Origin of the sequence: Chryseobacterium takakiae (genome assembly GCF_900129385.1) — a bacterium.
Lineage (GTDB): Bacteria > Bacteroidota > Bacteroidia > Flavobacteriales > Weeksellaceae > Chryseobacterium > Chryseobacterium takakiae.
This window is the reverse complement of sequence record NZ_FQVO01000001.1, coordinates 576,714-634,384: the sequence shown is the minus strand read 5'-3', so window position 1 is coordinate 634,384 and position 57,671 is coordinate 576,714. Positions and strand designations below refer to the sequence as shown.

The following is a 57,671-nucleotide window of genomic DNA, read 5'->3' as shown; positions in this document are numbered from 1 at the left end:
TTGTCTATTATCCCGCAAACGCTTATCCCAATCAACCCAATGTTTTGGCAGATGATACGCATTTTAATCCTTACGGAGCTTACGAATTGGCTAAATGCGTCGTAAAATCTATTGTTGACCAAAACTTACCTTTGGAGAAATATATTTCAAAAAATTATAAAAATTTTAACCCGAATAAACCCGATGATGTCAACAAATTTCACTGGCCGGAATCCGTTTTTATGGAATCTTTAAAACCTGATGGAAATTGATATTTAACTATAGCTCGCTCCGTAGGAGCGAAATCTGTGTAGAACAGATAACGATAGAAATAAGAACTCCGTAGGAGTTCAATTTTAAAACTAACAAATTGATTTTAAAATAGGTGAAGAGAAATAGCTCGCTCCGTAGGAGCGAAATCTGTGTAGAAAAGATATGCGATAGAAATAAAGAACTCCGTAGGAGTTCAATTTTAAAATAAATAAATTGATTTTAAAATAGGTGTAGAGAGGAATAGCTCGCTCCGTAGGAGCGAAATCTGTGTAGAACAGATAACGATAGAAATAAGAACTCCGTAGGAGTTCAATTTTAAAATAAATAAATTGATTTTAAAATAGGTGTAGAGAGGAATAGCTCGCTCCGTAGGAGCGAAATCTGTGTAGAAAAGATATGCGATAGAAATAAAGAACTCCGTAGGAGTTTAATTTTAAAACAAATAAATTGATTTTAAAATAAGAATCATTAAGAAGAAGCTTAAATCTTAATTTCTTAATGTTGAAATAAAAAAAATCTTGATTTTTAATATTAATGTGTTCTTCTAAAAAAACAGAATCACACACTTAAAAATAACCAATGTGTCCAAAAATCTTTTGTGACTTTTGACTTCGGTGAATCTGCGATTGTGGTTAAATTTAAAAGTAAAGTAATGAAAATTAAAAATATAGTCAAACTCGGCGTCATCTGTTTTGCCTTCGGAAATCTCTCCGCACAAAATCCTTGGCCGAAAACGACCAACACCGCTCAACCGTGGACGCGTTGGTGGTGGATGGGAAGCGCTGTTGATGAAAAAGGGTTGGATAAACAATTGACAACCCTATCAAACGCAGGTTTTGGTGGAGTGGAAATTGTGCCGATTTATGGCGCAAAAGGGTTTGAAAAACAATACATCAACTACCTTTCTCCGGAATGGATGAAAATGCTGCAATTCACCACAGAGAAAGCCAAAAGTTTAAAAATGGGCGTTGATATGGCAGTCGGAACAGGCTGGCCAATTGGCGGACCGCAAGTTGAGGAAAATGACGCGGCTACAAAAATGATTGTTCAGACTTACGATATCCTGCCTGATGAAAAATTTTCAGAAAAAATTATTCTGAAAGACGAAAAACAGAAGAATTTAAAGACCACAAACTTGGATATCGTTACCGCTTACAACGAGAAAAATGAATATGTTGTTTTAACAGATAAAGTAGCTCAAGACGGAACTTTAAACTGGAAACCAACCTCTGGAAAATGGACAATTTATGCAGTTTTTGTGGGTAAAAGCTTACAAAAAGTAAAACGTGCGGCTCCGGGTGGCGATGGGTATACGTTAGATCATTTTTCGCCCGATGCCACGAAAGCTTATCTGAAAACTTTCGATAAAGCTTTTGGAAACTCAAACTACGGAATCCGTTCGTTTTTTAATGATAGTTATGAGGTTTACGGCGCAGATTGGACATCCGATTTTAAAGAAGAATTCAAAAAAAGAAGAGGATACGATTTAAGCCCCTTTATCAAATATCTGGTGGGCGATAACGAAAGTGAAATGGTCGGAAGAATAAAATCAGATTACCGTGAAACAATGAGCGAACTGATTCTTCAAAATTTTACAGAAAACTTTACGAGATGGGCGCATTCCAAAGATTCCAAAAACACCAGTCAGGCACACGGCTCGCCGGGAAATTTGCTGGATTTATACGCTGCTGTCGATATTCCCGAATCTGAAACTTTTGGAAGCACAAAATTCGATATTGAAGGCTTAAAACGGAATAAAGAAGACATCAATACAAAAGAGATTCCGGATATTAATATGTTGAAATTTGCATCTTCAGCAGCGAACATTACCGGAAAACCTTTGATTTCCAATGAGTCTTTTACGTGGCTGACGGAACATTTCAAAACATCCTGGTCGCAGGTAAAACCGGAAGCGGAACAGATTTTCCTGTCGGGAATCAATCATATTTTTTATCACGGAACAACTTACACCCCCGCTGATGTTCAGTTTCCGGGATGGCTGTTTTATGCTTCGACGAATTTCGTTCCTGATAACAGTTTGTGGCCGAATATTAAAGGTTTAAATTCTTATATTGAACGGACTCAACGTATCTTACAAAGCGGGAAATCAGACAACGAAATACTGATGTACTGGCCGGTTTACGATCAATGGGCGAGTCCGAAAGGGAAGGATATGGCTTTTAAAATTCATAATATTAAAAAATGGCTGCATCCGACTGCTTTTTATGAAAACCTTGAAAAATTGGGCCAATCCGGCTATTCTCTCGATATGATTTCGGATCAAATGATTTCCGAAGCGAAGTTTGAAAATCAGAATATTCAGGTGGCAAAAGAGGGCGGTTCTTACAAAGTTTTAATTGTTCCGAAATTGAATTATTTACCTGAATCTACTTTAAAGGATATCCTAAAATTAGCTCAAAATGGAGCTTCGGTGATTTTTCAAAGCGAGCCCAAAGATGTTCCGGGATTTTTTGAATTTGAAAAAAGAAGAAAAGAATTACAGGCTGCATGGAAAACAATTCCTTTTCAGCAGAACGGAAATTTACAGACAGCAATCTACGGGAAAGGAAAAATTTTGATGAGTTCTGATGTAGAAAAAGCATTAGAATATTTAAAAATCGAAAGAGAAAAATTAACAGACATAGGGTTGAAATTCGTCAGAAGAAAGCTTGACAGCGGAAAATATTATTACATCGTTAATCATACTTCGAAAAAAATCAGTCAAAATATTCCGTTAAATTTTTGCGGAAAACAAGTGGCGCTGATGAACCCTGAAAACGGTGATTTTGGAGTCGCCGAAACGCAGAATACATCGGTTAGAGTTCAATTGAAGTCAGGAGAATCAATCATTATAAAAGCTTCTGAAATTCCGGATCATTCAATTCCAAAATGGAAATATATTGAAGGAACAGATGCTCCGATTGTTTTAAATCAACCTTGGCAGCTGACTTTCAAAGAAGGCGGTCCTGAACTTCCGAAATCGAAAACTCTAAACAAGCTTCAACCCTGGACGAATTTTACAGAAGATACTTCTACACAAAGTTTTTCGGGGACTGGAGTTTACACAACGTCATTCAAATTAAATAAAAAAGCTGATGATTTTATACTGAAATTTGACAAATTATATGAAAGTGCGAAAGTCCTCATCAATGGTCAGAATGCAGGAATGGTCTGGAGTCTTCCGTTTGAAATCAATGTCGGAAAATATCTTAAAAAAGGAAAAAATACAATTCAGATTGAAGTTTCAAACCTGATGGCCAACCGAATCCGCTATATGGATCAGCACAAAATCCAGTGGCGAAATTACCACGAAATCAATTTTGTAAACATCGATTACAAATCTTTCGACGCTTCAAACTGGAAAGTACAGCCTTCAGGTTTAGATGGCGAAATTCAATTAATTCCTGTATATTTCTCAAAATAATTTTAATGACAGTCTGCAATTAACAATCTTTGTGTACTTATTTTAAGTGAAATCGAAGATTCGACGAAGTCAAACGCCTTTGCCTCAATTTTATAATTGATCATCGGAATCGGCGAAACTTGTTTTGCGAACTTAAAAACAATTAGTAGTTTAAAATAAAGCTTTGCAGACTTTGCGTTTAAATTATGGAGAAACAGGTTAAATAGTATAATTAAATTATGAAAAAAGTCATAGTAAAAACATTAGCATTAGGAACAGTCCTTACATTCGGATTTTCCAATGCCCAAAACAAACCAAAGGTGGTTTTAGACAATTTTTTCAATAACGAAAAAAGAGAAAATAAAGAAACCAAAGTGTTAGAATCCTGGCATTACACCTGGAACGATACGACAAACGGCGGATTCTCTTTGCTGGGCGAAATCTTCCAAAAACAAGCGGCCGAAATCAGCACATTAACAACGGCTCCGTCAAAAAAAGATTTAAAAAATGCCAATATCTACATCATTGTTGATCCGGATATTGATAAAGAAGCTTACGGCGGAAAGGCCAACCTGATGGATTCAAAAACCATCAAAAACCTCGAAAAGTGGGTGAAAAACGGCGGTGTTCTCGTTTTGTTAAGCAATGATAACGGCAATTCTGAGTTTGAGCATTTCAATAAATTGGCGGAACAATTCGGGATTCATTTTAATGATGACAGCATCAACAGACTGAAAGGCAGAGAATTTGAGAAAGGCGCAGTCTATGTAAAACCGGGAAATGAAGTATTTTCGGAACTTAAATTATACATGAAAGAAGTCAGCACTATTTCAGTGAATGCGCCTGCAAAACCATTTCTGTATGCCGAAAATAAGGTGATTGGTGCCATTGCAAAAGTTGGAAAAGGAACTGTTTTCGCGCTGGGTGATCCGTGGTGCTACAACGAATACATTGACGGAAAAAAACTCACCGGGGATTTTTCCAATTATCAAGGAACCGAACAATGGGTAAAGTGGTTATTGAAGCAGGTCTCCCAAAATTAATAAAGTCTGTGCAATCGATTGAATTTTGTTTGTTTGGGCAGCTTAATCCGCCTGTAGTTTATCCTGAGCTTGTCGAAGGGCTCCCAAACCTTTAGGTTCGACGAAGTCAATTTTTTTGTTTCGCTTTGCTCCACAAAAAGGATTTCCGCTCAAGTCGGGCTGCGAGCGATTCAAATGAACAAACCTTATAGGTTTCAAAAACCTATAAGGTTTAGCAAAACACAAAATTCAACGCAAATCAATAGGAATGAGCTTTAACCCGTTTAGAAAATGAGACTTCAAATTGGGCTTCAGCCAAAACTTATAAAATCAGAATTATGAATATAAAATTAAAATTAATTTTAGCTGCGACTCTTTTTTCAGGACTTTTGTATTCCCAAAGACAAATGGAATACCTGCAAAGAGGAATCGTGGCAATTCCCGCATATTCAGGCGTTTTTGTAAGTTGGCGATTGCTGGGAACGGATGCTCAGAATACCCATTTCGATGTGTATCGGACAGAAAATAATCAAATCAAAAAGCTGAATGATAAACCATTGTACAAGGAAACCAGTTTTTTAGATAAAACCGCCGACAAAGGAAGAAATTATACGTATTTCATTAAATCAAACACACAACATCAGGAAATTGACCAGGATTTTGCAAAATACACAGCCAATCAGAAGCCTTATTTTTCAATTCCGTTAAAAACTCCGGAAGGTTACACTCCAAATGATGCTTCAGTCGCCGATCTCGATGGCGATGGAGAATATGAAATCATCTTGCATCAAACGGGAAAGTCGAAAGACAACAGTCAGAAAGGAGAAACCGATCCGCCGGTTATCCAGGCGTATAAATTAAATGGTCAGTTTTTATGGGAAATTAATTTAGGCAAAAATATCAGGGAAGGAGCGCACTACACACAGTTTTTGGTTTATGATTTAGACCAGGACGGAAAAGCGGAAATCGTAATGAAAACCGCCGATGGAAGCAAAGACGGAAAAGGAAAATTTATCGGTGACCCGACCAAAAATTACGTCAACGAAAATGGAATGATCCTTTCCGGACCGGAATTTCTGACGGTTTTTGACGGCCAGAGCGGAGCTGAAATTCATACGGTGAATTACCAGGTTCCAAGGTTTGCAGGAAATTTGAATCCCACCAACGAACAAATGACCGAAACCTGGGGCGATGCCAAAGGAAACCGCATCGATAGATTTTTGGGAGCGGTTGCTTACCTCGACGGAAAAATGCCAAGCGTGATTATGTCGAGAGGGTATTATACCAGAACAGCCATTGCAGCATGGGATTATAAAGATAAAAAGCTCAGTCTCCGCTGGCTTTTTGACACGGAAAGCTCAGAAGATAACAAACAATATCGCGGACAGGGAAATCACAATTTAACGATTGCAGATGTCGATAACGACGGAAAAGATGAAATTGTTTTCGGCGCAATGACAGTTGATGATAACGGAAAAGTATTAAACAGTACAGGTTACGGTCATGGTGATGCGCTGCACGTAGGAGATTTGGATCCAATCAACCCCGGATTGGAAATTTTTGATATTCAGGAACGGTTTGATGATGCGGGGGCACATTTCCGGGACGGGAAAACCGGAAAAGTTCTTTGGAAATTGCCATCAACCATTTACAGTCAGGCAAGTAAATTTCAAGGACCGGGAAGAGGATTGTCTTTAAATATCGATCCTCGTTACGGCGGTTCGGAATGCTGGGCGGCCGGCGCAGGATTAAAAGGTGTTTACACTGCAAAGGGAAAGAAAATCAGCGATAAAAATCCGGCAGTGAATATGGGAATCTATTGGGACGGTGATTTTTTAAGCGAAATTCTCGATGGAACTGTTGTTTCAAAATGGGACTGGAAAAACGAGAAATCAAATCTGATTTTTGATGCTAAAGATTTTCAATGCGAATCCAATAACGGAACAAAGAAAAATCCTTCCCTGGTTGCCGATTTATTCGGAGACTGGAGGGAGGAAGTGATCTACAGAACGGCAGATAATCAGGAGTTAAGGATTTTCAGTACGACGATTCCGACAAACCATCGCCTGTATACTTTGATGCATAATCCGCAGTATCGTTTGAGTATTGTCTGGCAAAATGTCGGATACAATCAGCCTCCGCACACGGATTATTATCTCGACGAATCGCTTAAAGAAGTTCCAAAACCAAAAATTTTTACTGTAAAACTTAAGATTGATAATTAAATTTAAATATAAAAATGAAAAGACTATTAACAACAGGCTTCTTTGCAATGATCATTGCCGGAATGACTTCCTGTTCAGTTCAAAAGCAAAATACAGCGACAAGTGTGAATCTTCCGGATAAAAAAGAAGTTCTGGAAGTAGCAGAACGGGCCAATCATTATTTTATGAATAAATGGCCGGATGCAGGTAAAGAAATTGTAGGCAAAAAGGTCTGGCCGAGCAATCTCTGGACTAGAGCGGTTTATTATGAAGGTCTTATGGCGCTCTATAAAATTCATCCCAAAAAAGAATATTACGATTACGCCCTGGACTGGTCCCAAAAGCACAATTGGGACATGATGCGGGGAACCTTTACCCGAAATGCCGACAACCAGGCGTGCGGACAGACGTATCTTGATCTTTATGAGATTGATGGAAAAAAGCATCCGGAAAGAATCAAATATGTAAAAATGTCGATGGACAGTATGATCGCTTCCGGAAAATCGGATGACTGGTGGTGGATTGATGCGTTACAAATGGGAATGCCGATTTTTACCAAACTCGGAAGAATCACCGGCGACAAAAAATATTTTGATAAAAACTACGAAATGTACGCTTTCACAAAATATAAGCATGGCGGAAATGGCCTCTACAACCCGAAAGACAAACTTTGGTGGAGGGATAAAAGCTTTGTACCGCCTTACAAAGAACCAAACGGTGAAGATTGCTACTGGAGCCGCGGAAATGGTTGGGTAATAGCCGCTCTTGCGCGTACGCTACAGGATACGCCGAAATCTGATCCTCATTATCAGGAATATCTGCAGGATTATAAAGATTTGCTGTCGGCGTTGGTTCCTATTCAGAGAGAAGACGGTTTCTGGAATGTAAGTCTTCACGATCCCACGAATTTCGGCGGAAAAGAAATGACCGGAACGGCACTGTTCGTATATGGAATGGCCTATGGAATCAATAATAATTTAATTGATAAAAAAACATATTTACCCGTCTTGACAAAAGCATGGACCGCTATTGTAAAAGATTCTGTGCAGCCGAACGGATTTTTAGGATGGGTTCAGGGTACAGGAAAAGAACCGAAAGACGGTCAGCCGCTTTCTGTAAACAAAGAACCGGATTTTGAAGATTATGGATTGGGTTGCCTGTTGCTGGCGGCAAGTGAAGTGTATCAGTTAAAATAATATAGTTATGAATTAAAGTTAGTTTGTTGATTTTTGTAATCATACTTATTTATATTTCAGAAATTTTAAATTTGCTTTTCTCTTTACAAAATCACATTTGTTACATGACACTACAAGATGCGCGATCGGTTACATCTTGTTAATTTTCAGGCTCAATCGAAAGATAAAATTATGAACGCATTATTAGGAGTTATTTTTCATTTTTTAGGAGGTTTTTCTTCGGGAAGTTTTTATTTGCCCTATAAAAAAGTAAAAGGCTGGCAATGGGAAACATTTTGGTTAATAGGAGGTTTTTTTTCATGGATCATTGTTCCGCCGCTAGCAGCATTCTTAACCATTCCTGATTTCTGGAAAATTATTCAGAATGAAAGTTCTTCAATTTTAGGATTAACTTTTCTATTCGGAGCGCTCTGGGGCATCGGCGGCTTTATGTATGGTCTCGGTGTCCGGTATTTAGGAGTTGCCCTCGGAAGCAGTATCATGTTGGGGCTTACAATGGTTATCGGTTCGCTGGTTCCTTCCGTTTTTTACGAATTTTCGCCTCAGGCAGGAAAGGACAATATCGGACTGATGATTTCCAGCACATGGGGAAAAATGGTGCTTCTCGGACTTTTTGTATGCGTCATCGGAATTATCATCAGCGGAAAGGCCGGTGTCATGAAAGATAAAGAGCTGCAGAAAGAGTCTACAGATCCTCACGGGAAATCTGTAAAAACCGAATATAAATTCGGACTTGGACTTACGGTGGCGATTATTTCGGGAGTGCTGAGTGCCTGTTTTAATTTCGGACTGGAAGCCGGAAAACCTATGGCGATGGTAGCTAACGAGGCATGGAAAGCTGCAAATCCCGGTCAGGGAGAATTTCTGTTCCAGAACAATGTAACCTATATTGTTGTTCTTTGGGGAGGGATGGCTTCCAATCTTTTGGGCTGCCTTTATCTGGCTTTTAAAAATAAATCGTATACAGATTACACTAAAAAAAATGTACCTCTTGCAAAAAATATTTTTTACTGCGCATTGGCAGGAACCATGTGGTTCTTACAGTTTTTCTTTTACGGAATGGGTGAAAGTAAAATGGGTAACGGCGCAAGTTCATGGATTTTACACATGGCGTTTATCATTTTAATTGCCAATCTCTGGGGAGTAGTCATTAAAGAATGGAAAGGGGTTTCCAAGAAAACGATTTCCACTATTGTGGTCGGGATGATCGTGATGTTTATTTCTATCCTGATTGTCGGTTACGGAAATTCTTTGCGTTAAATACAGTATTCACCAGGTATTATTTCATACAGTTTATATAGTTTAATTTCTCTTAGGTGTTGATTTTTCAGCACCTTTTTTTATGCTAAGCGTATAATTTTGGGAAATATTGATTGGCTTTTGTAGAATTGTTCTTGTTGCGAATTCTGGTTTTATTTCATTTTATTGTGATTAAATTTTTATGCTTTAGTGGTATTGATTAATAAATTGATATTTATTTAAGAAAAAAAATGAATATTCTGATGCAGGATATTGCAGGATGCCTGAATATTTCTAAGGATGTATTTTGGTGATGTAAAAATTAATATATGTCTATTAAAATCAAACAGAAGAATTTTAAGCCACTTATTGCACCGCTGTTTTTGCTTGCATCTGGCTTTATGTTCGGGCAAAAGGCAGTAAATGACACTGTGAAAGACAAGACTAGAGATATTGAGGAGGTAGTCGTTATCGGTTATGGTAAAGTTAAGAAATCAGATCTTACAGGATCGGTATCTTCAGTTTCTGCGAAAGATCTGGCGGCAACACCGGCCATGAATGCTTTACAGGCTTTACAGGGAAGGGCGGCAGGATTAAATATCGTTACGGCGGGTGGTGCTCCCGGAGCAGGAGCAAACGTTACCGTTCGTGGAGGTGCTTCCATTACCCAGGGAACGGAGCCTCTTTATATTGTAGACGGTTTCCAGCTGGATAATGCGCTTAATATTATTAATCCCAACGATATTGAAAGTATTGATGTATTGAAAGGTGCTTCCGCCATTGCCATTTACGGGGCAAGAGGATCCAATGGTATTATCGTTATTAAAACAAAAACCGGGAAAAAGGGAAGGGTTACCATCAACTACAATTCATTCATGTCGTTTGATATGCTTTCAAAGAAACTGGACATGGTCTCCAATTCTGAACAATTTGTAAAATACCAGTATGAAATGGCACAGCTTCAGGGGAAAGTCACCCAGTGGAGCAATGTTTTTGATAACAGTTTGGGAACAGATTCACCGGGATTTTACACAGGAGCATTTGCCAGGATAAATAACCGTTATGCATCAGCACCATCATTAGACTGGCAGGAAAGAATGCTTGGAGGGACGGGAGTTACCCAGAACCATAATGTGAGTGTTTCGGCAGGTACTGATAAAACGCAGACATTCATCAGTTATAATTACAATAAGCAGGATGGTTTGCTGCAAAATTTCAGTGAAACCAGAAACTCTTTACGTGCTAATGTCAATTCAGAACTGTACAAAGGAATACGGTTAGATTTCAGTTCCATGTTTAATTCAAATTCCACTAATGGTGGCGGCGCTTATTCGGGAATGAAAAAAATATTGCTCCAGCCTATCACGGGAGGAACATTATTCACCCAGGATCAGTTATTCAACACGCAGACTTTTCCAGACTTTTCAGCACTGGACTCAGGTTTTGACACGGAAAATCCATATATCGAAACGGCGGCATCTACACAGAACAGACGGGTAAGAACATTTCTCGCCAATGTAGGCCTGGAATTCGATTTTCTGAAGGATTTTACATTCAGAACTGCAGGATCTTATAACTGGACCAATACAAAAGCCACTGCGTTTTCAGATAAAAATTCCCGTGCCTATCTTACGGATCCTGTCAATACCGGTATTAATGGAAGTATCGGGAATTCTGAAGCATACCGATACCAGATCACTAATACTTTGACTTATAACAAAACGTTAGGTGAAAAACATAAAATCACCGGGTTAATCGGTAATGAGATCATCTACCAGGAAACTGAGAGCAACAGCATGAGGCTGGTACGGTTTCCTTCTATTTTAAATTATGGCCTTGATGATATATCCAATGCCACTGTTGCAGATAAAAGTACGGACAGATCATCCTTTAGTCTGCTCTCTTATTTTGCAAGGGTAAATTATAATTACGATAATCGTTACCTCCTTACCGGTACTGTACGCCGTGACGGATCCTCGAAATTCGGACCGGATAATAAGTGGGGGATATTCCCTTCTGTGGCTGCTGCATGGAGAGTCTCAGAAGAAGGTTTCTGGAAAAATTCCAAAATCGAAAAGTATGTTAATGATCTTAAATTCAGGTTTGAATACGGGATTGTCGGTAACAACAGCATCCCGGACAATGTTTTCAGAACCAATGTTGTAGGGACCGATTATCCTCTTAATAATACGGTAGGAAATCTTGCCCTTGTAACAAGCAGTGTTCTTGGAAACCGTATGGTACAGTGGGAAGAGATGAGATCAACCAATATCGGGGTGGATTTAGCATTGTTTAATAACAGGATTAAATTAACCTCAGAATGGTACAACAATAATGTGACCGGCATGTTGCTGGAAACGGTATTGCCTGCTTCTACGGGATACGCAAGACAGTTTAAGAATATCGGTTCCATGAAAAATACCGGTATGGAATTCACATTAAACTCAATCAATGTAAAATCAGGTGATTTCAGATGGTCCACAGATGCTAACGTAGGTTTCAATAAATCAAAAGTTTTATCACTGGACGAAGGAAGAGATTTTAGAAATTTCAGTGTTGGAAGCAACAGAGCAGGTATGGTTACCTACTATGCTACAGTTGGGGAAGAATTGGGAGATATGTACGGATACGTTTACCAGGGAATTTATACCACCGACGATTTTATCCAGGAATCCAACGGATCATTAACATTAAAACCAGGAGTGGTAAAACCGGCTTCCGGAACTCCGAAACCCGGAGATATCAAGTTTGCAGCAGATAATGAAGCAGGAGATCAGTTTACAAGAAAACTCGTAAAAATAGGGAACGGGACACCGGATTTTATCGGTGGGATCAGCAATAATTTTTCATATAAAGGTTTTGATCTTGCGGTATTTATGAAATTCAGTGTTGGCGGTGATATTTATAATGCTACCAAGCACAGTTTAAGTCCTTATGCTCTGTTCCAGAATACGCCTTCGGAATTTGGAGATAATTACTATCGCATTATTGATCCTAATACCGGTCAGGCCACTACAAACCTTGCACGATTAAAAGAACTTAATCCTGATGAAGAATCCCGCCTTTGGAGCTTAAATACTACCAATTCAGGATACATTACCTATCCGTCATCGTATTATGTAGAAGATGGTTCTTACTTAAGGATTGCTATGGTAACACTGGGATACTCATTTCCGAGAGAATTTTTAAGTACTGTAAAACTTACCAATGCGCGTATCTATTTTACGGTTAATAATGTAGCTACCATTACAGGTTATTCCGGATACGACCCGGAAGTTTCTGCGGCAAGCGGTGTTACGGTAACACCTGGATACGACAGTTCGTCATTCCCGCGGTCAAGAAGTTATGTTCTTGGTATTAATTTAACTTTCTAAATGCAAACGTTTACATCATGAAAAACAGATATAATAAAAATCTTATAAAAACGCTGATCATTGTTCCTGCAATTTTAGTAGGAAGTATCAGCATCAATTCCTGCAGCAATGATTTTTTGGATCAGCCTGCCTATAATTCATCCAATACAGAATCGGTATTTGACAATATAGAAACTGCGGATGCTTTTGTTCAGGGACTTTACAGAGGCCTTGTCCCTACTGAAATGTTTTATCAGCTGGGGGCAGGAGATACGGTAACCCATTCCGCGGAAGACGGTTCAACCAATAATTCCAAATACAATATCTGCAACTATCAGTATGATGCCTATACGCCAAATACCGTTACCGGAATTTACGCTGCGATGTATGCTATTATTGAAAGAGCTAATATTGCCATCAGCAGATTGCCCACAATGCCTGCAAGCACTAAGCGTGATGCTCTACTGGCAGAAGCAAAAGCAATTCGTGCATTTTGCTATCACAACTTAATCCGTGTTTACGGAGATGTACCGGCGATCTGGATTCCGCTTGAAGATGCAGATCCTAATGACCAGAATACATTTTATCCTAAACGTTCTCCAAGGGACGGAATTTATGATCGTATCATTGCTGATATTCAGGAATCGGTAAACAATTTGCCGGGTTCAAACGGCACCCCGGAAAGGCTAAACAAACAGTCTGCCAATGCACTTTTAGCAAGAATTGCTCTGTATGCAGCGGGATATTCTCTCCGTTGGGACCTGAACACAGGATCGGCAGGTACAATGTCACGACGTCCTGATAACAGTAGGGTTCAGCAGCTTTATCAGATTGCAGATGCTGCGGCAGCTTCTGTAATTAACGCCGGTACCAACAGCTTGGTGCAGGCTCAGGGAGGAAAGAGCGGTTTTGAAGCGTTATGGTTCAATTTTGACAGGAGAAATTTTGCAACGGTAAACCAGGAGATGCTTTGGCATATCGCCGAATATGGTCCCAACACCAATTCAGCATTTGGAGTATATGCACATCCGGGTTCCAGAGGAGGAACTTATGGCTCCAGAAAAGCTTTACAATTTATATTGCCCACCTATTATTTATCTTTTAATCAGGCAGATAAACGCAGGGATGTTGCCTGTACTTCTTACAGCATTTATTTCTTAAGAACTGGCAATGCATCAGATACCTGGGTAGATGTGGGAACAACTTATTCCTGTATTATGCCGGGTAAGTTCAGAATAAGCTGGTGTGTGGAACCACAAGCCGCGGATGCGCGTAACCTCAATATTCCGATCATAAGATATGCGGATGTATTGCTGATGTATGCAGAAACTCAAAACTATCTGAACGGAGGTCCAACAGCTGCTGCTACAGCCGCTTTACAACAGGTAAGAAACCGGGCCGGGATAGGTTCGTTGCCAATTCCAAGCGGTCAGCAGGCGTTTCAGGATGCTCTTGTTCAGGAGCGTAAGTGGGAGTTTTCCGATGAATTTATGCTTCGTACAGACTTAATAAGAATGAACCGTATCGCCAGCGAAATTAATGCTACAAAACAGGCCATGAAAAACCTTTCGGATCGTACAGGCCAGTTTGCATCAACACCGGTATACAGGCTTTATAAATTTCATAAAAATGCACAGGTGTACGGAGATCCCTTCCTGGCAGTTACCTACATAGATTTAACAAATCCTACGGAAATTGCAGCGGTTCAGGCAGTTCCTACGAACTCAGCAGGATATGCAGCTTATCAGACCACTTTAAAGAGTATAGCATTGGCAAACGGACAAACTTCAACGGCTGAAGACAAATGGTATCCTGTAAATATGTTCCAGGCATATACTAGTACATTTAATGGAAATGCAAGAAAGGCGGTAGGATTTGTTGAAGGATTTAATGCGTTGCAGATCGGAAATATTATTTATACCAAACCAACAGGTTCTGCCGAAAACGGAGGAACGTACCCGAACTGGATCGAAGGAGGTGGAGACGGACTTTTCTACGGATTTATACCGAATAAAACAGAATTACTGCCATTTGCAGCAGCATCGGCCGGCCATCCTTTGGTTGATAATCCTAATCTTAGCCAGCTGCCCGGATATTAATCAAAGTAAATCATTGAGATAAACATTAAGAAATTTTACCATTAAGGTATAAGCTCATTTGGCCTAAAAAAAATTAATAAAAAGTGTATTTTAATTGAGAAATTAATAAAAGCTATTAAAATTTATTAAATGAAATTTAAACGGACTCTTAATGTTTATTTTTTAACCTAAATCACAAAATATTAATCATGATTCATCCGGATCAGATTGAAATATGCCATGATAAGCTGAATTAAAAGCAACGTGTTAATTTATCTTTACACAAGGCATTTAGCAGTATAGTACGGGATGCTGTACAAAACAGAACAATCTAATTTTGGGTGAGAATTTAGAAATATAAGTAAAGACAATGGAAAAACTAAAAACATTCAAATACGTAAACTATTTGTGGGATGATGAAAAAGCAGCATCTTTTGGAGATGACCAGGTTGCCTTATTCTTGTACCGTTCCAATATTCTGGGAGCAGACTTAAGAATCACCAACTACGGTGGCGGAAATACAAGCTGCAAAACCATAGAAAAAGATCCTTTAACCAATGAAGAAGTTGAGGTAATGTGGGTGAAAGGTTCCGGAGGCGATATTGGTACTTTAACAAGAAAAGGAATCGCAGGTTTATATACCGAAAGACTGAGAAACCTCAAAAATGTGTATGAAGGTCTGGAAGATGAAGACAGAATGGTAGGGTTATTTGATCATTGTATTTACGATCTTGATAGCAAAGCGCCTTCTATCGACACACCTCTTCACGGACTTCTTCCATTCAGACATATTGATCATCTTCACCCGGACGCCCTGATTGCAGTTGCGGCCGCAAAAGACAGTGAAGCAATTACAAAAGAAATCTGGGGTGATACAATGGGATGGGTACCATGGCAAAGACCGGGCTTCGATCTGGGCTTGCAGCTGGAAAAATGTTTAAACGAGAATCCGGGAATCAGAGGAATTGTTTTAGGAAGCCATGGATTATTCACTTGGGGAGATACTTCCTATGAATGTTATATCAACAGCCTGGAAGTTATCGAAACGGCTTCAGAATATATCGCTAAAAAAATTGAAGAAAACGGACAGGTTTTTGGCGGACAAAAAATAGAATCTCTGCCTGCTGAAGAAAGAAAAAGTAAAGCGGCTCAAATTATGCCATTATTAAGAGGTCTGGCTTCCTCGGAAAACAGAATGGTTGGCCATTTTACAGACAGCAATACGGTACTGGAATTTATCAACAGCAATGACCTTGAAAGACTGGCTCCGCTGGGAACTTCATGCCCGGATCACTTCCTGAGAACTAAAATTCAGCCATTGGTGCTTACTTTAGATAAAAATGAAGATTTAAATGATTCAAAAGCAATTTTAGAAAAATTAAATCCGCTTTTTGAACAATACCGACAGGAATATAAAGAATATTACGAAACCTGTAAGCATCCGAACAGCCCCGCAATGCGTGATCCGAATCCGGTCATCATCATTTATCCGGGAGTGGGAATGTTCAGCTTCTCAAAAGACAAGCAGACGACACGTGTGGCAAGCGAGTTTTATGTCAACGCCATCAATGTAATGCGTGGTGCAGAAGCCATCTCTGAATATACTTCACTACCAAGACAGGAAGCTTTCGATATCGAATACTGGCTGCTGGAAGAGGCTAAACTTCAGAGAATGCCGAAGGAAAAGCCTTTGTCAAGAAAAGTTGCCATCGTTACCGGAGCCGGAGGCGGAATCGGGCAGGCCATTGCCGATAAAATGGTTGCGGAAGGAGCAGTGGTTGTATACACGGATTTGAATAAGGATGCCGTAGAAGCGGCAACATCGAAATATAGCAAAGACCAGGCGGTTGCCGTTCAGTGTGATGTAACGAATGATGAAGCAATTGCTAATGCTTTCAAAGAAACCGTTTTGGCATTCGGTGGGGTAGATATTATTGTCCATTCCGCAGGATTGGCTATTTCCAAATCGTTGGAAGAAACTACTCTAAATGATTGGGATTTGCTGGAAAATGTTTTGGTGAAAGGCCAGTTCTTACTATCAAAAATCGGGACGGAAATCATGAAAAAACAGAATCTGGGCGGAGATATCGTCAATATCGCTAGTAAAAACGGATTGGTTGCAGGGCCGAATAATGTGGCTTACGGAACAGCGAAAGCTGCTCAGCAGCACATGACCAGATTGTTGGCCGCAGAACTTGCAGCCGATAAAATCAGAGTGAATGTAGTGAATCCGGACGGCGTCATTGTAGGAAGCAAAATCTGGGAAGGAGAATGGGCAGAAGGCCGTGCTAAAGCCAACGGAATCACGGTGGAAGAACTTCCGGCATTTTATGCCAAAAGAAATTTGTTAAACGAAATCATTCTTCCTGAAGACATAGCCAATGGCGTTTTTGCATGCCTTGCCATTTTAAATAAAAGCACAGGAAACATCATCAACGTAGATGGTGGAATGGCCAATGCGTTCCCAAGATAAAGCTCATAGAATAAGCAATTGATTAAACTACATTTGTGTCAGTTTAATCAATTGTTTTCTCTCAAAGCCACGAAGTGGCGACATAAAACAGCATAGGGCGAAACCCTATGCAAAAGAAACATCATCAACGTAGATGGTGGAATGGCCAATGCGTTCCCAAGATAAAGCTCATAGAATAAGCAATTGATTAAACTACATTTGTGTCAGTTTAATCAATTGTTTTCTCTCAAAGCCACGAAGTGGCGACATAAAACAGCATAGTGCGAAACCCTATGCAAAAGAAACATCATCAATGTAGACGGCGGAATGGCGAATGCGTTCCCAAGATAATTTTTCATCAATACTGAAGGAGTATATTTTAAATCGTAAGTTTGATATTATTATGTTAAATGAATTTAAAAATAAATTTCCTCAACCAAAGCCCCGAAGTGGCGACATAAAACAGCATAGGGCGAAACCCTATGCAAAAGAAACATCATCAATGTAGACCGCGGAATAGCAAATGTTTTCCCAAGGTAAAATTTTCATATCAATATTATTTTAAATCGTAAGTTTGATATGATGTTAAATATTTAATGAATTTAAAATAATTTTCTTGAACCGGAGCCACGAAGTGGCGACATAAAACAGCATAGGGGCGAAACCCTATGCAAAAGAAACATCATCAATGTAGACGGCGGAATGGCGAATGCGTTCCCAAGATAATTTTTACATCAATACTGAATGAGTATATTTTAAATCGTAAGTTTGATATTATTATGTTAAATGAATTTAAAAATAAATTTCCTCAACCAAAGCCACGAAGTGGCGACCTACAATAACACAGGGTGCAACCCTGTGCATAACAAAAAAAAACCTGAGAAATATAAATCAGACCATGATTATAAACAAAGACAGTATAAAGCAATATAATAAAAGTGAAACCGAAAACTTCAATTCGGATTTCGCTTATTTATCAGATAAACTCACAAAATCAGGAGCAAATGTTTCTGAAATTGTCAAAAAAATTGCCGACTTTCAGGTGGCTGTTCCAAGTTGGGCTTTAGGCGCAGGAGGTACACGTTTCGGAAGATTTTCCTACGGCGGCGAACCGGCAACATTGGAACATAAATTAGAAGATATCGGGCTTATCCATGCATTAACGAACTCCGCAGGAGCTGTTTCATTGCATATTCCGTGGGACATTCCGGATGATGTACAGGCAATTAAAGAAAAAGCGGCTGCTCACGGATTGGTTTTCGATGCGATGAATTCCAATACGTTTCAGGATCAGCCGGGAGCACAGCAATCATACAAATTCGGCTCTTTGAATGCGTCGAACGAAGATGTAAGAGCATATGCCGTTGAACACAATAAAGAAGTAATCCGTATTGGTAAAGAATTAGGCTCTAAAAGTTTAACGGTCTGGCTGGCAGACGGCGCAAGCTTTCCGGGACAATTAAATTTCCAGACCGCTTTGTCAAAAACAGAACAAAGTTTAAAAGAAATTTATGCAGGAATGCCGGAAGATTGGAAATTATTCATCGAATATAAGCCTTACGAACCGAATTTTTATTCTACAACCATTCAGGATTGGGGGACGTCTTTCATGCTGGCAAACGCTTGCGGAGAAAGAGCTTATACCTTGGTCGACTTAGGGCATCATTTACCCAATTCAAACATTGAGCAAATCATTGCAACCTTAATGTACAAAGGAAAATTGGGAGGTTTCCATTTTAACGACAGCAAATATGGTGATGATGATTTAACGGTAGGTTCCATCAAGCCTTATGCATTGTTCCTGATTTTCAACGAATTGGTTTATGGAATCGAAAACAATCCGCAGAATCCTTATCCGGCGTGGATGATTGATGCAAGCCATAACATCAAAGATCCGCTGGAAGATCTTATTCAGTCACTGGAAGCGATTTTAATGGCTTATGCACAGGCACTTCTGGTAGATCAGAAAGCATTGAAAGATGCGCAGCTGAATAACGATGTTGTCCGTGCCCAGGAAATTTTGCAGAATGCGTACAGAACAGATGTTCGTCCGTTATTAAAAGCCGCAAGATTTCAGTCAGGTGCGGCGATCGATCCTATTTCGGCTTACAGAAATCTTAAAGTGAGAGAACATTTAATCTCCGAAAGAGGGCTGAATGTAAAAGCAACAGGATTGTAACCTGTTTAATTTGATAATTTGAACTTTCAAGTGCAATCGAAAGTTTTTAATTATATGTATCCTTATATTTTTATCATTAAGGTTGAAAGTGTTTAGATTATTAAGGTTAAGCATATGCTTGAAGAATTAGTGGATTTTCTTGATGATCTTGATACATCTGAACACTCCTTAATGGTGTATAAGAAATTATTAATATAATTGAATATTTAGCAAAATACATTATTGAACTTTACAGGAGTATATATGCTAAATTCTTTGTTTCTTCGCTGAGTGAAATCGAAGATTCGACATAGTCAAACGCCTTTGCAAACTTAAAAAACAGATAGTATTAAAAAAAATCTTTGCGAGCTTTGAGTTAAAAAAAGATATAAATTAAATAATAATATTGAATTTACAAAAGAAATTAAGCTCTTTGTAATCTTTGCTGAGTAGAACGCCTTTGCCTCAATTTTATGATTTATTCATTGGAATCGGCGAAACTTCGTTTTGCGAACTTAAAAAACGTATAGTATTTAAAAAAATCTTTGCGGACTTTGCGTTTAAATAAAAGAAAGTGTTTAAAAGAGTCTTTTGCAATAAAAAAATAATCATCCAAGAAAATGTCTAAAAAAAAGAAGGTAACCATTGTATTTGATATTGGAAAAACCAATAAAAAATTCTTTCTGTTTGATAAAAACTACCAAGAAGTCGTTCGTGAGTATACCGAATTACCCCTTACAACAGACGAAGACGCCTACCCGACGGAAGATCTTGCGGCACTCCAAAACTGGATTAAAGATAATTTCAATGCCATTCTCGACGATGAAAATTTTGAAGTAAAAGCCATCAATTTCTCTACATACGGAGCAAGTTTTGTGCATTTGGACCAGAGGGGAAATGTTCTCACGCCATTGTACAATTACACCAAACCGATGGATAAAGAGATCTTGGATTTATTCTATAAAAAACACGGAACCAAATTAAAAATCGCCCGTGAAACCGCTTCCCCGCAGGCGGGAATGCTGAATTCAGGATTACAATTGTTTTGGCTGAAATATAAACATCCTGAAGTTTTCAAAAAGATCAGGTACAGTCTCCATTTACCGCAATATCTATCGTATTTGTTTACCGGAATCTGTGTCTCCGAATTCACATCAATCGGCTGCCACACCAATTTATGGAACTATGATAAAGCAGATTACCACGACTGGGTCTACGAAGAGGAAATAGATGCCCTGTTACCACCAATTGTACCGACTTCAGCAAGCATCAATACTTCTTACAGAAATAAAAAAATTAAAATCGGGGTGGGAATTCATGACAGCTCTTCAGCGCTTTTACCGTATATTTTAAGTAAAAAAGAACCGTTTTTACTCCTTTCAACGGGAACCTGGAGTATTTCACTTAATCCTTTCAATGATGAAAGCTTAACCGATGAAGACATCGAAAATAATTGTCTGAATTACATGAGAATTGATGGGAAACGTGTGAAGGCATCCCGTTTTTTTATGGGAAATGAATATAAAATCCAGGTGGAAAAATTATGCGCACATTACGGAAAAGAATATGGTTTCCACAGGGAAGTGCAGTTTGACCAGGAACTGTATCTGCGTTTAATGAAGCATAAAGCCGTTTATTTCCGTTTTGAAGGGATTATTTTAAAAAGAAAAATGATCACCGAGACCGATTTAAATGCTTTCGCAACTTTTGAAGAAGCGTATCATCAGCTGATGATCGAACTGATGGATTTGCAGATTCATACTATACAAAATGCAATTGGAAATTCGGAAATTCAAAATATTTACATCGATGGAGGATTTACCGATAATGATGTGTTTATGAAACTGATGTCTCATCATTTTCAGCATTATCATGTGATGTCCAGCCATTCGCCGTTGGGTTCTGCATTGGGAGCTTCCATGGTCATTTCTAATAAAAAAATAGACGAAACTTTCTTACAGGAGCATTATCAGATGAAAGTGCTTCAGCCTTTAATTTTTAATTTGTAAATATGTAAAGTAAAAGATGAAAAGTAAAAAGTAAAAAGTGAAAAGTAAAAAGTGAAAAGTAAAATGTAAAAGAATCAACTTCTAACTTCTAACTTCTGACTTCTAACTTCTGACTTCTCACTTCTCACTTCTCACTTCTTACTTCTAACTTCTAACTTCTCACTTCTCACTTCTAACTTTATAACATAAAAACCTGTAATCATGGCTTTCCCATTTGATACAAAATATGCGTCACTCGATCTTTTAATTGAAAGAGCTAAAAAAAGAATGCCCCGTTTTGCTTTTGAATATCTTGACGGCGGCTGTAATGAGAATATAAACCGCGATAGAAATACAGAAGAACTGAGAGAAGTGCTGCTCCGGCCGAGGTATTTAAATAACAATTTTGCGGAAGCCAACATGGAAGCCGAATTATTCGGGGTAAAATACTCTGCACCTTTCGGGATTTCGCCAGTCGGCCTGCAGGGATTAATGTGGCCGAATGCCCCGGAAATCCTTGCAAAAGCAGCTTTTAAACATAATATTCCTTTCATTTTAAGCACCGTTACCACCAGCAGTATTGAAAGAATTGCAGAATTAACGGAAGGTAGAGCCTGGTATCAGCTGTACCATCCCAGAGAAGAATGGTTGCGTGACGATATTCTCAAGCGTTGTGAAGGTTCCGGATATGATGTGCTGGTGGTTCTGGCAGATGTTCCAACATTCGGATACAGAGCTAAAGAAATAAGAAACGGTTTGGCAATGCCGCCACAACTAAATTTCCGGAATGTTTCCCAGGCTCTGGTAAAACCTCAATGGTGTCTTGAAATGCTGAAGCACGGCGTTCCGGGCTTTAAAACCATGGAAAAATACATGGACAAAAACATGAACGTAAAGCAATTGGGACAGTTCATGAATTCCACTTTTTCAGGAAGATTAAATTCGGACAGAATCAAGGCGATCCGCGATCAGTGGAAAGGAAAACTGGTCATTAAAGGAGTAGCTTCCGATGAAGACGCCGAAGAAGCAGTACGTTTAGGCTTCGATGGGATGATTATTTCCAATCATGGAGGAAGACAGCTTGATGCAGGAGAATCTACGATTGCGGTGGTAAAAGAAATCAGCGAAAAATATAAAGACCAGATCAAAATCATGATGGACAGTGGTATAAGAACCGGGCCTGATGTTGCCCGTGCATTAAGCTGCGGTGCCGAATTTACTTTTATGGGGAGAACTTTTATGTATGCTGTTGGAGCTTTAGGAGATAAAGGCGGCGACCATATTATTGAGATGCTCAAGATGCAGTTCAGGCAGGTAATGGAGCAGCTTTGTTGTGAAAAACCGGAGCAGCTGCAGGATTTTAGAGTATAGGTTTTTGAGCGGGAAGCGGAATGATAGAAGTTAATAAGCTTTTGCAAAAAATTACAGAATAAATTGATTAATAGGAACGGGCTTTAGCCTGTTTTCTTATTAAATATCTCAATTGGCTTTAGCCAAACTTAAATAATTTTAAACAAAAATTACTTATTCAAACTGTTGATTTAATAAGTAAAGACAAATAAATTTGCTTCGTAAAGCTCAAACGATCGCTTCATAACAGTCAATTTATTGATTTCATTCTTTGCTCTCTAAAGTATTCAGAATAAATAATGAATCTCTGTGTCAATAAATAACAAAAATTTTAGAACAAAAAATTCGCAAAGAACTCCCTGCGAATTTTAAATTATATTAATAAAGAACTATTTCTTTTTCTCAGCTTTCACCGCCTGTCTTGCGAGTAACTTCCAGTCATTTTTCACTTTGGCCCAAACCAGTAAAATATCCAAAGTGACATCACCCGGAGCTTTTCCTGCGTCGGCGGTTGTTGCATAAAAATGATGGCGCACAATTGCTGTATTTCCGACAATCTGTACGGTTTGGTTGGTAACATCAATTGTTAGAAAATCAGATTTCTTCGTAACCAGCTTTTCTACAAACTCTTGGGCATCATCAATGTGTCCTCCGGAATGTCCGTACGAGAGTTCCTGTAAAATTAAAGACTCAAGGGAAGATTTTTCCCCGCTAATCATAGCCAGTCGCAACTTCTCGGCTGCCGCTTTTACAGCATCTGGATCATTCATTTTTTGTGCGGACAGGGTAATAGCCATTATTAAACTCAAAGCAAAAATTAATTTTTTAATCATAATGAAATAATCTAAATAATATAATAAACAATGTAATCGATTGCGCAAATAAAAAGGAATTTGGAATTTCTTTTAAAGAGAATCCCGCTGAATAAATTTAAAAACATTATTCACTGATTCTTTCTTGTTCTTTAGGATCATATACGCGGCAGATTCGCCCATCGCTTTAAAATCGGTGGTGATTACAGTAATTCCCAGTAATTCTTTTAATGGAGTTTCATTGTAGGAGATAATGCCAATATCTTCGCCCAGCTTCAGGTTTTTCTGCCGGATCTGTTTTACAAGATTCACCAGGTCACGTTCGCGGATGGTTATAAAAATATCCTTATCCTGCAGTTCCATATCAGAGTAAATTTCATCTAGAATTTCATAATCAAGCTTAAAATCCCGGCAGAATTTTTCAAAACCCCTTACGATCCTGAAAGGATAGGGATGGATGGACTTATCCGGATACACCAGTATGATCTTTTCGTATTTCCTGATTTTATCAAGACCCTCTTTCAAAGCATTGTAAATATCATGCTCGAAATCCTGAAAAATAGAGCCGTATTCTCCTGAAATATTGGGTTTTGTATTGTCCAGCATCAGCAGTTTATTCTTTGGAATCTTTTCAATCATTTCAATGACTTCTCTGGTGGAGCTTGTGTGTTTGGACTGCTCGTCCCGGAAGTGAGGCATGACGACATAATAATCAAAACCGCCCATATTTTTTTTCAAGGCATTGATGAAAAGCGTCTCATCACAGTGGTAAATATACATTTCCACATTGCCTTTGGTACCGATTGCATTCACAAAATAATTATAAATCATCATCTTGTAGGTACTCGGTTTGTTGATAAGGAAAAAAATATTAATCGTGTCATTCTTATTGATACGGGAAATATAATATCCTTTGCCCTTCACCGATTCAATAATTTGCCTTTTTCTTAATTCTTTATACGCTTTTTCCACTGTATCACGGGAAAGAAAACAGGATTCGCTCAGTTCATTAATGGAGGGGATTTTTTCACCGATGCTGATTTCTCCGCCATCAATTCCGTTTAGAATAGAGTCTACAATCTGTTTGTATTTGGGAACACGGGAGTTTTCGTTGATATGTATTTCAAAAGTTTCTGCCATAGTTTTGGGGTATGGAATGATTTAATTTTAACAAAATGAATTTCAGAAGAATGATTTGTTAAAGTAGACAAGTTACAAAAAATTATAATAACTGATAATCATCATGTTTAATGAAATGTATTAACATAAATTATTTATTATCAATAATTTGTAATCATAATTTTATATGAGTTTAAATTATTTAAATTGCCGGTTTCATAACGTAAAACGATGATAACTCTAATTTTATTGTAAACTTTAAATCTCAATCGTTTATAAAAAAAAGCCTGTCCTTTTCAGAACAGACTTGGAAACTATATGAATGTGAAACTCTTTAAGGCATCTTTTTAAAACCTTCCGCTTTAATTTTCCAGGTTCCATCTTTCGGAAATCCGGGAAATTGTCCTGTTGAACTGTCCCAACCTTCCAGCATCATCGCAACAGTTGTTAAAATTCCGCCGTTTCCCGGCAGATAAATTCTCAAACGTCCATCCTGAAAATTATGCCCGTTTTTAAGGTAGGTATTGGTCTGAACATCCATAAACAGAGCATCCAAAGCTTTATTCGGAAGTCCGAGCCTTGCAGCCGTCATTGCCGTCATCGGAAAATCCCAGCCCCAGGTGTGACCCCAGTTCCATCTTTCCCAAACGATGTCGAGTGTATTTTTCATAATTTTTTTATCCAGTTTCGGAGATTCAGGAACCATTCCTAATGCGCCTAAAACTGCAGGATGATCGGTCATCCATTTCGGAAAAGTGAAAGAGTCTTTTGCCGATTCCGTGGATAAATAAACTCCGTCCTGAATTGGAAGCGGTGCTAATTTATTAATTACATCATCCCATTTTTTATCCCTTGGTTCGCCCAGTCTTTCTTTCCATTGTTGCGCAACCCTCAACGCCCAATCCCAATAAGCGACTTCATATGTCGGGTTATAAGTATCTTTTGCAGGGAAAACTTCCTGCGCCGGAATGACGCCTTTCCCAAGATTGTAACGGTTTTTTTCTCTGTCATACGTTGCAAAGTCAGCCATAAATTCTGCCGTTGCATACACTAAGTCTTTATATTTTTCCAAAACTTTTTTATCCTTTTTATCACGATATAAAAGCTCGGTCATGTAAATCAAATGCGGCTGTTCCCAGATCAGAAATGCAGCTACAGAAGACGGACTTTCATTGCCTTCATTATCCGACATTTTAATCCAGCGAACGCCTTTATAGCCCTGTCTTTCCGCTAATTTTTTTGCTTTTTCAAACGATCTGAAATAATAATCCAATTGCTTTTCCAGAATTTCCGGCCTTCCCCACAAAGCGTAATGAACGCCGTGCCACCAATGCATTTCGGTATGCGGTTTTCCGTACCAGCTGTTGAAAGTTAAACCCGTTTCCTGTGGCGGATTGCTTCCTCCGCACTGAACTTTCGTTAAATATTCAGACAAAACAATTCTGCGTTCCAATTCGTTGGCTCTTTTATCGGTGCTTCCTTCAAAATCAACCGCTGCACCGCTTTCCCAGAAGTTTTTCCAGCCTGAACTGCTTTCTTTTTCAGCATCTGCAAATAAGCTTTTATTTGTTTTTTGATTTTTCTCTGAAAACTCAACACTCAGTTCAACCGTTTTGCTTTTTGAAGAAGGTTCGAAAACAAAATAATGTTTTCCGGCCTCACTTAATTTTCCTTCGGTAAAATACAATTGCGTAAAATAATCTGCAGTTTGCAATTTGTGCTCAATAAAGCCCTGATTTGAATTTGAAGAAGTTAATTTTGTTGAATGTTGATTTTCATTACCATAAAAAGTCCCTTCATCCAGAAACTGTCCGCTTGGATAAGGATATTTTGCAAAAATTTTCAATCTTTTTTGCTTAATTAAATCAGATTCAATTTTAACTCCTATTTTATCAGAATTCTGAAAAGACGCCGTCCATACTTTTACCGGAGTTCCTTCCAGAGAAAACTCACTCGTAATTATTCCGGTCCACAAATCAATTTTCTGATAGATGTTTTGAAGATCTGAAACCTGCGCTTTTTTACCGTCTTTTTTGATCAGCTCAAGACCTATATTTCCTAGTTGCAGACGATGTTGATTCACCCGGAAATATTCTACCGCCTTTTTATTGCGTTCAGGTTCTTTGATTTGAACACTGTATAACGCTTTTCTTCCGTCATTATTGAAGTCGTAAGGTTTTAAAGTTTCCTCAAAAGTATAATTTTCGGTATTCGGAAAACTGTTCCAGCCCCATTCCGACTGTGTTCCCAAAGAAACACCGTTTTTATAATATTCCGGGAATGACTGCATTCCGGTGATATCAACGGTGTAAGCAAACTTTCCGTTTCCAACCGTTAAAGTTGATAAAGTATCTGCTTTTACATTGACGATATTATGTCTCTGAATAACTTTTTTGCGGTCGATTTTTTGGGCATTTAAGGACGAAAATCCAATGCAGAAAAGACTTAGATATATTGCAATTTTTTTCATTTTAAAATTTATTTTATTTCTTAACCGCAAAAGAGACAAAAGATTTCCTGGCTTTTTAGTTAGTCAAAAGGTTACAAAATGTAAACTTTATATTTCCACATTTTGTAAACTTTGAATTTCTTATTCTCAAACATTTCTTTTGAACCTTTTGCGGTTTAACCATTTTATTTTATCATCCACGAATTCACGAATTAATTGTTAATAAACATTCGTGCATTCGTCATTATATTTATTTCAAAACAGTTGCGCTCATCATTCCAATCACCACATCATTGCTCACGGCTGTTAATTTTATCGATTTTAATTCTTTATTTTCATCAATCGGCAAGTCCAGAATCGTAGCAGAACCGCCATCCACCTGACGGTCTGTAAATCCTTTAATGCTCGAATATTTACGCAAAGTTCCGCCTTTGTACAATTCTCCGGTTTTCAGTTGGACACGGTACGGAATTTTATCATCCGGAATTTCAAATGCAAAATTATCATCAAACAAATCCTGCTCAATTGGCCACCAATTGGTCGGGTTTTTCAATTCCAGTTCTGAAGTCGAGCCATCAGTATATTGAACCGTAATTGTCCCGTTCACAATCTGCGACTGCATCGGATTGGTAGAACCTGCCATTAGAAAATAGATTTTCTTTCCTTTTCCGGTCAAAGGAATTTCAACCGAATCAGGATAATTGTCCCATTGACTTGCAAACACAATATTTTTATCTGTTTTATCAATTAAAAAGGGAATTCCGAGGAAATGAACTTTGCCGTTTTTTCTTTTATTCATCAAACCAATGTCATCAATTTGAGCGGTAATCAAAGGATAGCACCAGTTTCCGATTCCCTGCCAAGGAAGCTGCAGCGTGGGTACTTTTAATCTTGGCGAAAGATATTTCTGATTGAAAATTTCGGTTACTTTTTCATTATATTTTGAGGCTAATGAAATGGTATTAAACTGACCCTGGTTTTCAATTTCCCAGTCTGCAATTTCAATAATTTGTTTAATTCCGTTGTATTCGAGTTTGATAGAATTTGTTCCTTTACTTAAATAATTTACAGGAATTTCAATGGTTGTATGTTGATTTTTTTGAATATTAAAAGTTTGATTAAAACCATTAATAGTCAGTTTTCCATTAATTGGACTGGATGATTTAGATTGGATCTGCAGTTTTTTATTGATCCATTTTGTTTCCAGGGGAAACCGGATATCCACATTCACAGGCTGCCACCAGGTTGTACCGTTTTGTTCGGTTTGCACGAAAAAAGTTCCTTTTCTTTCTTGCTGAATTAGATCAAACTTATTTCCATTTCGAATTTTAATCAATTCCTGTGGGTCAAGAACATCTTTAATCTTCTTTTTTGAATCAAAATTCAACTGAAGACTTTCAGAAATATAATTGATATAATTTGTCTGTTCATTTTTTAATTCTTCTCCCGAATAATTAATTTCAATCTTAAAATCTTTTCCTTTCGGCGTTTCAAACTGAATAATCGGCTGCAAAATAGAATTGGGTTTAATTTTCCAATCCACATTTTTGCCATTTACTTTTACCGATTTGATGTTGGACTCATTCACCGGAATCTGCATTTCCAGCGCCACCGGATTCTGATATTTTGAATTAAATAAATATTCAGTCTTTTCCGCACTTCTTTTAAAATAATACTCCCAATCCGGAAGCTTTAATTCAGCAAAATTCCAGTCTTTCGGAAATGCGGGTTTTATTTCAATTTTATCATTTAATAATTTAGGATAAACTCCGAAAAGCCCTTCCGTTAAAGTTCTGGAAGCTACGCCAACAGGATCGGCAAAATCCCGGTACAATTCCCCACGAAATGCATCATAATGCGAAAGCTGTTCAAAATTCCCAGGACTGATGCCGTAATACATTGATTCAACCAGATTTCCTTTCCAAAGTTGGTAGGCCTCATCATTTCTTCCGGCTTGCCAATACGCCAAAGCGGTCTGTAAATTTTCCGCCAATGCAACATTGTTGATGGACCAGTCGTAAGGCTGCCAATTGGTGGTGGATAAAGTATAATAATCTTTATGATCTGTACCTTTTACCGTAACCGGAATTTTCGGCGTATAGTTATTAATATATTGTATGTTCTGGTAATCTTCAAATTCATTCAGAATAAACGCATCCGAAACGTGGTAAATTGACCATATTCCCGGTTTATCGTGAACAATTTGATTGCCTAAAGCATCTTTATATTCAGCAAAATAACCTTTGTTTTTAATCCAAAGTTCGTTTTTCATTGCCTTTATAATCGCTTCAGCTTCCTGTTCGTAAGGTTTCGGATTTTCACCAATTATCTTCGCCAGTTTCGCCATTTCACGGTTAGCCCTGTAATTATATGCCGAAGTATGTGTCACTTTTCCGCCAGAGTATTGTAACGCGTCGCTTGCCCAAATCGCAGCATATGCATCATACAAATCACCACGTTTGAAATTTCGCTTTTCCCAATCCATATGACGAACCATCGCCGGCCACATTTTTTTGAGAAATTCTACGTCTCCTGTGTAATTGAAATGTGAAAAAAGCTGATCAAAAAACACCAGATTCATATCGTAATGATGCGGTTTAGTGTTGTCATTCGGGTTTCTGGAAATGTAACCGCTCGAAAAAACGGAAGTTCCCATTTTTTCTTCAGAACGAGCTAAATGTCTCAAAGTATCCATCACAACCGGAGCAGCTTTTGGCTCCAGGACTTGTGATCTGGAATAGCTTTCAAAATGTTCTTTTGCTCTGTCGTGCCAACTTAATACATCGGCTGTGTAAGCGCCACGCCAAGCATTCAGCCGCATTCTCCAGGCAACGGCACCGTGAAGAAAGGTCGGACTTTCCCAAATTCCGTTTGCGGCGACGGCTAAATTGGCTCCAAAGTTATTCAAATCTGCATCCGGAGTTTTGAGCTGAATTCGATTCGTTAATGTTAATCGGGCTTTTTCAGATTCATTAAAGATGTTTTTTAACGCTTCATCCGAAAAGTTTTTAATTGATTTTCCTTTGGAAATCTGAATATAAACCGGCTTTTTCTGTGAAGAATACGAAGCGTAAATAATAGGATATTGATCTGTTTTATTTTGAGTAAAGTCAGAAAGTTTCTCTAAAGTCGCCGCATCGGTTTTTTGTAATACATTTACATTTGAAAAGCTTCCGCTGACAGTCTGCGTTTCTTTTTTCTTATTTAAATAATTGAGTTGAAACTGATTTTTATTAAGTTGAAACTGATTGTTCAGACAATATTCTGGCAACAGATAAAATCCGGATTCAGGATCTGCACCAATATCTCCGTTTCTGCTGAAAGTTGTTCCGCTTGCTCCGCCATAAACTGCATAAATTTTTGTGGAAGAATCTATATTCAGGGTTTCCATTTTTAGGACAAGGCCTTCTTCTTTAGCCTGAGCTAAAACGGTTAATTTTAAAGTTCCGCTGCCAAGAACAGGGTCTTTAATCTCATACAACATTGAGCCTGGCCGATAACGGGTTTCAATCTTCTCAGCATGAATTAATTTCTTAATGGAATTTCCTTTCTGAATGACAAACTGCAGGTTTCCGCCCATCCCGGGAAGGTAGAGTGCAAATTCCGGCAAATCTCCCGCTTCAACTCTGGAAGCAAGATTATCGCCATACAATGCCCGGTTGAATCTGTACTTTCCGTTGACCAGCAAAAAATCGCCTTTATCTTGTTTGTAATGCAGTTCACGCTCGTTGTTCTGCCAATGTTTCGATTGGGCAAAAGAATGGGAGAGTGCCGACAAAACAATCAGTCCGGCTAAAATGGTTTTTTTGTGCATTTTAATTCTCTAAAATAATTATACGGATTGTCTTTTTTGGTAATAATAGAACTAGATATATAAAATTAATAAACAATAATATTTAAAGACACTTCGACAGGCTCAGTGTGACATCTCTAATACAAACTGTTTTTATAACGTGTCAGTCTGAGCTTGTCGAAGACTTTCAATAACCAGATTAAATGAATTTAAATGTGTTTATTTTACGGTTTCAACTCAGTTAATGGTTGTCCGTTAACGGTTACATTTTTAAGTGTTACATTTTTCATAAAATCTACCTTGTATGGTATTTTTACGCCAGTCATTTTTACATTAATCATGGTAAAATCCGTCACTGGGGAAGATTCGTAGGCATCCGAAAATACGGCATACTTTCCGCCTTTATCTACGGTTAAATTTTCCACCCGGATATTTCTGATCGTCGGAATATGATTTCCCGGCTTTTCATAATGCATATTAAAACGTATTGCCGCTTCATCATATGCTCCCACTTTTGTATTATAAAAAAATACGTTTTCGATGATTCCGCCACGGCTTGAGCTTGTTTTGATTCTTAATGCACGATCAAGATTTTTACTGTCCATCACGTTTCCAATGGCATAAATATTTCTGGCACCACCTGCAATTTCGCTTCCGATAACGACTCCGCCGTGACCGTCTTTCATTTCGCAGTTTTCAATGAGGTGGTTTTCGGCAGGTCTTCCGATGTCTCTTCCGTCCTCGTCTCTTCCGGATTTTATGGCGATACAGTCGTCACCGGTATCGAAATAAGAATCTTTAATCCATACATTTTTACAGGCTTCAGGGTCGAAACCATCGTTGTTTGGTCCGTGGCTGATGACTTTTACCCTTTCAATCAAAACATTTTCACACAACACAGGATTTAAGTTCCACATCGGGGAATTTTTAACCAAAACATCTGCCATGTAAAAGTTTTTAGATCGGTAAGGCTGAACAAAATTTGGTCTTAAATAATAACCGTCACCAAAAATTCTTTCTCTTGCTGGTTTTCTTTCAGCCATATATTCGTGAAGCTTTGCGCGGGCAGGATTCTGCCTTCCGGGACGGGTTTCATTGTAGCCATATTTTGTAGCACCGCACCAGAACCACCAGTTGTCATTGTCGGCATTTCCGTCTAAAGTCCCTTTTCCGGTAACCGCAATATTTTCTTCTTCGTAAGCATAAATTAAAGACGAATAATTCATACATTCCATTCCTTCCCAACGTGTGAAAACGATAGGGTAGTCGTTGCTGTCCTGGCTGAACAGAATGGTAGAACCATCGCTTAAATGAAGATTAACATTGCTTTTTAAATAAATAGCTCCCGTTAAAAATATACCTTTTGGAACGACAACTCTTCCTCCGCCTTCAGCATTACATTTTTCGATGGCTTTTTTGAAAGCTTCCGTATTTTTTGTTTTACCGTCTCCGATTGCCCCGAAATCCGTAATCAGATAATCTGCATTTCTGAATTCAGGTTTTTTGATTTGCTTTTTTAAAGCTTTGATTTCTTTCAGAGGCTGTTTTGCGGAAGTCCATGGTTTATATTGGGCAGAAATAGCAACGGAAAGAACTAAAAAAAGAAGAATTGGAAGATATTTTTTCATAAGAATCTGGAAATATAGTGCGGTTTATCTATTGCAATCTAAAATAAATATAAGAATTGGTTATCCTGCACTGTCGGTTAGAAAATTATGGAGTTGGGAATAATGTTTTCAGCCAGTCGGAGCAAAGCGTTTTCCAGTTATCGGTTAATTTTGATTTGTTTGTAATTCCGATTTTATGTTCGCCTTCCGGGAAAATAAATAATGCACCTTTCACCTTGTTTTTCGTCATAGCCTGATAATACAGAATGCTGTTCATCACCGGAACGGTTTTATCATTCTGTGCGTGCATCAGTAATGTTGGCGGGGTTTTATCGGTCACACGGTTCTGCATGGAATATTCGCTGATTTTGTCCTGAGAAGCATTTTCACCCAACAAACTCTTGCGGCTTCCAACATGCGCAAATTCCCCCAAATCGATAACCGGGGAAATTAAAATTGCAAAATTAGGAATGGTGGAAATAGAGGTCGAATCGCCTTTCAATTCCGTGTAATCTGTTGTGATATTGCTTACCGATGCAGCCAGATGTCCTCCGGCTGAAGTTCCGATTACGCCAATCCGGTCAGGTGAAATCCCATATTGGACAGCATTTTTTCTAAGGTATTTTATCGCCGCCTGAATATCCTGTAATGGAGCGATTTCTCGCTGTTTCACATCCGGAGAAACAGGTAATCTGTAATTAAGGACAAAAGCGGAGATTCCTAAGGTATTGAACCATTTTGCAATCTGGAAACCACCAAGATCATACGTCAGCTTATAATAACCGCCGCCGGGAATAACAATGACGGCCATAGGCTTTCTTTCTTCTTTTGGCGGCAAAAAGGCAAATAGTTCGGGTTCTTTTATCTGTACAATTCGCCCGTCTTTCTCTTCGGTTTTCAATGATAAGCCTTTTGAGTTAGGCATCTGGCCTTTCGGCCACAAAATGATTTTTTCCTGTGCGAAGTTTAAATTTACTATCAGAAAAGATAAAAACAATATCAGTTTCTTCATTACCTGTTCCATTTATTAATGATCTTATTTTTCAAACTCTATACTGGCGAGTATAAAGGGTCCGGTTCCTTTGGCATCGTTGGAGCGGATCTTTTCATTCACATAATATTCATAAGAGCCGTCTCTGTATGGCTTTCCTCCTAAACCGGCAACCGCACAGCATTTGTTGAGATTAACAACGCCGTTTTCATCAACCGTGATTAAATTCTTAATAATTCCATTGTAGCCTTTTTTGGCATACACTTTATAAGATTGAGGAAGATATCCTTTGTTCACGGATTTGATCATCATGTAAACAAACATTGCAGACGCGGAAGCTTCGGTGTAATTCCTTTTTTCTCCGGCTTTATCCAAAACCTGGTACCAAAGTCCGTTTTCCTTATCCTGAACTTTGACAATAGCATCTGCAAAGGATTTAATGTAAGAAATTAATCTCGCTCTGCCGGGATGATTTTGGGGCAAATAATCCAGTACGTCCACCATTGCCATTCCGTACCAGCCCATCGCTCTTCCCCAAAAATTAGGAGACAATCCGGTTTGTTTATCAGCCCAGGCTTGTTGTCTGCTTTCGTCCCAGCCATGATAGAGCAGCCCTGTTTTTTTATCCAGAAGATTTTTCTGTACCGAGTCAAACTGGAAAACAATCTCATCGTACGCTTTTGCAGCATCATTTCCTTTAGAAAAATCTTTTGTATAATGTGCGTAGAATGGCATTCCCATATAAAGCCCATCCAGCCAGACCTGATACGGATATATTTTTTTATGCCAGAAAGAACCTTCTTGAGTTCTTGGCTGACCGGCAATTTGTAAACGTAAGGTTTGAAGTGCCTTAAGGTATTTTTCTTTTTTCTCTTTTTCATAAAGATAAAGCAATACGTTTCCGCTGTTCAAAAGATCGATGTTGTATTTTTCCAGTTCATACGTGAGAATTGTACCATCTTCTTTGATGAGTTTTTCTCCGAAACCACTGATATAGTCGTAATATTCCTTTTTGCCTGTCTTTGTGTAAAGTTGTTCGGCACCATCCAGTACAATAGCTGAAGGGTAAGTCCATTTCGGACTTTTGCTGAAATCAAGCATCCAGGATTCCGGGAAACGGTACATTTCGGAAAGCAGCATTCTTTCTGACCAGTTCAGGTTATCAGGAACAATTTTGCCGGATTGTGATGTTGACGTTTCGGCTTTGTGGATTGAAGATTGAGCTGATACCGCCATTATTCCTGTATGTAGAATTGTTAATGCCAGAATTTTTATTTTATTATTAATGAACTTCATTTTCAAAATATTAATAATTGCAATCTAAGACAAACACGGGTAAATATTGTCCTGCACTGTCGGGATAGATTTGTATTTACTCATATAAAAGCTTCCTTTTTGGTAATTCATCTTTCCTTTTATAAATTAATGATAATAATTATTTATAATTTTCGTATTCGTATTATTTTATTGAAAATTATTCTTAATCTGATCAAAAGTTGTTAAATTAGTGATAGTATAAAAACTAAAACCAACCACAATAATGAAAATCTTTTTAGTTGATGATGATCCTTTTTTCGCGGAAATGCTTAAATACTACCTACAGCTAAATCCCGATTATGATGTTCATATCTGCAGTACTGCAAAAGAATGTCTTTCAGCGCTTTATCAGACTCCTGATATTATTTGTATTGACTTCGGGCTGCCTGATCTCCAGGGAGATGAGCTGTTTAACCAGATTAAGAATTTATATCCGGATCTTCCTATTATCGTCATCAGCGGACAGGAAAATATTGAGGTAGCCGTTAATTTTTTAAAGCTTGGTGCGAAAGATTATATTGTAAAAAACGAACATACAAAGGAGCTGCTCTGGAATTCAATCATCAGGCTTAAAGAAAATATTTCCCTAAAACAGGAGGTTAAAGAGCTGAAGGATGAGCTCGGAACCAAGTACGCTTTTGAAAAAACAATCATCGGCCAGAGTGAATCAATAAAAAATACCTTTTCGAAAATAAACAAAGCTTCACAATCCAATATCAATGTTTCGATAACCGGGGAAACCGGTACCGGAAAGGAAGTTGTGGCAAAAGCAATTCATTATAATTCTCCCAGAAAAAGCAAGCCGTTTATAGCGGTGAATATGGCTGCGATCCCGAAAGAACTTGTCGAGAGCGAGTTTTTTGGGCATGAAAAAGGGTCTTTTACAGGAGCGGCGGATAGAGCGTTAGGAAAATTTGAGCAGGCCAACGGTGGAACTATTTTTCTGGATGAGATTGCAGAGCTTGATCTCAATATCCAGAGTAAACTGCTTCGTGCACTTCAGGAAAGAGAGATTACCAGAGTTGGCGGAAATCAGAAAATAAAGCTTGATGTACGGGTCATTACCGCAACACATAAAGATCTTGCTGCTGAAGTTAAGAAAGGTACTTTCAGAGAAGATTTGTATTACCGGATTATAGGACTTCCGATTGAGCTTCCGCCGCTTCGCGAAAGAGAACAGGATGCTTTGATTCTGGCAAGACACTTTATAGAATTGTTTGCAAAGGAAAATAAAAGTAAACCTTTAACCTTGTCGAATGAAGCTAAAAAAAAGCTTTTGTCATACGGTTTCCCCGGAAATGTAAGGGAGCTGAAATCGGTTATTGACCTGGCCTGTGTGATGGCTGATAACGGGGAAATTATGGCAGAAGATATTACTTTTTACAATCTTGAAAAAAAATCTGAGAACTTCCTTAACGGCCAGAAAACTCTGAAGGAATACACCACCGATATCATCTTCCATTTTCTGAAAAAAAATAATAATGATGTCATTAAAACAGCTAAGATACTGGATATCGGGAAATCAACAATATACAATTTGCTGAACCAGACTGAAAACAAAAAAACTCAATAACACATGAAAGTTGCCGAATTACTTTATAAGGACAGAGAATGGAAACTTGAAAGGAATGATGAAAACCTTAATTACGAAAATGCTCAGCTTGTATTGGCTTACGGAGCAAGACATATTATCGAAGATGCCTCTTTTTTTAAGCTCTTAAAAGAAAAATTTCCCGGCGCGGAGATTGCTTTATCATCATCTTCCGGGGAGATTTACGGCAATGATGTTTATGACAATACCGTAGCAGTAACCGTACTCAATTTTGCTACAGCCTACCTGAAAACCTCTCAGATTGATATTACCGATTTTCCGGATAGCTATGAAGCCGGAAGAGTGCTTATGGATAAGCTTCCTAAAGAACAGCTCAAATGGGTATTCATTTTGTCGGACGGAAGCAGCGTCAACGGAAGCCAGCTTGTTGAAGGTATCAATTCTGGACGTCCAGAAGATGTTTTGATTACAGGAGGTCTGGCTGGCGACGGTGATCATTTTGAAAAAACGGCAGTTGGGTTAAACACCGTGGCAGAGCCCAATAAGATTGTAGCAATAGGATTTTACGGCAGCAATCTTGTATTGTCTCATTCTTCATTCGGGGGATGGGAAAGTTTCGGACTTGAAAAAACAGTTACAAAGTCCCGGCATAATATTCTTTATGAAATAGACGGGAAAAATGCCTTGGAATTGTACAAAAAATACCTTGGAAAATATGCTCAGGATTTACCGGGCTCAGCTTTACTTTTTCCGCTGTCGCTTACTTCGGGCGATCATCCTTATCCTGTGGTGAGAACTATTTTATCGGTGAATGAAAATGATAATACGATGGTATTTGCGGGAGATCTTCCGGAAGGCAGTAAAGTAAGGTTTATGAAGGCCAATATAGACCGGCTGGTTGACGCAGCCCATGATGCCGCTAATCAATGTCTTAAGATAGGCCGCCAAAATCCTAAAATGGCAATTATCATAAGCTGTGTTGGCAGAAAACTCGTTTTGGGAGCCCGTACTGCAGAAGAAGTTGATATGGTAAAAGATGTTTTAGGCCCGGATACCTTAATTTCCGGGTTTTATTCTTACGGCGAAATATCACCACTGCGTCCTTTTGATAACGGTGTTTTACATAATCAGACCATTACCATTACCACCATTAACGAAATTACACACCATGGAAATTGAATTTCATAAGCTATTAAGAAGACAAATCGATAAATATCTTACGGAAGACTGCAAAACTCATCCTCAGTTCAAAAGCTTTATCAATGCAGTCAATGAATCGTATAAATCGTTTGAGCGGGACAAAAATCTGATGGATCATGTTTTTAAGCAAAGTGAAGAAGAATATAATGAGATCAACGAGAGCCTCAAAAGTGAAAATATTCTCAAGCAAAAGTCAATTTCAAATCTCTATGAAGTTATTAAAATGCTGGATTCTTCTGTTGAAAATCAGGATTCCGAAGATCTTACAGAGCTTTCTTCCTATGTTTCAGAGCAGCTTAAAAAAAGAATATTTTTACAGGAACAGCTTAACAAACAGCTTGAATTTCAGAATCTTTTAATGGATATTTCTTCCGAATATATCAATATTCCGATTGAAAAGGTATCTCAGAGTGTTAACAAATCCCTTAAAGAAATGTCTGAATTTGTTCACGCAGACCGTGCGTATATTTTCAGATATAATTTTGCTGAAAAAACCTGTTCCAATGTTTATGAATACTGCGGTGAAGGAATTACTCCGCAAATAGACAACCTGCAGGATATTCCTCTTGAAATGATGGATGAATGGGTGGAAATCAACAAGAAAGGAGGAAGCATTTACTATCCGAATGTTGAAGAACTTCCTGAAAGCGATATTAAAGAAATTTTACAGGCACAGGATATCAAAAGTCTTTTTGTTATTCCGGCCATGACGCAGAATGAATGTTTGGGTTTTGTTGGTTTTGATTTCGTGAAACATCATCACAATTTATCGGATACCGAAAAAAACCTGCTCACCATATTTACCCAGGTTCTTGTAAATGTGAGAGAACGGCTCGTACTGGAAAGAAACCTTTCCCGAACCGTAGAAATGCTTAAAAAGCTATTGGCCAATTTACAGTCCGGCATATTAATGGAAGACGAAAAACGTCAGATCATTTTCACCAACGATCTTTTTTGTAATATGTTTAATATACCGGTTTCTGCTGATGATATGATCGGTCTGGACTGTACCAACTCTGCGGAAGAATCTAAAACCTTGTTTAAAGACGAAGAGCACTTTGTTCAGAGAATCAATGAAATCCTTGAAGAAAAGAAAATTGTAACCAACGAGCTTCTGGAAATGAAGAATGGAAAATTCCTTGAAAGAGATTATATCCCTATTTTTATTAATGATCAGTACCAGGGACATCTCTGGAAATACACTGATATTTCTGAAAGAAAAAGGGCTGAAGATCATCTCAGAAGACAGGAAGAAAAATATCGCAACATTATTGCCAATATGAATCTGGGACTTATTGAAGTTGATAATAACCAGATGATTCAGTACGCCAATCAAAGCTTTTGTGAGGTTTCGGGCTTTGAAGCTGATGAACTGATCGGGAAAAATCCGTCTCAGCTTTTCCTTTATGGAGAGAATAATATGAAGTTCCTGGAGGAGCAGATCGAACTAAGGAAAAAAGGTGTTTCTAGTGTGTATCAGCTTCCTGTAAAGAACAAGCGCGGAGAAATAAGATGGTGGGCAATAAGCGGCGCACCCAATTATGATGACCAGGGAAATCTTCTCGGTTCTGTAGGAATTCACCTGGATATCACAGATCAGAAAAAACTGGAAGAGGAGCTGAAACTCCAGCGGGCCAAGGCTCTTGAAGCCTCTAAAGCAAAAGAGGTTTTCCTCGCTAATATGAGCCATGAAATCAGAACGCCGCTCAATGCCATCATAGGATTTCTTCGTGAACTGAAAAGGGTAGGCGTAAATGGTTCGCAACAGGAATTTTTAGATTACAGCTATAATGCTTCCCAGCATTTACTATCCATTATCAACAATATTCTTGATATCTCAAAAATAGAATCCGGCGAGATGCTGCTGGAGAATAAAAACTTTTCAATAAGAGAAAGTGTTGAAAATGTAATTACGATTCTCAAACCTAAAGCGCAGGAAAAAGGTTTGATGCTTACCACGTCATTTTCTGATAAACTCTATCCTGTTTTTAAAGGAGATCCCTCTAAAATAGAACAGGTTTTGTACAATATTATAGGCAATTCACTCAAGTTTACCAATCAGGGGAAAATTGCAGTTGATTGTAAAGTGCTGCAGGATCTACCTCATCAGCAGACATTTTCAATCTGCATTACTGATACAGGCATTGGGATGAGTGAAGAATATATCAGGAGTATATTTAAAAAGTTCAACCAGGAAGATAGTTCTATCTCCAGAAAATATGGAGGCACCGGATTAGGAATGTCTATTACTAAAGAACTCATTCATCTGATGAAAGGAGAGATTGACGTGAAAAGTGAGAAAAACGTAGGAACTTCAATTACCATTCAGCTTGTACTTAATAAAGGAATCGAAAAATTAAACCAGGAAGATTCTCCAGAAAATGAACAGATTGTTTTGGATGGCACACGGATATTATTGGTTGAAGATAATGAGCTCAACCAGCTCGTTGCTGAAAATTCTCTGAAGCATTACAATTGCCTGGTAACAAAGGCTGATAATGGAAGAATTGCCGTGGAAATTCTTGAAAAAGAACAGTTTGATATTATTTTAATGGACATTCAGATGCCGGAAATGGATGGTATTGAGGCTACCCAGATTTTACGGGAAGAGATGGGAATCAAAACACCGATTATTGCGCTTACTGCTAATGCTTTTAAAAGTGAAATCGACAAATGCATCAGCATCGGGATGGATGATTACATTACCAAACCTTTTGCGGAAGAAAGTCTGATTACCATTATTGATAAGCATATCAGACCGCAGAAGAATCAATCAGATGCAGTACCGGTAAAGGAGATCGCTTATGATTTAACAGGCATTCGAAAGCTGGGGCAGGGGGATGAAGCGTTTATTAAAAAAATTATAGCATTATTCATTACCCAGACTCAGGAACTGCTTCCACAGATAGAGTCTGCGTTCAACAACCAAAACTTTGCAGAAATTGCCAGGATTGTACATAAACTCAGACCAAGTGTGGAAGCGGTGGGCATAACATCCATATCTTCGGAAATGAGAGAATTGGAAGTTTCGGCGAAGGAGCAAAGCATGGAAATCTCCAAGCTGTATTTATTGTTTGAAAAAATCAAAAATACACTTATGAATGCAATTGCACAGATGGAAAAAGATCATCTGTAATCATCCGAAATCAGGATTAAATTCCATATTATGGAAATAGATAAAAATATATAATATTGTAAATCAGTTTTTTATGTAAAAGGTACGATTGTGGAGAAGGTGATTCTATAAATTAATTATAAAATGGAAAACACTCACAATCTGAAGCTTTTTATTGTAGATGATGACCAATTCTGCTCAAGTATGTATGAGCGGTATTTAAAAAATCATCATTATAGTGATATTACCATCTTCAGCAACGGCACAGAATGCCTCAACGCGCTTTATCTTAAACCCGATATCATTTTCCTGGATCACAACATGGAGGACATCAACGGTTTTGAAGTCCTGAAGAAAATAAAACGTTATGATCCGAATATTTATGTAATTATGGTTTCGGCACAGCAAAGTATTGATACTGCTGTAGATACCCTTAAATATGGTACTTTCGATTATTTGGTGAAAGGAAATGAGGTCTGCGAAAAAATGAAGGAGACCATAGAAAAGATTGTAAGCATCAGGCAGGAAATGAATCAGAATAAATTTAAAACGATCAGAAGGTTTTTCTCATTTTTATTTTAAAGTTATGCTGAAGAAATTAATCATTTACGCAGCTGTTTTACTGTCGGTGCTTTCCTGCAAAACGTACAACGTTCTGGAAGAAGATAAGGCTACACGGAATATGCAGGATTTCAGTTTTGATCCGTCTTATCAGTACAGAATCCGGAAAGATGATAAAATCACCTTATCGGTTTGGGGGCAGGATGATCTCAGTGTAGGTTCGGTATACGGAATCTATAATTCCAATGAAGTGTACGGAAAATGGCTGCTCGTGGATGCCGGCGGAAATATTGAAATTCCGAGGCTGGGAACTACGCCGGTGATCGGGAAATCCGTTCCGGAACTTAAAGAAGAAATAAAAAACAAGCTGAAAAAATGGCTGGTAAATCCTATTGTTGATGTGAAAGTGCTCAACAAGGAAATTGCAGTGATGGGAGAAGTGCGAAATCCTGCGGTAATTCAGGTTGATAAAGACCAGAATACGCTGCTTGAGCTTGTCTCCAAAGCCGGAGGTTTTGAAATGTATGCCAACCTGAAATCAGTCAAAATATTAAGACAGGAAGGCGAAAATGTGCGGGTAACCAATATAGATCTTACCCAGATGAAGGATGTTCCCAATCAGAATATTGTACTGCACCCCGGAGATTACATTATCGTTCCTTCCAAAAAAAGCAAAGATTTCGACAAGAGAATTTCTACGATTATCCCTTTTGCTACGGTTACTTCTGCTGCGGCAATATTATTCGGACTGTTATAACGATTACCATGAACAACGAGAATGTAAGATTTCTAAAACCTCTGTTAAGAGGTCTTCCCATTGTAATTGCCGTGATGGTGATTTCCGTTCTGGGTGCAAAAAAATACCTGAACTACGTTACCCCGATGTACGAAAGTACGGCAAAACTGAAACTGGCAGACACCCAGGAAGGGGTTCCCAGTGCCAATCTTTTTAAAGATTTTGATGTCTTTGCTTCGCCCAATAAAATCAGCACTGAAATTGAAGTCCTTAAATCAACTTCTTTAATTGAAAAAACACTCGGAAAATTACCTTTTTCAACGGAAATATACCGGAAAGGGAAAGTTCGTTCCGTAGAATTATTCAACGATTCCCCCATTAAGGTAGAAGCAACTTTTAATGATAAAAAAAACTATGATAAAAAATTCCAGCTTATTGTCAATTCCCAAAATCAATATACTTTATTGGTACCGGATTCATCAAAAGAAATAAAAGGAACTTTTAATAATCCGGTAAACATCAAAGGCGGAAAAATACTCATTTCAAAAAATGAAGAATATTTGTCGGGAAAACGGGACGCAAAAATTATCGATCAATATGAATTTGAATTTCTGAGCAGGGAAAAACTTTTAGATAAAATCAATAAAGATCTGGACATCGTTTCGGTTGATAAAGATGTTCCCGTTATCAGGATCAATTTTAAAAGCAATGTACCGGAAAAGGCCTCACTTTTTGTGAATACGCTGGCTGAAACTTATATTCAGGACTATATCGAAAACAAATACCGCGCGGCCAATACCACCGTAGATTTTCTTAAAGGTGAAATCGGTGAGGCTAATAATAAACTTGCCAGTGCCGAAAACCGAATCGAAAATTACAGGGAAAAGGAAAATATTATCAACATTCCGCAGGAAACCGAAACAGATCTCAGGAAGATTGCACAGCTGAAAATTCAGAAAAGCAATATTAAGATGAACCTTGATGCCATAAAAAATCTCAACAGCTATGTCGAAAAAGGAAAAGATAATTTTCCTGATCTGGCCACGAATTTTGAAGCATTCAACGATCTTCTTTCCACGGAAATGATCAAAAATATCAAACAGTTGCAGGCTGAAAAGAAAGAACTTCTTCTTACCTATACTCCTGAACATGAAAAAGTAAAAACCATTGATGCTAAAATAAAAGATCTTACCGATTACCAGATCGAAAGCATTAAAAACACACAGAATAATCTCCAGATCAAATATAATGACCTGAACCGCGATATCAACGTTGCCGAACAGGCTTTTGTAGGCTTGCCGGAAAAAGAAAAGCTGCTCAACATCATGAACCGGGAATTCAACCTGTATGAAAAAAACTATAACTTTCTCAACGAAAAAAGGATAGATGCGGAAATCGCCAAATCTGCCAAGATTTCTTTCCATAAAATCATTACCAGAGGAGAGCTTCCGGAACATCCGGTTTCGCCCATGCGTTCCATCATCATTATTGTTGCTGCTATTGTCGGGATGATCGGTTCCATCATATTGATTTATGGAGTTCATTTTGCCAAAGCCAAGGTAAATGATATTTATACCATCGAAAAAAACAGCGCCATCCCTGTTGCATTTGCTACGCCGTATATCAAAGATAAAAACCAGGTACTACATCATTTCCTTGAAAATATTCTGGAGATGGATCTCAAAGGAATGCTTAAAGAAAAAAATATCATCTGTCTTACTTCTTATGACGATGCCGCGCAGCATGCTTTCCATGCAGAACAGATGATAAAGGCTTTAAAAGCACAATCCAGGAAAATATTGGTAGTGGATGTTGCCGGAACATTGAAAAATAAAATCGGGGATCATTACATCAATTTTTCAGCAGAAGAGAATCTTCAGCATACCGCTCACGAAATGGAAGAGATCATCCGCCGGAATATGGGAGATAAGGATCTCTGTGTCATTAATAATCAGGCTGTTAAAAAAGGAAAGCTTCCGCTTTTGTTCCTGAAGTTTGCCGACCGGAATATTTTCCTGCTGGACAGCCGAAAAACTGCCGCACGAAATATCATGAATATAGAACTCCTGAAAGATGAATACCAGCTTGATAATCTATGGTTTGTCCTAAACAAACAAGGATACAACCCAAGCCTGATCACCACAATGATGAAGATGCTGAAAAAATTCAGATCATGAACAACATTTTTAAAATCGTACAAAGACATCCTTTTCTTGTCCTGACTGACCAGATAATATTCAGCGGATCTAATTTTCTGCTGGCATTTCTTCTGGCCAGAAAGTTAAGCATTTCTGATTTTGGTTTTTTCTCAACGGTTCTTTTAGTAACGTATCTTTTGGTCTCGGTTTGTAATGCGCTTATCGTACAGCCATTTCAGATTCTCGCGGCAAAAGAATTCGGAAAAAAATCCCTGGGGTTTGTATTTCAGGCTACACTGCTTTTGATATTGATTTTTGCTCTGCTGATGTTTTCGTCTGCATTTTTACCGTTTTCCAGGTTAATAATTTTTCAGGATCATATTCTTTCAATTATCATTTTCGTGTCAGCGTACATTTTGCAGGATTTTTTGAGAAAAGTTTTGCTAATAATGGACCATGTTCAGCTTGTGCTTTTCATGGACAGCATTTTTATTCTTGTTTTTCCTTTAATGATTATTCAGGAAAATCTTTCGCTTGATAAAAGTTTATTGATTATTGGATTAGTCAATTGTATTGCTTCTCTGCCGGCAATCTGGTATATCATCAGGAATTCGGATTTAAACATTAAAAATTCCGCGCTCTGGAAGTATCACTGGAATGCCGGAAAATGGCTGGTAAGTGCATCATTTTTACAATGGTTTTCATCCAATTTTTTTACGCTTGCTGCCGGAATATATTTAGGGATCAGCGCTTTGGGAGCACTACGCCTGGTGCAGTCTCTTTTTGGAGTCATCAACGTTTTATTGCAGACGGTTGAGAATTATTATATTCCCAAAACGGCAAAGCTATACTACGAGGATCAGGAATCAGCAAGAAAAAAACTGTTTAAAAATATGAGACAATGGATAACGGTCCTGGGAATAATTATCGGATTATTTTTCATCTTTTCCCAACCGCTTATTGCTTTGCTCGGTGGTGAAAAATACCGCGAATATGGATTTGTCATAAAGCTTGTTTCGGTTCTGTATCTTTTGATTATTTACAGTTACCCGACACGGATTTCGATCAGGGTTTTGGAACAAAATAAGGCATTTTTTACCGGATACTGCATTTCGTTTGTGTTTTCTTTAATGAGCTTTCACTTTTTATTACAATTCGGAGGATTATACGGAGCGGTTGGCGGACTTGCCATGAACCAACTGCTGATGATTGCTTACTGGAAAATTCTTCTCAACAAAAAAAAGCTTTCACTATGGACATAGTACATCTTATATTAGGAAAAGCAAACCCTGAAAAAATGAACGGCGTGAACAAAGTCGTTTTCAACTTTGCTTCAAAACAGGCATTAAATAAGATGAATGTAGAAGTTTGGGGAATTTCGGAAAACACGGAAATCAATTATCCTGAAAGAATATTTACGACAAAAATTTTTAAAAGAAGGAGAAATCCTTTTTCAATTCCGGAAAATTTAAAAAAAGAAATCCTTCAAAGCGGAAAAGATACCATATTCCATATTCATGGCGGATGGATTCCCGTATTCTCTTCATTAAGCCGTTTTTTAAAGAAAAATAACCGCAGATATTTGATCACACCGCATGGTTCCTATAACGAAATTGCGATGAAAAAAAGCAGATTTATTAAAAAGCTCTACTTCGGATGGTTTGAAAAAGAAGTCATTACCAATGCCGAAAAAATTCACTGTATCGGAGAAAGTGAAATTGAAGGGCTTCAAACGCTCTACCGTACTGATAAAACGGTTTTAATTCATTACGGATTTGAAAAAATACAATCGGATCTTAATGCAATTTCTTCTAAAAAAGACATCATTTTCGGTTTTGTAGGCAGACTTGATATGTACACAAAAGGACTGGATCTTTTGATGGAAAGTTTTGCCGCATTTTCAAAGCAATATCCGGAATCGAAACTGTGGATTATAGGAGACGGTACTGAAAAAGAAAAGTTTCATCAGATGATTATTCAATATAATCTGCAACAAAAAGTACAACTTCTGGGAAGTAAATTCGGAGAAGAAAAAAATGACCTGATCAGGAAAATGGACGTTTTCCTGCATCCTTCAAGAAATGAAGGCCTTCCGGTGTCTGTGGTTGAAGCGGCCGCTTTCGGGAAACCGTGTATCGTGACAAAAAATACCAATGTGGGGCATCTTATCAAACAATATCATGCAGGAATTTGCATAGCGTATCCTGATACAAAACTACTTACCGATGCTTTAATTACATTACACGATATCTGGCAGAAAAATAATTCTGAATATCAAAGAATGAGCGATAATGCCCTGAAAATGGTGGATGAGGCCTTCGACTGGAACACCGTTCTCCGTGAAATGAACAAAAAATTATACACCTTCTAAAATGCAAATCCTGGCTTCCGAACATCAGCGTTTTCTCAAAAAGATCAACAATCAGCTTTTTATCATTCTGCTGCTTATGGTGGCTTGTTTTTTTACATGGAGCGAAAATGTAGCCATTACGAGAGCGATAAAAGTTGTCGGTAGAATGGGAGTCATGATTTCATCCATAATGGTCTACTATAGAATTATTTCTTACGGAGGTGTCAATTCTCTGGTGTATAAAAATATTTTTTCACCGGTTTTATATATGGCCTATCTCTTTTTAGGATTTGTATCATTCTCCTGGAGTACCAATCCGGGATTCAGTGCTTTGCAGTGGTTCATGACTTTTCAGAGTTTTGTTTTTGCCTATTTTTTTGTGAAGAGTTTAGCAATACTTGATGTATATTTTGAAGGCCATTCAATACGGCTGTACCATCTTTTAGGAAATACGGTTTTCGTACTTCAGCTGGTTTTTGTAATCGGGATGTGGACGAATCCGGATGTCTTTTTCCGCCTTACCGACGGTGGGGAAGAAGCCCGCCTGGGGGGAACTTTAATGAATCCCAATGAGCTGGGAATGCTTGCCGGAGTAGGCTGTGCCTGCCTGATTTTCGATCTTTATAGGTTTAAAAATAAAGTCTGGACCATCATCAAAATTGTCATTATATTATATGCATTATACATGACGGGTTCAAGGTCTTCGCTTATCGGTGTCCTGTTGATCATATTTTTTCATGTCAACCAAACCAAACGGAAAGGACTGAAGTTCGGAATTATTGCTGTCGTTATGGCAATAGCACCATTTGCCGTTTACACAGTAATCCTGAAAGGCGGAGACCAGTCCAGGCTGGAAGAAGTAATGAGCCTTACCGGAAGACTGCCTTTCTGGCAGGCCCTGATCTCAGAAGGATTGCCGCGAGAACCGCTTTTAGGCTTTGGTTTTATGAGGATTGACTATAAAGAATTCTTTCAGAGTGCGCATACCTATCCTGGGAAAATGACGCACAATACTTTCATGCAGGTATTGATGAACCTCGGTTTTATCGGTTTTACCATTGTCCTTTTTCAGGTGTTCTTCACCGTTAAATCCATACTTTCCGCACAGAAGGAACTGAAGCTTATGCTGATCGGGATTCTGATACCTATCATCATTAATTCTTTCACCGAATTCGGCATCTTTGGTGAAAGTAATTACGGGATATTGTTTTACCAAATTATTATTTTCTCAATTGCATTCCGCAATAACAATCATCTTACAAGACTTCAGAGAATAATTCTTCAAAAGAAAAGACCGGATCTTATGGTTGAAATGAAGTTTAAAAATTAGACTTTATTCCAGAATATGGAAAAACGGTATCGGTTTTTATTGATTTAAATAATTGAAAATCAGTATTTTATATTTTTGGCAGCGTATTTATATCGTTTAAATAAAAGCAAGAATTATGAAGACTTTATTTAATAACACAGGATATAAATTGTACACTACAGAACAGCCTGGAAGTTTAAAAATATCTTTTTCTTACATCAGAAATTCGGATGGTTCATTACGCTGGTTTTGGAATTCAAAATCAAAAAAGCCCTTGTTTTTAAAATTCTATAATGCTTCTTCTTTTAAGGCAAGACTGTATGCAATGGCGGTAAAACTTGTCTTTGAACTTGGATTGCAAAACCTCATCTTTGAAAAAGAGACTTTATATTATAAGGTGGAAGGAAAGCCGGTTTTTAATATCAAATCCGGGTGGGCAATATTCACCGGAACGCCCGGCCCGAATAATAAAGCACTTTTGTATACAGCAGGAAGTTTTTACAAAATCGCCTGCACGGAAACCGCAAAAGACCTGTTGATCAATGAACTTGCCAATGTACGCTTTGCCTCTTCCAGCCGTTTGTATTCCGTTCCGAAAACCATTTTGCACAACGGAAGCATTTTGCAGACCGAAGATGTTTCAATAAATGGTCAACGGCGTAATTCCTTTGGAAGAATTCACGCTAAAACAGTACAGGGAATAACAAACAAATATCAGCGCCGCTGCTCCATCGCAGACTGGGGATATTTTCAGATGCTGAAAAAAGATTTAAAGACTATACATGATGAAAGAATACCGCCGAATTTAATCAGAAAATTAAATGAAATACTTGGGAAAATTGATGAAACACAATCTGTTACTCTTTCTTTTTCTCACGGTGACTTCACGCCATGGAATTGTTTTGTCTACTACAATTCTTTATCGGTTTATGATTGGGAACTGGCTTCATGCGAAAAACCAAAAGGGTTTGATTTCTTTCATTTCATCATCCAAAACGGAATTTTAGTTGATAAAAAACCGTGGAAATCTATTCTGAACGAAATTAAACAAAAGAACCGGCTGGCCTTTCATTTTAATGAAGGGGAATTATACCATCACCTGAAATTTTACCTGTTAACCAACATATTAGCATACCTCAAAATATATTCTGAACAGAAAGAATGGCATCTTCAGATCCACTGGTTGCTCCAGACCTGGACAGATGCACTGAATTATTTCGCAAAAGATTCTTATACGGAAAGAGAGTTGCTGATTATGGATATTTTTGACAGCCTTCACAATATTCCTTATGCAGCATTAAAATTTCACAGTCAGGAACCCGAAAAACTAAGCCTCGATTCTGATATCGATATGCTGATGTCTTCCCGGGATGCGGAAAATTTAATTCGATTTCTCAAAAGAAACAGCCTTGCAGAAAGAGTTGCCGTCTCAAAAACATCATTTATGTACAGAATAAGGATTATTACGAATGATAAGCAGATTCTTAATCTTGATCTCATCATGAAAATCCAATGGAAAGGATTGGAATTTATGAACGTGGATAAAATGATCAAAAGAGCTTTGGTAAATGAATTCGGGGTTAAAACTTCCTGCGATACCGATACAGCGAAATACCTGCATTATTTCTATACCCTCAACGGAAGCGAGGTACCGGAACGGTACAAAGATTTTACAGAAAAAAATATTCCTGAACATAAACTGATAAAAATCTCAGAACATATCAATCAACTGAAAAGGCGTACGAAGCAAAGGTTATCATTTTTAAAAAACACATTTACATATATCAATGACACATTCTCAGAAAAAGGATTTGTCATGACCTTCAGCGGTGTTGACGGTGCCGGAAAATCAACAGTCATTTCTGAAATTTCAAATCTGATTGAAAAACGGTACCGCAGACCGGTGAAAATTTTAAGACACAGACCATCTTTATTACCGATTCTCAGTGTTTGGGTAAAAGGAAAGGAAAAAGCGCACCTCGATGTGGTCAATTCATTGCCGAGACAGGGAAGCAACAATAATAGCTTGTCTTCTTTCGCAAGATTCTGCTATTACTATACCGATTACATCATTGGGCAGTTTATCATCTATCTGAAATATGTGATGCGCGGTAAGATCGTTTTGTACGACAGGTATTATTTTGATTTCATGGCCGATGCACGAAGAAGCAATATCAACCTTCCTAAATCGGTTGCCGAAAGCGGGTATTTTTTCCTGATGAAACCGAAATTCAACTTCTTCCTGTATGCGTCGCCGGAGAAAATCCTCAGCAGAAAAGAAGAACTTTCTTATCAGTCGATATCTTATCTCAATACAGAGTATAATAAATTGTTTTCGAAATTAGGAAAGCACAATAACAATGCAAAATACATTGCCATTGAAAATAATAATCTGAATGACACTCTCGACATCATCATGAACAGCATAATCTCCACAAAATGAAAGTATTGATCGAGAAAATTGTAAAATTGAGAAACCCTGATTTCACGGTGGATCCCGGACTGAATTCCGGTGCGGTGATACAGATAATTTGGATTCAGGCTTGCAGCATGCTTCGCGGATTAAAAGTTATGCTCTTTCTAAAGAATCCGAAAGGGATGCTGCTGGGAAAAAGAGTAGGCTTTTTTAACCCATCCAAAATACAATGGGGACAGTTCTTAAGATTGGGAAATGACGTTTATGTTTCTGCGTTGGGAAGAAAAGGCGTGGAGTTTGGCAATAACGTTTCCATCGGGGCTTTCAGCCGGATTATTGTTTCCACTTCTCTGAATAATACGGGTGAAAAAATAAAAATAGGAAATAATGTCGGTATCGGAGAATTTGCCTATCTCGGTGGCGCGGGCGGACTGGAAATTGGTGATGAATGCATTGCAGGGCAATACTTAAGCTGTCATCCTGAAAATCACAATTATGAAAATCCTGATATTTCCATCCGGCATCAGGGAGTGAGCCGGAAAGGGATTAAAATAGGAAAAAACTGCTGGATCGGAAGCAAGGTTACCATTCTGGACGGTGTGGAAATAGGAGACGGTAGCATTCTCGCAGCAGGAAGCGTCATCACAAAATCATTCCCGAAAAACAGTATCATCGCAGGCGTTCCTGCAAAACTCATAAAAACAAGAAACAATGAAAACGAATCAGACTATATTGGCGAGCTGCTATGCCGTAAATCCGTATAAAGGTTCCGAAGATGCGATGGGCTGGAATTTTATCTGCCAGATTGCCAGATTCCGAAAAGTGATCGCCATTACTCGCGAAAACAACAGAACACACATCGAAAAATATATTTCAGAACATCCGAACGGCATTTACAGAAATATTACATTCCTCTATTTCGACCTTCCGTACTGGATGAGGTTCTGGAAAAAAGGAAGCAGGGGAGCATTGCTGTATTATTATCTCTGGCAGAAAGGCATTGTTTCTTTCATCAAAAAACAGAAGCTGGAATTTGATATTACCCACAATGTGAATTTCCATAACGACTGGACACCAAGTTTCCTCTGGAAGCTTCATAAGCCAATGGTTTGGGGACCGGTAGGGCATCATCCGCTGATTCCTGCTCAATACTTAAATATGTACTCCAGGACTCATTTTATAAAAGACAGGCTGACGTGGATTGTGAAAAATCTTTTCTGGAAATTTTCATCTTCATTAAAAAACACCATCAAACATTCCGGCCACATCTGGTGCATGAATACCAGTGTTCCTAAAAAGCTGAACCTTACCGGAAATTCCTATTCGCTGTATCCTTCAGTCGCAACGGAAGATTTTAACAAAAATGAAAAAATTAGTCCTAAATCCGGATTTACGGTAATAAGCGTGGGAAGATTTGTGCCTTTAAAAGGTTTTGATTTAACGATACGCTCATTTATAGAATTTATCAGTCAGCTTCCTGAAAAAGATAAAGCTGAATGCAAACTGATCCTTGTAGGAGCAGGAGAACAGAAAGTACTCTACGAAAGCCTGATTGAACGCAGCGGCATGAATGATTTTATCGAAATTAAAGAATGGATCGAAAGAAAAGAATTAATGAAACTATATGACAGCGCTTCGGTATTTCTTTTTCCTTCACACGAAGGTGCCGGAATGGTTGTACCGGAAGCGCTTTGTTTCGGTTTGCCGGTGATTTGCCTGCAAAACGAAGGTCCCGGAGAATTCATCAATAATTCCTGCGGAATTACCGTTCCGAAGCAGAATTACAAAAAAACACTGGAAGAACTGAGTCTTGCTTTGGTAAGGCTGTATTTGGATAAACCTCTCAGAAAAAAACTAAGCGCAGGGGCCAGGAAACAATATGTTGAGAAATTTTCCTGGGAAAAAAGGGGAGAACACCTCAATGAAATTTATAACCGTATGTAAGATGAACAGAATTGTAGCCATACATTTATTAAACGATTATAGCGGAAGCCCGAAGGTATTAATGCAGCTTTTAAAAACCTGGACAGGAAAAAATATCGAAGCTCACTTATTTACTTCCGGCGGGAGCAAAGGCTTTTTATCCGATTTGCCTAAAGTAACCCGCCATCTGATTTGGTACCGGTTTTCTCAGAACCCGCTGATAAGAATCTGTAACTTTTTTATCAGCCAGCTTTTTCTTATGATCAAGCTTCTGGTATTCCTGAGAAGGGATGATACTATCTACATTAATACCGTGCTTCCTTTTGGAGCCGCCGTTTCAGGTAAGTTGCGGGGCTGCAGAATAATTTATCATATTCATGAAACTTCCGTAAAACCTGAAATCTTTAAAAATTTTCTATTCGGAATTGCAAGATTAACGGCTTCAAAAGGGGTTTTTGTTTCAGATTATCTCATGAAAAAGGAGCCGCTGGTTAAAAATCAGGTACTTCTTTATAACGTTCTGGAACGCGAGTTTGCTGAAAAGGCAGATCGATCCTATACTATTCGGGGTAAGGAACCTATTGTTCTGATGATCTGTTCTTTAAAGTCTTACAAAGGGGTGGATGAATTTGTAAAACTTGCAGAAATAAACAGAACTTATATTTTTAAGCTGGTGCTGAATGCTTCACAGCAAGAGATTGATGCTTATTTTAAAGGAAAAATTTTACCGGATCATCTTAAATTGTATCCAACCCAAATTGATACCCATTCTTTTTACCGGGAAGCAAGCATTATTGTCAATCTTTCCCGACCGGATGAATGGGTAGAAACGTTCGGGTTAACAATTCTGGAAGGAATGCGCTACCGGCTTCCGGCAATCGTTCCGCCGGTGGGAGGAATTACGGAACTGGTAAACGAAAATAAAAACGGTTTTCTTATCAATTCCGCAGATGTCTATGAGCTGTCCGGAAAAATTCATTACCTGATGTGCAATGAAGATGTATACAAATCGTTCAGCGAATCCGCCTATCAAAAAAGCCTTGAGTTTTCAGAAGCTTATTTTGAAGAAACCTGTGTGCGGATGCTTTCCATTTAATGGTCGTTTTTCCGGATTCTGGAATTGTGGTATTGTATTGTTTCAAATTAAATGATTGAAATTCAGTTTTTTATAATTAAAATTAAATTTGGAATACCAATAGTATTGCTTTTATAAGAAAAATATAAACGTATGAAAACTAAAGTAGCCATTATCGGAACTGTGGGGCTTCCTGCAAGATACGGCGGATTCGAAACCCTTACGGCACATCTTGTAGAAGAGCTTTCCGATACCTATGATTTTACTGTGTACTGTTCATCAAAAAAATACAGCAGAGAAGAAAGAAAAGAAAGTTGGAAAGGCAGCAGGCTTAAATATATTCCGCTGGAAGCAAACGGAATTCAGAGCATATTCTACGACAGCTGGTCTATTCTCCATGCCTTGCGTTGCAGTGATGTCCTGCTTATTCTGGGAGTTGCGGGAGCATGGCTTCTGCCTTTTGTAAGATTGTTTACCAATAAAAAAATAATCATTTCTATTGACGGAATTGAATGGAAAAGAGATAAATGGCCTCTGGCTGCTAAACTGTACCTGTGGTGGGCAGAAAATCTGGCCGTAAAATATTCCCATATTGATATTTCGGATAATGAATCGATTCAGGATTATACATCTTTACGGTATGAAACCATCAGCAGGGTTATTGAATATGGTGCAGATCATACAAAATTAAATGTTTTCCCTTCGGAGCAGGACCTGATAACATATCCTTTTTTATCAAAATCTTACGCAGTAAAGGTATGCCGAATAGAACCCGAAAATAATGTTTCAACAATTTTAAAAGTTTTTAGTGAAAATCCGGAACATCACCTTGTGGTAGTAGGAAATTGGGAAAACAGTCCTTACGGAAAAGACCTGAAACGTACATTTTCTGTTTTTGAAAATATCAGTATTCTCGATCCCATTTATGATCAGCATACATTAGATATTATCCGGGGTAATGCTTCATTGTATATTCACGGGCATTCGGCAGGAGGAACCAATCCTTCTCTCGTGGAAGCGATGTTTTTGGGACTGCCGGTGATCAGCTACGGCGTTTCTTATAACAGGACCACCACAGGAGACCAGGCTTTCTATTTTTCTAACGAAGAAGAGCTGAAAATCCTGCTGAAAACCCTTACCAAGAATGATCTTAAAAATTGTTCTTTGAAAATGAAAAAAATTGCTAAAAACAAGTATGTCTGGAAAACCGTTGCCGAAAAGTACAGCCAGGTCATTCAGGAGAGTTTTTCAGTGACGAAAAAGAACGATGTTTATCCGGAAATTTCAAAGCTGGATCAGGAAGTGCTCGCAAAATATAATGTGAACCATTTGCAGAATATTCAGTTATTTAACAATGCTAAAAGCAGGATTTAAAAACAAACCATTATGAAAAATTATACAGAACTTACAGTGTACGGCCTGCTTGCTTTTACGTTGTCAATCTGCATTATTCCATTGATGACGGTAGTTGCCCAAAAGTTAAAATTAGTTGATATTCCCAACGCCAGAAAGGTGCATCAGGAAGCCATTCCGCTTATCGGCGGTTTAGCGATAGGTATTATCGTAGCTTTGCTTGGCGGATTGACCAGCATGAAAGATTTAAAAGAAATTTTACCGGTCATCATTACGTCTTATGTGATGCTGCTGGTGGGAACACTTGATGACAAAACAGATATTAAAGCCATTTACAAACTGGGAATCCAGATTTGTGTAAGCATTATTATCGCTTCTTCAGGAGTAAGAATCACTTCATTGTACGGGTTCTTCGGGATTTATGAAATTAATGTTTATGCCCAGTACATCATTACGGTTCTGGTGATTGCAGCGGCAGTAAATGCCTTCAACCTCATCGATGGAATAGACGGGCTGGCCGGAAGTGTGGCCGGAATTGGTTTCATCCTGCTTTTAGCAATTACCATTATCACGAAGAATTATGGTCTGATGAAACTGGTTATGTTATTCATAGGAGGTATTGCTGCCTTTCTCAGATACAATTTTTCAGGAAAGAAAAAGGTTTTCCTGGGAAATTCCGGATCGTTGTTCTTAGGTTATTTTTTGGTATCGATAGGAATTTATATCACGAAATTTGATCATGCTGTGTCCGGCTTCCCTTATGGACTGTTTTTCCTGTTTTTCGTGTTTACCATTCCGATGATTGATTCCGTGAGAGTATATGCAGACCGTGTATTGCGGGGCAAATCACCATTCAAGGCCGATAAGTCCCACATTCATCATTATCTTTTGCAGCTGGGAATATCGCATAAAAAAATTACCGGGCTTTTTGTGGTGATGAATATTTTCATATTTGCCCTGCAGTACATCTTTCTGGAAAACTTTTCCATTTACACCTGCCTGATTTCACTGATCGCTTTTGTTATCATTTTTAAATGTATCAAAATCCTCAATTTCTTTCTTGTCTGGAAAACCAAAGTGAGGGAACTAGAAAATAAAACACAATGATGAATGCCCGGGGGTTCCCTATCTGTCAGAATAAAATCTAAGGCAGATCCCCGGGTTTTATAAAATGTAATATAAAATAGTTGTTTTTCATGTTTATTAGTTTTGAAAATGCTCCGGAGTTTCTTCGGAGCATTTGTGCATTCTAAAAATTAACCCTGATGTCTGCCGGCTTTTTCATTTTTATGGTAACCGTGTCAAAATTATCTTCGATTTCGTAATCTGCGTCATCATAAATCTCATCATCTTTTCTTTCCTGTACCCTTATTTCCCCGAATCCAATTTCATCTTTCGAAATATCAATTACGAAATCGTGCGTATCCTCATCTTTTGTGAAGTGCTCTTTTTTAAAATCAATAAACTGCATAATATTTTGTATTTGGTTTGTTTGTACAGAATGAGCAAATTGTATGCAATTGGTTCTTTTAAAATGCTTATAATAGTATCAAAAATAAATACAGCTTTATTAAATCTATAATAAATCTATATTAATAATGATTTATTTTAAATAATTTTTTAATTTTTAAAACTTTCATTACCTTTATGTATACCACACAAATAAAATATTATGAAAGTTAAAACTTTAACGTTTTCAGTTTTTGCTTTGTTTTTTACCAACCAGGCATTTGCTCAGCAGGCTACCGAGGCAAAAATTTATCAGAATTATCCGTTAGGGATGAATATGCTCCAGTTTTCTTACGGAAGGCAGTCTACCAATTCAACCATTGACGGAGATATCACCTTACCGAATAAAGATGTGGATATTGATGCTACCATTATGTATCTGCGGTACGCCACCTTCTTCAATTTTTTTAACAAAACAGCCGGTATACAGGTTGTATTGCCGTATGTAGATATCAATGCCAATTTTTTCGGAACCAAAGCTAACAACTCAGGATTGGGAGATATGATCTTTGTAATCGGCTCCAATATTATCGGCGGAAAACCAATGGCATTTGGAGAATATCTGCAAACCCCAAAAGAAACCGTTTTCGCCTGGTCTCTTGCAACAACTGCTCCTACAGGAAGTTTTTCAAGTGAAAAGCTGCTGAATCCCTCCGGAAACCGATGGCAGTTCAAGCCTGAGTTGGCGGTCAGTATTCCCGTAAGTAAATTTGATATAGAAGTGTACGCAGCGGCCAAGTTTTTTACGACTAATAATAAACTTCCGTCCACGGTTTTGGGACAGCCCGCATCTTCTGTTTCGCAGAAACCTTTTTATAGCCTTACGTTTCATAGCGTTTATAATATCAATGATAAAATATGGGTTTCCTTTGATGCGGCGGGAAGAACGGGAGGTGAGACCAAAAAGAATGGCATTGCACAAAATGATTCTCAGACAGTTCTGGGTTTAGGTGGCTCCATGAATTACTCACCAAGTGTTCATCATAAAATCGGGGTAAGCTTTATTACCAATGCAGCGGGAGACGAAAATTCGCCAAACGGTTCTATTTATGCCCTTAAATACTCTTATGTATTTGGAGGAGGAATCGACAAAACCCTTCAGGAACTAAAGGACAAAAAGTAAACAACACCTCAACAAAATATTTTTAAATTATGAAAACAGTTTCCACTCTTTTGCTCGGTACATCTGTACTGATCAGCAATATTTCGCTATATAAAGCTCAGAACAGGGCAGCTGCAGATGGCAAACCTGCAAGCAGCTACACTCAGAAAAGCAATAATGCTTTAAAAGATTATTTGCCTTTCAGTGACAATACCGATTTCGAAAATGCAAAAAAAGGATTAATAGCCTCTCTTCCCACGGGAGAAATTAAAGATGCCAACGGAAACGTTTCCTACAGTACCAAAATCTTTGATTTCCTGAATGCAGAAGCACCATCAACCACAAACCCAAGCTTATGGAGGCAAAGCGGGCTGAATGCCATCAACGGTCTTTTTAAAGTAGCAGAAAATATCTACCAGATCAGGGGATTTGATCTTGCCAACATGACCCTTATAAAAGGAAAAACGGGATGGATTGTTATTGATCCGCTCACCGTGGAAGAAACCGCTTTGGCTGGAATGGATCTGGTGAAAAAACATGTGGGTGATT

37 protein-coding genes (2 of these 37 cut by a window edge) are annotated in these 57,671 nt (G+C 38.2%); 29 read left to right on the top strand and 8 right to left on the bottom strand.

Annotated features, from left to right (window positions below):
* The 12 genes from BUA76_RS02725 to BUA76_RS02670 form a co-directional block, all read left to right on the top strand.
* Nucleotides 1-251 carry the 3' portion of a rhamnogalacturonan acetylesterase gene (locus BUA76_RS02725; protein WP_228408445.1) on the top strand. The gene continues 1,075 nt to the left of window position 1, outside the view, so only the last 251 of its 1,326 coding nucleotides appear in the window; the start codon falls outside the window, past its left edge; the stop codon is at nt 249-251.
* Between the two features lie 653 nt (nt 252-904).
* Entirely contained in the window at nt 905-3,676 is a 2,772-nt protein-coding gene (locus tag BUA76_RS02720) for a glycosyl hydrolase (protein WP_072883275.1), read from the top strand.
* Nucleotides 3,677-3,894: 218 nt separating this feature from the next.
* Complete coding sequence (locus BUA76_RS02715; protein ID WP_072883274.1) at nt 3,895-4,698, top strand: DUF4350 domain-containing protein; 804 nt, start codon at nt 3,895-3,897, stop codon at nt 4,696-4,698.
* A gap of 317 nt (nt 4,699-5,015) precedes the next feature.
* Nucleotides 5,016-6,902 carry a rhamnogalacturonan lyase gene (locus tag BUA76_RS02710; protein WP_072883273.1) on the top strand — a complete coding sequence of 629 codons (1,887 nt, stop codon included), beginning with the start codon at nt 5,016-5,018 and terminating at the stop codon, nt 6,900-6,902.
* A gap of 14 nt (nt 6,903-6,916) precedes the next feature.
* A complete protein-coding gene (locus tag BUA76_RS02705; protein WP_072883272.1) occupies nt 6,917-8,077 on the top strand; it encodes a glycoside hydrolase family 88/105 protein in 1,161 nt (386 codons plus the stop codon).
* 171 nt (nt 8,078-8,248) lie between these two features.
* Nucleotides 8,249-9,337 carry an L-rhamnose/proton symporter RhaT gene (rhaT, locus tag BUA76_RS02700; RefSeq protein WP_072883271.1) on the top strand — a complete coding sequence of 363 codons (1,089 nt, stop codon included), beginning with the start codon at nt 8,249-8,251 and terminating at the stop codon, nt 9,335-9,337.
* A gap of 308 nt (nt 9,338-9,645) precedes the next feature.
* The gene (locus BUA76_RS02695) at nt 9,646-12,690 is read left to right on the top strand and encodes a SusC/RagA family TonB-linked outer membrane protein (protein WP_072883270.1); all 3,045 of its coding nucleotides are present in this window, start codon (nt 9,646-9,648) and stop codon (nt 12,688-12,690) included.
* Nucleotides 12,691-12,707: 17 nt separating this feature from the next.
* Nucleotides 12,708-14,768 carry a RagB/SusD family nutrient uptake outer membrane protein gene (locus BUA76_RS02690; RefSeq protein WP_072883269.1) on the top strand — a complete coding sequence of 687 codons (2,061 nt, stop codon included), beginning with the start codon at nt 12,708-12,710 and terminating at the stop codon, nt 14,766-14,768.
* A 349-nt stretch (nt 14,769-15,117) separates the two neighbouring features.
* Complete coding sequence (locus tag BUA76_RS02685) at nt 15,118-17,220, top strand: bifunctional aldolase/short-chain dehydrogenase (RefSeq protein ID WP_072883268.1); 2,103 nt, start codon at nt 15,118-15,120, stop codon at nt 17,218-17,220.
* 877 nt (nt 17,221-18,097) lie between these two features.
* A complete protein-coding gene (locus tag BUA76_RS02680) occupies nt 18,098-19,378 on the top strand; it encodes a sugar isomerase (protein ID WP_072883267.1) in 1,281 nt (426 codons plus the stop codon).
* Between the two features lie 599 nt (nt 19,379-19,977).
* The gene (locus BUA76_RS02675; RefSeq protein WP_072883266.1) at nt 19,978-21,366 is read left to right on the top strand and encodes an FGGY-family carbohydrate kinase; all 1,389 of its coding nucleotides are present in this window, start codon (nt 19,978-19,980) and stop codon (nt 21,364-21,366) included.
* A 201-nt stretch (nt 21,367-21,567) separates the two neighbouring features.
* Entirely contained in the window at nt 21,568-22,716 is a 1,149-nt protein-coding gene (locus BUA76_RS02670) for an alpha-hydroxy acid oxidase (protein ID WP_072883265.1), read from the top strand.
* Nucleotides 22,717-23,084: 368 nt separating this feature from the next.
* On the opposite strand, the gene BUA76_RS02665 is transcribed toward BUA76_RS02670, so the two are convergent.
* From BUA76_RS02665 to BUA76_RS02635, 7 genes are all read right to left on the bottom strand, one after another.
* Nucleotides 23,085-23,465, bottom strand: a complete 381-nt coding sequence (locus BUA76_RS02665) for a nuclear transport factor 2 family protein (protein ID WP_228408444.1) — start codon at nt 23,463-23,465, stop codon at nt 23,085-23,087.
* Nucleotides 23,466-23,600: 135 nt separating this feature from the next.
* Nucleotides 23,601-24,647: a GntR family transcriptional regulator gene (locus BUA76_RS02660; RefSeq protein ID WP_072883263.1), complete on the bottom strand. Its 1,047-nt coding sequence runs from the start codon at nt 24,645-24,647 to the stop codon at nt 23,601-23,603.
* Nucleotides 24,648-24,960: 313 nt separating this feature from the next.
* On the bottom strand, nt 24,961-27,096 hold the full coding sequence (locus BUA76_RS02655) for a hypothetical protein (protein WP_072883262.1): 2,136 nt from the start codon (nt 27,094-27,096) through the stop codon (nt 24,961-24,963).
* 229 nt (nt 27,097-27,325) lie between these two features.
* Entirely contained in the window at nt 27,326-30,889 is a 3,564-nt protein-coding gene (locus BUA76_RS02650; RefSeq protein ID WP_072883261.1) for a DUF4450 domain-containing protein, read from the bottom strand.
* A 203-nt stretch (nt 30,890-31,092) separates the two neighbouring features.
* On the bottom strand, nt 31,093-32,496 hold the full coding sequence (locus BUA76_RS02645) for a glycoside hydrolase family 28 protein (RefSeq protein WP_072883260.1): 1,404 nt from the start codon (nt 32,494-32,496) through the stop codon (nt 31,093-31,095).
* Between the two features lie 85 nt (nt 32,497-32,581).
* Nucleotides 32,582-33,487 (bottom strand): alpha/beta hydrolase, encoded by a 906-nt coding sequence (locus BUA76_RS02640; RefSeq protein WP_072883379.1) that lies wholly within the window; start codon nt 33,485-33,487, stop codon nt 32,582-32,584.
* A 24-nt stretch (nt 33,488-33,511) separates the two neighbouring features.
* The gene (locus BUA76_RS02635) at nt 33,512-34,762 is read right to left on the bottom strand and encodes a glycoside hydrolase family 88/105 protein (RefSeq protein WP_072883259.1); all 1,251 of its coding nucleotides are present in this window, start codon (nt 34,760-34,762) and stop codon (nt 33,512-33,514) included.
* A gap of 244 nt (nt 34,763-35,006) precedes the next feature.
* Between BUA76_RS02635 and BUA76_RS02630 the strand changes: the two genes are divergently transcribed.
* The 15 genes from BUA76_RS02630 (at nt 35,007) to BUA76_RS02560 (ending at nt 55,618) form a co-directional block, all read left to right on the top strand.
* Nucleotides 35,007-36,356: a sigma-54-dependent transcriptional regulator gene (locus BUA76_RS02630; protein WP_072883258.1), complete on the top strand. Its 1,350-nt coding sequence runs from the start codon at nt 35,007-35,009 to the stop codon at nt 36,354-36,356.
* A 3-nt stretch (nt 36,357-36,359) separates the two neighbouring features.
* Nucleotides 36,360-37,514 carry an FIST signal transduction protein gene (locus BUA76_RS02625; protein WP_072883257.1) on the top strand — a complete coding sequence of 385 codons (1,155 nt, stop codon included), beginning with the start codon at nt 36,360-36,362 and terminating at the stop codon, nt 37,512-37,514.
* A complete protein-coding gene (locus BUA76_RS02620) occupies nt 37,504-40,671 on the top strand; it encodes a PAS domain S-box protein (RefSeq protein ID WP_072883256.1) in 3,168 nt (1,055 codons plus the stop codon). Before BUA76_RS02625 ends, BUA76_RS02620 begins: the two co-directional genes overlap by 11 nt.
* A gap of 123 nt (nt 40,672-40,794) precedes the next feature.
* Nucleotides 40,795-41,232 carry a response regulator gene (locus BUA76_RS02615; protein ID WP_072883255.1) on the top strand — a complete coding sequence of 146 codons (438 nt, stop codon included), beginning with the start codon at nt 40,795-40,797 and terminating at the stop codon, nt 41,230-41,232.
* A gap of 4 nt (nt 41,233-41,236) precedes the next feature.
* The gene (locus BUA76_RS02610; protein WP_072883254.1) at nt 41,237-41,968 is read left to right on the top strand and encodes a polysaccharide biosynthesis/export family protein; all 732 of its coding nucleotides are present in this window, start codon (nt 41,237-41,239) and stop codon (nt 41,966-41,968) included.
* 8 nt (nt 41,969-41,976) lie between these two features.
* Nucleotides 41,977-44,124, top strand: a complete 2,148-nt coding sequence (locus BUA76_RS02605) for a GumC family protein (protein WP_072883253.1) — start codon at nt 41,977-41,979, stop codon at nt 44,122-44,124.
* Nucleotides 44,121-45,347: a lipopolysaccharide biosynthesis protein gene (locus BUA76_RS02600; RefSeq protein WP_072883252.1), complete on the top strand. Its 1,227-nt coding sequence runs from the start codon at nt 44,121-44,123 to the stop codon at nt 45,345-45,347. Before BUA76_RS02605 ends, BUA76_RS02600 begins: the two co-directional genes overlap by 4 nt.
* Nucleotides 45,338-46,456, top strand: coding sequence for a glycosyltransferase family 4 protein (locus tag BUA76_RS02595; protein ID WP_072883251.1), 1,119 nt, complete (start codon nt 45,338-45,340; stop codon nt 46,454-46,456). Before BUA76_RS02600 ends, BUA76_RS02595 begins: the two co-directional genes overlap by 10 nt.
* Before the next feature lies 1 nt (nt 46,457).
* Entirely contained in the window at nt 46,458-47,765 is a 1,308-nt protein-coding gene (locus BUA76_RS02590; protein ID WP_072883250.1) for an O-antigen ligase family protein, read from the top strand.
* A 115-nt stretch (nt 47,766-47,880) separates the two neighbouring features.
* Entirely contained in the window at nt 47,881-50,187 is a 2,307-nt protein-coding gene (locus BUA76_RS02585; RefSeq protein WP_072883249.1) for a hypothetical protein, read from the top strand.
* Nucleotides 50,184-50,924: an acyltransferase gene (locus BUA76_RS02580; protein ID WP_072883248.1), complete on the top strand. Its 741-nt coding sequence runs from the start codon at nt 50,184-50,186 to the stop codon at nt 50,922-50,924. Before BUA76_RS02585 ends, BUA76_RS02580 begins: the two co-directional genes overlap by 4 nt.
* Entirely contained in the window at nt 50,872-52,104 is a 1,233-nt protein-coding gene (locus BUA76_RS02575) for a glycosyltransferase family 4 protein (protein ID WP_072883247.1), read from the top strand. The genes BUA76_RS02580 and BUA76_RS02575 overlap by 53 nt, the downstream gene beginning before the upstream one ends.
* A gap of 1 nt (nt 52,105) precedes the next feature.
* Entirely contained in the window at nt 52,106-53,179 is a 1,074-nt protein-coding gene (locus BUA76_RS02570; RefSeq protein WP_072883378.1) for a glycosyltransferase family 4 protein, read from the top strand.
* Between the two features lie 132 nt (nt 53,180-53,311).
* Complete coding sequence (locus BUA76_RS02565) at nt 53,312-54,532, top strand: DUF1972 domain-containing protein (RefSeq protein ID WP_072883246.1); 1,221 nt, start codon at nt 53,312-53,314, stop codon at nt 54,530-54,532.
* Nucleotides 54,533-54,544: 12 nt separating this feature from the next.
* A complete protein-coding gene (locus tag BUA76_RS02560; protein ID WP_072883245.1) occupies nt 54,545-55,618 on the top strand; it encodes a glycosyltransferase family 4 protein in 1,074 nt (357 codons plus the stop codon).
* Between the two features lie 142 nt (nt 55,619-55,760).
* Here BUA76_RS02560 and BUA76_RS02555 read toward each other — a convergent pair whose 3' ends face one another.
* The gene (locus BUA76_RS02555) at nt 55,761-55,982 is read right to left on the bottom strand and encodes a hypothetical protein (RefSeq protein ID WP_072883244.1); all 222 of its coding nucleotides are present in this window, start codon (nt 55,980-55,982) and stop codon (nt 55,761-55,763) included.
* 201 nt (nt 55,983-56,183) lie between these two features.
* On the opposite strand from BUA76_RS02555, the gene BUA76_RS02550 reads away from it, so the two are divergent.
* Nucleotides 56,184-57,143: a transporter gene (locus tag BUA76_RS02550; protein WP_072883243.1), complete on the top strand. Its 960-nt coding sequence runs from the start codon at nt 56,184-56,186 to the stop codon at nt 57,141-57,143.
* Nucleotides 57,144-57,172: 29 nt separating this feature from the next.
* Nucleotides 57,173-57,671 carry the 5' portion of an alkyl/aryl-sulfatase gene (locus tag BUA76_RS02545; RefSeq protein ID WP_072883242.1) on the top strand. It continues 1,487 nt past the right edge of the window, so the window shows 499 of its 1,986 coding nt (coding positions 1-499); the start codon lies at nt 57,173-57,175; the stop codon falls past the right edge of the window.

Excerpts from the sequence above, each read along its gene's own strand:
- BUA76_RS02720 (WP_072883275.1), top strand. The coding sequence starts at position 905 with ATGAAAATTAAAAATATAGTCAAACTCGGCGTCATCTGTTTTGCCTTC.
- BUA76_RS02715 (WP_072883274.1), top strand. The coding sequence starts at position 3,895 with ATGAAAAAAGTCATAGTAAAAACATTAGCATTAGGAACAGTCCTTACA.
- BUA76_RS02710 (WP_072883273.1), top strand. The coding sequence starts at position 5,016 with ATGAATATAAAATTAAAATTAATTTTAGCTGCGACTCTTTTTTCAGGA.
- BUA76_RS02705 (WP_072883272.1), top strand. The coding sequence starts at position 6,917 with ATGAAAAGACTATTAACAACAGGCTTCTTTGCAATGATCATTGCCGGA.
- rhaT (WP_072883271.1), top strand. The coding sequence starts at position 8,249 with ATGAACGCATTATTAGGAGTTATTTTTCATTTTTTAGGAGGTTTTTCT.
- BUA76_RS02695 (WP_072883270.1), top strand. The coding sequence starts at position 9,646 with ATGTCTATTAAAATCAAACAGAAGAATTTTAAGCCACTTATTGCACCG.
- BUA76_RS02690 (WP_072883269.1), top strand. The coding sequence starts at position 12,708 with ATGAAAAACAGATATAATAAAAATCTTATAAAAACGCTGATCATTGTT.
- BUA76_RS02685 (WP_072883268.1), top strand. The coding sequence starts at position 15,118 with ATGGAAAAACTAAAAACATTCAAATACGTAAACTATTTGTGGGATGAT.
- BUA76_RS02680 (WP_072883267.1), top strand. The coding sequence starts at position 18,098 with ATGATTATAAACAAAGACAGTATAAAGCAATATAATAAAAGTGAAACC.
- BUA76_RS02675 (WP_072883266.1), top strand. The coding sequence starts at position 19,978 with ATGTCTAAAAAAAAGAAGGTAACCATTGTATTTGATATTGGAAAAACC.
- BUA76_RS02670 (WP_072883265.1), top strand. The coding sequence starts at position 21,568 with ATGGCTTTCCCATTTGATACAAAATATGCGTCACTCGATCTTTTAATT.
- BUA76_RS02665 (WP_228408444.1), bottom strand. The coding sequence starts at position 23,465 with ATGAATGATCCAGATGCTGTAAAAGCGGCAGCCGAGAAGTTGCGACTG.
- BUA76_RS02660 (WP_072883263.1), bottom strand. The coding sequence starts at position 24,647 with ATGGCAGAAACTTTTGAAATACATATCAACGAAAACTCCCGTGTTCCC.
- BUA76_RS02655 (WP_072883262.1), bottom strand. The coding sequence starts at position 27,096 with ATGAAAAAAATTGCAATATATCTAAGTCTTTTCTGCATTGGATTTTCG.
- BUA76_RS02650 (WP_072883261.1), bottom strand. The coding sequence starts at position 30,889 with ATGCACAAAAAAACCATTTTAGCCGGACTGATTGTTTTGTCGGCACTC.
- BUA76_RS02645 (WP_072883260.1), bottom strand. The coding sequence starts at position 32,496 with ATGAAAAAATATCTTCCAATTCTTCTTTTTTTAGTTCTTTCCGTTGCT.
- BUA76_RS02640 (WP_072883379.1), bottom strand. The coding sequence starts at position 33,487 with ATGAAGAAACTGATATTGTTTTTATCTTTTCTGATAGTAAATTTAAAC.
- BUA76_RS02635 (WP_072883259.1), bottom strand. The coding sequence starts at position 34,762 with ATGAAGTTCATTAATAATAAAATAAAAATTCTGGCATTAACAATTCTA.
- BUA76_RS02630 (WP_072883258.1), top strand. The coding sequence starts at position 35,007 with ATGAAAATCTTTTTAGTTGATGATGATCCTTTTTTCGCGGAAATGCTT.
- BUA76_RS02625 (WP_072883257.1), top strand. The coding sequence starts at position 36,360 with ATGAAAGTTGCCGAATTACTTTATAAGGACAGAGAATGGAAACTTGAA.
- BUA76_RS02620 (WP_072883256.1), top strand. The coding sequence starts at position 37,504 with ATGGAAATTGAATTTCATAAGCTATTAAGAAGACAAATCGATAAATAT.
- BUA76_RS02615 (WP_072883255.1), top strand. The coding sequence starts at position 40,795 with ATGGAAAACACTCACAATCTGAAGCTTTTTATTGTAGATGATGACCAA.
- BUA76_RS02610 (WP_072883254.1), top strand. The coding sequence starts at position 41,237 with ATGCTGAAGAAATTAATCATTTACGCAGCTGTTTTACTGTCGGTGCTT.
- BUA76_RS02605 (WP_072883253.1), top strand. The coding sequence starts at position 41,977 with ATGAACAACGAGAATGTAAGATTTCTAAAACCTCTGTTAAGAGGTCTT.
- BUA76_RS02600 (WP_072883252.1), top strand. The coding sequence starts at position 44,121 with ATGAACAACATTTTTAAAATCGTACAAAGACATCCTTTTCTTGTCCTG.
- BUA76_RS02595 (WP_072883251.1), top strand. The coding sequence starts at position 45,338 with ATGGACATAGTACATCTTATATTAGGAAAAGCAAACCCTGAAAAAATG.
- BUA76_RS02590 (WP_072883250.1), top strand. The coding sequence starts at position 46,458 with ATGCAAATCCTGGCTTCCGAACATCAGCGTTTTCTCAAAAAGATCAAC.
- BUA76_RS02585 (WP_072883249.1), top strand. The coding sequence starts at position 47,881 with ATGAAGACTTTATTTAATAACACAGGATATAAATTGTACACTACAGAA.
- BUA76_RS02580 (WP_072883248.1), top strand. The coding sequence starts at position 50,184 with ATGAAAGTATTGATCGAGAAAATTGTAAAATTGAGAAACCCTGATTTC.
- BUA76_RS02575 (WP_072883247.1), top strand. The coding sequence starts at position 50,872 with ATGAAAACGAATCAGACTATATTGGCGAGCTGCTATGCCGTAAATCCG.
- BUA76_RS02570 (WP_072883378.1), top strand. The coding sequence starts at position 52,106 with ATGAACAGAATTGTAGCCATACATTTATTAAACGATTATAGCGGAAGC.
- BUA76_RS02565 (WP_072883246.1), top strand. The coding sequence starts at position 53,312 with ATGAAAACTAAAGTAGCCATTATCGGAACTGTGGGGCTTCCTGCAAGA.
- BUA76_RS02560 (WP_072883245.1), top strand. The coding sequence starts at position 54,545 with ATGAAAAATTATACAGAACTTACAGTGTACGGCCTGCTTGCTTTTACG.
- BUA76_RS02555 (WP_072883244.1), bottom strand. The coding sequence starts at position 55,982 with ATGCAGTTTATTGATTTTAAAAAAGAGCACTTCACAAAAGATGAGGAT.
- BUA76_RS02550 (WP_072883243.1), top strand. The coding sequence starts at position 56,184 with ATGAAAGTTAAAACTTTAACGTTTTCAGTTTTTGCTTTGTTTTTTACC.